Annotated in this window: 54 protein-coding genes and 2 tRNA genes (2 of these 56 cut by a window edge); 26 read left to right on the forward strand and 30 right to left on the reverse strand. The window is 67.7% G+C overall.

What is annotated here, in order from left to right; all coding sequences use genetic code 11:
- From V5740_RS01310 to obgE, 3 genes are all read left to right on the forward strand, one after another.
- Positions 1-814, forward strand: the 3' portion of a protein-coding gene (locus tag V5740_RS01310; protein ID WP_347303291.1) for a hypothetical protein. It extends 71 nt beyond the left edge of the window; only the last 814 of its 885 coding nucleotides appear in the window; the start codon falls outside the window, past its left edge; its stop codon occupies positions 812-814.
- Positions 815-937: 123 nt separating this feature from the next.
- Positions 938-1,013, forward strand: a tRNA-Ala gene (locus V5740_RS01315).
- A 76-nt stretch (positions 1,014-1,089) separates the two neighbouring features.
- Complete coding sequence (gene obgE / locus V5740_RS01320) at positions 1,090-2,154, forward strand: GTPase ObgE (protein WP_347303292.1); 1,065 nt, start codon at positions 1,090-1,092, stop codon at positions 2,152-2,154.
- Positions 2,155-2,169: 15 nt separating this feature from the next.
- Here the strand turns inward: obgE and V5740_RS01325 are convergent, their stop codons facing one another.
- Complete coding sequence (locus tag V5740_RS01325; protein WP_347303293.1) at positions 2,170-2,838, reverse strand: YggS family pyridoxal phosphate-dependent enzyme; 669 nt, start codon at positions 2,836-2,838, stop codon at positions 2,170-2,172.
- A gap of 22 nt (positions 2,839-2,860) precedes the next feature.
- Between V5740_RS01325 and V5740_RS01330 the strand changes: the two genes are divergently transcribed.
- The 3 genes from V5740_RS01330 to V5740_RS01340 all read left to right on the forward strand — a co-directional run bounded on the left by V5740_RS01330 (position 2,861) and on the right by V5740_RS01340 (position 6,626).
- Positions 2,861-3,382, forward strand: a complete 522-nt coding sequence (locus V5740_RS01330) for a thiamine phosphate synthase (RefSeq protein WP_347303294.1) — start codon at positions 2,861-2,863, stop codon at positions 3,380-3,382.
- Positions 3,383-3,432: 50 nt separating this feature from the next.
- Entirely contained in the window at positions 3,433-5,835 is a 2,403-nt protein-coding gene (locus tag V5740_RS01335; protein ID WP_347303295.1) for a DNA translocase FtsK 4TM domain-containing protein, read from the forward strand.
- A gap of 92 nt (positions 5,836-5,927) precedes the next feature.
- Entirely contained in the window at positions 5,928-6,626 is a 699-nt protein-coding gene (locus V5740_RS01340) for a glutathione S-transferase (RefSeq protein ID WP_347303296.1), read from the forward strand.
- A gap of 28 nt (positions 6,627-6,654) precedes the next feature.
- Here the strand turns inward: V5740_RS01340 and V5740_RS01345 are convergent, their stop codons facing one another.
- Both V5740_RS01345 and V5740_RS01350 read right to left on the reverse strand, forming a co-directional pair.
- Positions 6,655-8,271 carry a cation acetate symporter gene (locus V5740_RS01345; RefSeq protein ID WP_347303297.1) on the reverse strand — a complete coding sequence of 539 codons (1,617 nt, stop codon included), beginning with the start codon at positions 8,269-8,271 and terminating at the stop codon, positions 6,655-6,657.
- Positions 8,268-8,594 (reverse strand): DUF485 domain-containing protein, encoded by a 327-nt coding sequence (locus tag V5740_RS01350; RefSeq protein WP_347303298.1) that lies wholly within the window; start codon positions 8,592-8,594, stop codon positions 8,268-8,270. The genes V5740_RS01345 and V5740_RS01350 overlap by 4 nt, the downstream gene beginning before the upstream one ends.
- Positions 8,595-8,766: 172 nt before the next feature.
- On the opposite strand from V5740_RS01350, the gene V5740_RS01355 reads away from it, so the two are divergent.
- On the forward strand, positions 8,767-9,021 hold the full coding sequence (locus V5740_RS01355; RefSeq protein ID WP_347303299.1) for a hypothetical protein: 255 nt from the start codon (positions 8,767-8,769) through the stop codon (positions 9,019-9,021).
- A 46-nt stretch (positions 9,022-9,067) separates the two neighbouring features.
- On the opposite strand, the gene V5740_RS01360 is transcribed toward V5740_RS01355, so the two are convergent.
- From V5740_RS01360 to V5740_RS01370, 3 genes are read right to left on the reverse strand one after another with little or no spacing between them, the layout of a single operon-like run.
- Positions 9,068-9,775, reverse strand: coding sequence for an N-acetylmuramoyl-L-alanine amidase (locus V5740_RS01360; protein ID WP_347303300.1), 708 nt, complete (start codon positions 9,773-9,775; stop codon positions 9,068-9,070).
- Positions 9,768-10,430: a histidine phosphotransferase family protein gene (locus V5740_RS01365; RefSeq protein ID WP_347303301.1), complete on the reverse strand. Its 663-nt coding sequence runs from the start codon at positions 10,428-10,430 to the stop codon at positions 9,768-9,770. Before V5740_RS01365 ends, V5740_RS01360 begins: the two co-directional genes overlap by 8 nt.
- A 10-nt stretch (positions 10,431-10,440) precedes the next feature.
- Positions 10,441-10,839 carry a M67 family metallopeptidase gene (locus tag V5740_RS01370; protein ID WP_347303302.1) on the reverse strand — a complete coding sequence of 133 codons (399 nt, stop codon included), beginning with the start codon at positions 10,837-10,839 and terminating at the stop codon, positions 10,441-10,443.
- 17 nt (positions 10,840-10,856) lie between these two features.
- On the opposite strand from V5740_RS01370, the gene V5740_RS01375 reads away from it, so the two are divergent.
- Together V5740_RS01375 and rpoH are read left to right on the forward strand one after the other, a co-directional pair.
- Complete coding sequence (locus V5740_RS01375; RefSeq protein WP_347303303.1) at positions 10,857-11,798, forward strand: RluA family pseudouridine synthase; 942 nt, start codon at positions 10,857-10,859, stop codon at positions 11,796-11,798.
- Positions 11,799-11,938: 140 nt separating this feature from the next.
- Positions 11,939-12,841 carry an RNA polymerase sigma factor RpoH gene (gene rpoH / locus V5740_RS01380; protein ID WP_347304416.1) on the forward strand — a complete coding sequence of 301 codons (903 nt, stop codon included), beginning with the start codon at positions 11,939-11,941 and terminating at the stop codon, positions 12,839-12,841.
- Positions 12,842-13,327: 486 nt separating this feature from the next.
- Here the strand turns inward: rpoH and V5740_RS01385 are convergent, their stop codons facing one another.
- The 6 genes from V5740_RS01385 to V5740_RS01410 all read right to left on the reverse strand — a co-directional run bounded on the left by V5740_RS01385 (position 13,328) and on the right by V5740_RS01410 (position 18,704).
- Positions 13,328-13,726: a VOC family protein gene (locus V5740_RS01385; protein ID WP_347303304.1), complete on the reverse strand. Its 399-nt coding sequence runs from the start codon at positions 13,724-13,726 to the stop codon at positions 13,328-13,330.
- A gap of 108 nt (positions 13,727-13,834) precedes the next feature.
- Positions 13,835-14,884, reverse strand: coding sequence for a PHB depolymerase family esterase (locus V5740_RS01390; RefSeq protein ID WP_347303305.1), 1,050 nt, complete (start codon positions 14,882-14,884; stop codon positions 13,835-13,837).
- A 441-nt stretch (positions 14,885-15,325) separates the two neighbouring features.
- On the reverse strand, positions 15,326-15,544 hold the full coding sequence (locus V5740_RS01395; RefSeq protein WP_347303306.1) for a hypothetical protein: 219 nt from the start codon (positions 15,542-15,544) through the stop codon (positions 15,326-15,328).
- A 669-nt stretch (positions 15,545-16,213) separates the two neighbouring features.
- On the reverse strand, positions 16,214-16,960 hold the full coding sequence (locus V5740_RS01400; protein WP_347303307.1) for a 2,3-dihydro-2,3-dihydroxybenzoate dehydrogenase: 747 nt from the start codon (positions 16,958-16,960) through the stop codon (positions 16,214-16,216).
- Positions 16,957-17,595, reverse strand: a complete 639-nt coding sequence (locus V5740_RS01405; RefSeq protein ID WP_347303308.1) for an isochorismatase family protein — start codon at positions 17,593-17,595, stop codon at positions 16,957-16,959. The genes V5740_RS01400 and V5740_RS01405 overlap by 4 nt, the downstream gene beginning before the upstream one ends.
- Positions 17,592-18,704, reverse strand: coding sequence for an isochorismate synthase (locus V5740_RS01410; protein WP_347303309.1), 1,113 nt, complete (start codon positions 18,702-18,704; stop codon positions 17,592-17,594). The genes V5740_RS01405 and V5740_RS01410 overlap by 4 nt, the downstream gene beginning before the upstream one ends.
- A 133-nt stretch (positions 18,705-18,837) precedes the next feature.
- Between V5740_RS01410 and V5740_RS01415 the strand changes: the two genes are divergently transcribed.
- The 3 genes from V5740_RS01415 to V5740_RS01425 are packed head-to-tail and all read left to right on the forward strand — an operon-like array spanning position 18,838 to position 21,503.
- Positions 18,838-19,851 (forward strand): patatin-like phospholipase family protein, encoded by a 1,014-nt coding sequence (locus tag V5740_RS01415; RefSeq protein WP_347303310.1) that lies wholly within the window; start codon positions 18,838-18,840, stop codon positions 19,849-19,851.
- 46 nt (positions 19,852-19,897) lie between these two features.
- A complete protein-coding gene (gene mtgA, locus V5740_RS01420) occupies positions 19,898-20,569 on the forward strand; it encodes a monofunctional biosynthetic peptidoglycan transglycosylase (RefSeq protein ID WP_347303311.1) in 672 nt (223 codons plus the stop codon).
- Positions 20,570-20,573: 4 nt separating this feature from the next.
- Entirely contained in the window at positions 20,574-21,503 is a 930-nt protein-coding gene (locus tag V5740_RS01425) for a cation diffusion facilitator family transporter (protein WP_347303312.1), read from the forward strand.
- 273 nt (positions 21,504-21,776) lie between these two features.
- Here V5740_RS01425 and clpX read toward each other — a convergent pair whose 3' ends face one another.
- Both clpX and V5740_RS01435 read right to left on the reverse strand, forming a co-directional pair.
- Complete coding sequence (gene clpX, locus V5740_RS01430) at positions 21,777-23,045, reverse strand: ATP-dependent Clp protease ATP-binding subunit ClpX (RefSeq protein WP_347303313.1); 1,269 nt, start codon at positions 23,043-23,045, stop codon at positions 21,777-21,779.
- Between the two features lie 256 nt (positions 23,046-23,301).
- Positions 23,302-23,994, reverse strand: a complete 693-nt coding sequence (locus V5740_RS01435; protein WP_347303314.1) for an ATP-dependent Clp protease proteolytic subunit — start codon at positions 23,992-23,994, stop codon at positions 23,302-23,304.
- A gap of 141 nt (positions 23,995-24,135) precedes the next feature.
- Between V5740_RS01435 and V5740_RS01440 the strand changes: the two genes are divergently transcribed.
- On the forward strand, positions 24,136-24,450 hold the full coding sequence (locus V5740_RS01440) for a YdeI/OmpD-associated family protein (protein WP_347303315.1): 315 nt from the start codon (positions 24,136-24,138) through the stop codon (positions 24,448-24,450).
- A gap of 47 nt (positions 24,451-24,497) precedes the next feature.
- Complete coding sequence (locus V5740_RS01445; RefSeq protein ID WP_347303316.1) at positions 24,498-25,967, forward strand: amidase; 1,470 nt, start codon at positions 24,498-24,500, stop codon at positions 25,965-25,967.
- A 35-nt stretch (positions 25,968-26,002) separates the two neighbouring features.
- Here the strand turns inward: V5740_RS01445 and tig are convergent, their stop codons facing one another.
- Together tig and V5740_RS01455 are read right to left on the reverse strand one after the other, a co-directional pair.
- Complete coding sequence (tig, locus tag V5740_RS01450) at positions 26,003-27,598, reverse strand: trigger factor (RefSeq protein WP_347303317.1); 1,596 nt, start codon at positions 27,596-27,598, stop codon at positions 26,003-26,005.
- Positions 27,599-27,659: 61 nt separating this feature from the next.
- A tRNA-Leu gene (locus V5740_RS01455) sits at positions 27,660-27,744 on the reverse strand.
- 139 nt (positions 27,745-27,883) lie between these two features.
- On the opposite strand from V5740_RS01455, the gene V5740_RS01460 reads away from it, so the two are divergent.
- Both V5740_RS01460 and V5740_RS01465 read left to right on the forward strand, forming a co-directional pair.
- Positions 27,884-28,246, forward strand: coding sequence for a hypothetical protein (locus tag V5740_RS01460; protein ID WP_347303318.1), 363 nt, complete (start codon positions 27,884-27,886; stop codon positions 28,244-28,246).
- A 49-nt stretch (positions 28,247-28,295) separates the two neighbouring features.
- Positions 28,296-28,619: a DUF3297 family protein gene (locus V5740_RS01465; RefSeq protein ID WP_347303319.1), complete on the forward strand. Its 324-nt coding sequence runs from the start codon at positions 28,296-28,298 to the stop codon at positions 28,617-28,619.
- A 39-nt stretch (positions 28,620-28,658) separates the two neighbouring features.
- Here the strand turns inward: V5740_RS01465 and nhaA are convergent, their stop codons facing one another.
- Positions 28,659-29,852, reverse strand: coding sequence for a Na+/H+ antiporter NhaA (gene nhaA / locus V5740_RS01470; protein ID WP_347303320.1), 1,194 nt, complete (start codon positions 29,850-29,852; stop codon positions 28,659-28,661).
- A 211-nt stretch (positions 29,853-30,063) separates the two neighbouring features.
- On the opposite strand from nhaA, the gene V5740_RS01475 reads away from it, so the two are divergent.
- The 5 genes from V5740_RS01475 to V5740_RS01495 all read left to right on the forward strand — a co-directional run bounded on the left by V5740_RS01475 (position 30,064) and on the right by V5740_RS01495 (position 36,196).
- A complete protein-coding gene (locus tag V5740_RS01475; protein WP_347303321.1) occupies positions 30,064-31,509 on the forward strand; it encodes a glycosyl transferase family protein in 1,446 nt (481 codons plus the stop codon).
- Positions 31,510-31,535: 26 nt separating this feature from the next.
- Positions 31,536-32,732 carry a hypothetical protein gene (locus V5740_RS01480; RefSeq protein ID WP_347303322.1) on the forward strand — a complete coding sequence of 399 codons (1,197 nt, stop codon included), beginning with the start codon at positions 31,536-31,538 and terminating at the stop codon, positions 32,730-32,732.
- Between the two features lie 65 nt (positions 32,733-32,797).
- Positions 32,798-33,712, forward strand: a complete 915-nt coding sequence (locus V5740_RS01485) for a sulfite exporter TauE/SafE family protein (protein ID WP_347303323.1) — start codon at positions 32,798-32,800, stop codon at positions 33,710-33,712.
- Positions 33,709-34,473, forward strand: coding sequence for a TIGR02186 family protein (locus V5740_RS01490; RefSeq protein WP_347303324.1), 765 nt, complete (start codon positions 33,709-33,711; stop codon positions 34,471-34,473). The genes V5740_RS01485 and V5740_RS01490 overlap by 4 nt, the downstream gene beginning before the upstream one ends.
- 85 nt (positions 34,474-34,558) lie before the next feature.
- Entirely contained in the window at positions 34,559-36,196 is a 1,638-nt protein-coding gene (locus tag V5740_RS01495) for a DUF87 domain-containing protein (RefSeq protein ID WP_347303325.1), read from the forward strand.
- Positions 36,197-36,372: 176 nt separating this feature from the next.
- On the opposite strand, the gene V5740_RS01500 is transcribed toward V5740_RS01495, so the two are convergent.
- From V5740_RS01500 to V5740_RS01515, 4 genes are all read right to left on the reverse strand, one after another.
- Positions 36,373-36,564, reverse strand: coding sequence for a hypothetical protein (locus tag V5740_RS01500; protein WP_347303326.1), 192 nt, complete (start codon positions 36,562-36,564; stop codon positions 36,373-36,375).
- A gap of 23 nt (positions 36,565-36,587) precedes the next feature.
- A complete protein-coding gene (locus tag V5740_RS01505; protein ID WP_347303327.1) occupies positions 36,588-36,800 on the reverse strand; it encodes a cold-shock protein in 213 nt (70 codons plus the stop codon).
- A gap of 166 nt (positions 36,801-36,966) precedes the next feature.
- Positions 36,967-37,704: a 7-carboxy-7-deazaguanine synthase QueE gene (locus tag V5740_RS01510; protein WP_347303328.1), complete on the reverse strand. Its 738-nt coding sequence runs from the start codon at positions 37,702-37,704 to the stop codon at positions 36,967-36,969.
- Positions 37,705-40,488, reverse strand: a complete 2,784-nt coding sequence (locus V5740_RS01515; protein WP_347303329.1) for a valine--tRNA ligase — start codon at positions 40,486-40,488, stop codon at positions 37,705-37,707.
- A gap of 86 nt (positions 40,489-40,574) precedes the next feature.
- On the opposite strand from V5740_RS01515, the gene V5740_RS01520 reads away from it, so the two are divergent.
- From V5740_RS01520 to V5740_RS01535, 4 genes are read left to right on the forward strand one after another with little or no spacing between them, the layout of a single operon-like run.
- Positions 40,575-41,696, forward strand: a complete 1,122-nt coding sequence (locus tag V5740_RS01520; protein WP_347303330.1) for an ABC transporter permease — start codon at positions 40,575-40,577, stop codon at positions 41,694-41,696.
- 1 nt (position 41,697) lies between these two features.
- On the forward strand, positions 41,698-42,624 hold the full coding sequence (locus tag V5740_RS01525; RefSeq protein WP_347303331.1) for an ABC transporter ATP-binding protein: 927 nt from the start codon (positions 41,698-41,700) through the stop codon (positions 42,622-42,624).
- 9 nt (positions 42,625-42,633) lie between these two features.
- Positions 42,634-43,575 carry an MlaD family protein gene (locus V5740_RS01530; RefSeq protein WP_347303332.1) on the forward strand — a complete coding sequence of 314 codons (942 nt, stop codon included), beginning with the start codon at positions 42,634-42,636 and terminating at the stop codon, positions 43,573-43,575.
- Positions 43,576-43,601: 26 nt separating this feature from the next.
- A complete protein-coding gene (locus V5740_RS01535) occupies positions 43,602-44,189 on the forward strand; it encodes an ABC-type transport auxiliary lipoprotein family protein (RefSeq protein WP_347303333.1) in 588 nt (195 codons plus the stop codon).
- 9 nt (positions 44,190-44,198) lie between these two features.
- On the opposite strand, the gene V5740_RS01540 is transcribed toward V5740_RS01535, so the two are convergent.
- From V5740_RS01540 to V5740_RS01575, 8 genes are all read right to left on the reverse strand, one after another.
- The gene (locus tag V5740_RS01540; RefSeq protein WP_347303334.1) at positions 44,199-44,897 is read right to left on the reverse strand and encodes an ATP12 family protein; all 699 of its coding nucleotides are present in this window, start codon (positions 44,895-44,897) and stop codon (positions 44,199-44,201) included.
- On the reverse strand, positions 44,894-45,106 hold the full coding sequence (locus tag V5740_RS01545) for a hypothetical protein (protein WP_347303335.1): 213 nt from the start codon (positions 45,104-45,106) through the stop codon (positions 44,894-44,896). Before V5740_RS01545 ends, V5740_RS01540 begins: the two co-directional genes overlap by 4 nt.
- The gene (locus V5740_RS01550) at positions 45,106-45,759 is read right to left on the reverse strand and encodes an HAD-IA family hydrolase (RefSeq protein ID WP_347303336.1); all 654 of its coding nucleotides are present in this window, start codon (positions 45,757-45,759) and stop codon (positions 45,106-45,108) included. Before V5740_RS01550 ends, V5740_RS01545 begins: the two co-directional genes overlap by 1 nt.
- Positions 45,759-46,880 carry an RluA family pseudouridine synthase gene (locus V5740_RS01555; RefSeq protein ID WP_347303337.1) on the reverse strand — a complete coding sequence of 374 codons (1,122 nt, stop codon included), beginning with the start codon at positions 46,878-46,880 and terminating at the stop codon, positions 45,759-45,761. Before V5740_RS01555 ends, V5740_RS01550 begins: the two co-directional genes overlap by 1 nt.
- On the reverse strand, positions 46,877-47,278 hold the full coding sequence (gene crcB / locus V5740_RS01560) for a fluoride efflux transporter CrcB (protein WP_347303338.1): 402 nt from the start codon (positions 47,276-47,278) through the stop codon (positions 46,877-46,879). The genes V5740_RS01555 and crcB overlap by 4 nt, the downstream gene beginning before the upstream one ends.
- Positions 47,279-47,340: 62 nt before the next feature.
- Complete coding sequence (locus V5740_RS01565; protein ID WP_347303339.1) at positions 47,341-47,565, reverse strand: hypothetical protein; 225 nt, start codon at positions 47,563-47,565, stop codon at positions 47,341-47,343.
- Complete coding sequence (locus V5740_RS01570) at positions 47,565-51,809, reverse strand: translocation/assembly module TamB domain-containing protein (RefSeq protein ID WP_347303340.1); 4,245 nt, start codon at positions 51,807-51,809, stop codon at positions 47,565-47,567. Before V5740_RS01570 ends, V5740_RS01565 begins: the two co-directional genes overlap by 1 nt.
- Positions 51,809-54,193: a BamA/TamA family outer membrane protein gene (locus V5740_RS01575; RefSeq protein WP_347303341.1), complete on the reverse strand. Its 2,385-nt coding sequence runs from the start codon at positions 54,191-54,193 to the stop codon at positions 51,809-51,811. Before V5740_RS01575 ends, V5740_RS01570 begins: the two co-directional genes overlap by 1 nt.
- A gap of 180 nt (positions 54,194-54,373) precedes the next feature.
- Here V5740_RS01575 and V5740_RS01580 point away from each other — a divergent pair, with 180 nt between their 5' ends.
- Positions 54,374-55,333: a YihY/virulence factor BrkB family protein gene (locus tag V5740_RS01580; RefSeq protein ID WP_347303342.1), complete on the forward strand. Its 960-nt coding sequence runs from the start codon at positions 54,374-54,376 to the stop codon at positions 55,331-55,333.
- A gap of 46 nt (positions 55,334-55,379) precedes the next feature.
- Here V5740_RS01580 and V5740_RS01585 read toward each other — a convergent pair whose 3' ends face one another.
- Positions 55,380-56,280: the 3' portion of an amidohydrolase gene (locus V5740_RS01585; protein WP_347303343.1), read on the reverse strand. It continues 689 nt past the right edge of the window; only the last 901 of its 1,590 coding nucleotides appear in the window; its start codon lies beyond the right edge, outside the window; the stop codon is at positions 55,380-55,382.

Consider the following 56,280-nt stretch of genomic DNA (forward strand, 5'->3'; position numbering starts at 1 on the left):
GACCGCCGGCTGCGCGAAGCCCCCGCCGCCCCCGCCGCCCCCGCCGCCGCCCCCGCCTCCCGTCGTGGAGGCGGTGCCATACCGTCCGATCCCGCCCGCCAACGCCCCCTACACCATGGTCATTCCGCAGCGCGGCGCCGATGGCGTGCGCGTCACGGTGAACAGCAACCTCGACCCGCAGGAGACGCTGTGGCACTTCCGGTCCGCTTGGAACGTCGCCGCGCTCAATTGTTCGGAGCCGCAGCATGCCGCGATCACTGAGCAGTACGGCACATTCCTGAAGGCGAATTCCCGCAAGCTGACCGCGGCGAACACCGCGATCGATACCAAGTTCCGCCGGGACAATGGCAATGACCGCCGCGCCGCGATCCGCGCCCGCGAGGAGAACATGACCGCGGTCTACAACTTCTTCGCCAGCCCCGGCGCGCGCACGGCCTTCTGTCAGGAGGCGCTGGCCGTCGCCAACGAGTCCGCGGCCACCCCGCCGACCGATATCGACGCATTCGCCGCCGCCGGTCTGGCCCGCTTCGGCGGCGTGTTCGAAACGTTCTTCCAGCAGTACGAGCAGTATTTGGTCGACGCGCGCGCTTGGGATGCCAAGTGGGGTGCGCAATATGGCGCCTCGCAGCCGGGCTATGTCGCCACCTACGGCGCCAACGGCCCCAGCGTCGCCGCCAGCTTGGCGGAAGCGAACCAGCCCGTCCTCGCCGGTACCGTGACGGACGAGACGGGGGCCACCATCCCGCTCATCACCGTACCGGAGGCTTCGGCACCGGTGGTGCAGCCGGTCGCCTCGGGCGCAACCGGCAACTGACGGCTTGTTCACGCCGGCGGGAAAAAGGGGGCACAAAGCCCTTCCACCCGCCGGCTATTGCCGCTAAGGGGCGCGCTCCCCGCCACCGGCATCGCCGGAGGTGGGGCGAACATGACACTGAACGGGGCCGTAGCTCAGCTGGGAGAGCGCGTCGTTCGCAATGACGAGGTCAGGGGTTCGATCCCCCTCGGCTCCACCAGTGTCACCGGCATGGCGAAGGGACCGCCATTTGCCGCAAACTGGCGCATGGCGTCATTCTCCCCTACTGGGTTGCCATGCATTTCCTCGACCAGGCCAAGATTTATCTCCGTTCCGGCTCCGGCGGGCCGGGCGCGGTCAGCTTCCGGCGGGAGAAGTACATCGAATATGGCGGCCCTGACGGCGGCAATGGCGGCCATGGCGGCGACGTCGTGCTGGAGGCGGTGGCCGGCCTCAATACGCTGATCGACTTCCGCTACTCGCAGCACTTCAAGGCGCAGCGCGGCGGCCACGGGATGGGCAAGGACCGCACGGGCAAGAGCGCGCCGCCGCTGGTCATTGCCGTCCCGGTCGGCACCCAGGTGCTGGATGAGGAGCGCGAGGAGGTTCTGGCCGACTTCACGGAGCCGGGTCAGCGCGTCGTGCTGCTCGAAGGCGGCATGGGCGGGCGCGGCAATGCCAGCTACAAGACGTCCACCAATCGCGCCCCGCGCCAGCACCAGCCCGGCATTGCGGGGCAGGAGTTGTGGGTGTGGCTGCGGCTGAAGCTGCTGGCCGATGCCGGCCTCGTCGGCCTGCCCAACGCGGGCAAGTCGACCTTCATCAACCAGATTTCCAACGCCCGGGCCAAGGTGGGCGACTACGCCTTCACCACGCTGGTGCCGAAGCTGGGCGTGGTGCAGCATCGCGACCGTGAGTTCGTGCTCGCCGACATCCCCGGCCTGATCGAAGGTGCGGCGGAGGGTGCGGGCATCGGGGACCGCTTCCTGGGCCATATCGAACGCTGCCGCGTGCTGATCCACCTGGTCGACATCTCCGGCCCTGACCCGGCGGAAGCGATGCGGATCGTGGAGGACGAGCTGGCCGCCTATGGCGCTGGCCTGGACGAGAAGCCGCAGCTGATCGCGCTCAACAAGGTCGACCTTGCCGATGCGGAACTGGTGGAAGGCTTCGCCGCCGAACTGCAGGCGGCCGGGGCAGGGCAGGTCTTCCCCATCTCCGGCGCGACCGGTGCCGGCATTCCGCAATTGCTCGACGCGGTGATCGCGCATCTGCCCGCGCGCACCGCGACGGAAACCAAGACGGTGGAGGCGGAGGAGGAGCCCGCCGCCGATGGCACCGCCTGGTCGCCGCTGGACTAAGTCCGGCGGCCGGGCTCAGCCCGGCGCGCGGCTGCCGAACAGCGCCGTGCCCACGCGCACATGCGTGGCACCCAGCATGATGGCGGTTTCGTAATCGCCGCTCATTCCCATGGACCGGCCCGGCAGGCCGTGATCCGCCGCCAGCTTGTCCAGCAGGGCGAAGAACGGCGCCGGCTCGATCCCGTGTGGCGGCACGCACATCAGCCCGGCCACCGGCACGTCCGCATCGCGCGCTTGCGCCAGCAGCATGGGCAACTCGGCAATGGCGCAGCCGCCCTTCTGCGGCTCTTCCCCGATATCGACCTGCACGAAGCACGGCACCTGTCGCCCGGCCTTGTCCATCCCCCGGGCAAGCGCGGTGACGAGGCTCGGTCGGTCGAGCGAGTGGATCGCATCGAACAGCGCCACAGCATCCGCCGCCTTGTTGGACTGCAGCTGGCCGACCAGATGCAGTTCGGCGTCTGGCCATTGTTCGCGCAAGGCGGGCCACTTGGCCTCCGCCTCCTGCACCCGATTCTCGCCGAAGGCGCGCTGCCCGGCGGCGAGCAGCGGCGCGATGGCGTCCGCCGGGTGGGTCTTGCTGACGGCGACCAGTGTCACTTCGCCGCGTTCACGCGCGGCGATGCGGCATGCCTGGGCGATATGGCCTTCAACATCGGCCAGCAGGGTTGCGGGATCGTTCATGATCGGGGCCTATAGCCGCGCCATGCCATCGCGCCAAACCCTGACGGCTCTGCCAGCCCTGTGGCTGCTGACCGATGCCCGCAACGATGCGGCGCTGGATCGTGCGCTGGCCCGCCTGCCGCGTGGTAGCGCGGTGATCTTCCGGCATTACCACCTGCCCGTCGCGGAACGGCGTGCCCGCTTTGCGGTGCTGCGCCGGCAGGGCCGGGCGCGCGGGCTGCTCGTCGTGCTCGCGGGGAAGGAGCACTGGCCGGCGGATATGCAATATGGCCGCAGGATTGCAGGCCGGCCGTGGCTGGCCACGGTCCATTCCGCGCGGGAGATCGCCCGCGCCAATCTTGCCGGCGCCGATGCGCTGGTCCTGTCACCGGTCTTTCCCACCCGCTCCCATCCCGGTGCCGCGACGCTCGGCCCGGTCCGCTTTCGCCTGCTGGCGCGGTTGGCGAGTGCGCCAGTCATCGCCCTCGGCGGCATGGATGCAGCGGGTGCCCGCCGGCTCCGCTGGTTACGTTGGGCGGCGATAGACGGGCTGAGCCGAGCTTGACGGCATTGCCGGCGGCTGGGATAAGTTCGCACGAAAGGGGAACATCACCAATGGCATCGCGGGCGATCGGCGGGGTCGCTGTCGGGGGACGGGGCGCACCCGTGGCGGACTGGCGCGCAGCCTTCCGTCGTTCGATGGCGCGCGCGGGGCAACTGGCGGGGGCAGGGCTGCTGTTCGCCGGCATGCTGTTCCTCGGCCTGGCGCTGGTCTCCTACCGGCAAACGGATCCCTCCCTCTCCACCGCTGCGGCCAGCACGGCGCGCAACTGGATGGGGGTGCCCGGTGCCTATGCCGCCGATGGCGCGCTGCTGCTGTTCGGCCTCGCCGCCGCGCTGCTGCTGCCGCTGCTCTACGCCTTCGCCAGCAAGCTGTGGCGCGATGCGGAGGCGGCGGAGACGCCGCATGGCCGCCGCTGGTGGCAGACCGTGGCACTGTTGCTGCTCGCCATCGTGCTGCTGGCGACGGTGCTGGCGCTCGCGTTCGAAGAGGTTGACGGCCTGCCGGCCAGCACCGGCGGCCTTGCCGGCCTGCTCGGCGCCGCCGCGATCGAAGGGCTGGCCGGCCTGCTTCCCCTGGTGGCGCGCGGCTGGGCCGTGCTGGCGGCGGCGCTCGCCTGTCTTGTCGGCGGGCTGTACCTGGCGGGGCGCGTCTTCGCCTTCGACTGGCAGCACTTGCTGACCCTGCCGCGCGCCCTAGGCCGCTACCGCCCGGCCCGCCGCGTCCGCGCGAACAGCGATGCCGCCGATGACGAGGAGCTGGAGGATGAGGACGAGGCACCGCGCCCCGCCCGTACCCGCAAGCGCAGCACCGCCATGCCGCTCGACCCGGAGGCGGATGACGGCGGCGAGCCCGGCCGCCGCGCGCCGGAGATCGCGGACCAGCGCCGCGCGCCGCTGCAATCGGCGAAGCCGCAGGTGCAGCAGCAGCAGGACCTGTTCGACAATGTCGCGCTGCCGGCGCTCGACCTGCTGGCCGACCCGCCGCCCGACAACGCGCCGGAGATCGACAAGCTGGCGCTGGAGCGCAATGCCCGCCTGCTCGAAAACGTGCTCGACGACTTCAACGTGAAGGGGGAAATCACCGCCGTCCGCACCGGTCCGGTGGTGACCATGTACGAGCTGGAGCCGGCGCCCGGCACCAAGGCGGTGCGCGTCATCGGCCTGGCGGAGGATATCGCCCGGAACATGAGCGCGATCAGCGCGCGCGTCTCCTCCATTCCCGGCCGGACGGTGATGGGCATCGAACTGCCCAATGCCGACCGGCAGATGGTCAGCTTCAAGGAACTGGTCGCCTCCGCCGCCTTCGCCGATGCCAAGGGCAACCTGCCGATCATCCTGGGCAAGGACATCGCGGGCGAACCCGTCGTGGCGGACCTTGCCGCGATGCCCCACCTGCTGGTCGCGGGCACCACAGGCTCGGGCAAGTCGGTCGGCCTCAACGGCATCCTGATCTCGCTGCTCTACCGCTTCACCCCGGCCGAGTGCCGCATGATCCTGATCGATCCCAAGGTGCTGGAACTGTCGGTCTACAACGACATCCCGCACCTCCTGTCGCCAGTGGTCGTCGACCCGCCCAAGGCGATCCGCGCGCTGAAATGGGCGGTGGAGGAGATGGAGCGGCGCTATCGCATGATGTCCTCCATCGGGGCGCGCAACCTGGCGGGCTTCAACGAACGCATCCGCGCCGCCGCCGCGCGCGGCAAGCCGCTGGGCCGCCGGGTGCAGACCGGCTTCGACCCCGATACGGGGGAGGAACTGTTCGAGGAGGAGCAGCTCGATTACGAGGTGCTGCCGCAGATCGTGCTGATCGTGGACGAGCTCGCCGACCTGATGGTGACCGTGGGCAAGGAGGTGGAGGTCCTGATCCAGCGCCTGTCCCAGAAGAGCCGCGCCGCCGGCATTCACCTCATCATGGCGACGCAGCGCCCCTCCGTCGATGTCATCACCGGGGTCATCAAGGCGAACCTGCCCACCCGCATCAGCTTCAACGTCACCAGCCGCATCGACAGCCGCACCATCCTGGGCGAGCACGGTGCGGAGCAGTTGCTGGGCAAGGGCGACATGCTGTTCAAGTCGGGCAGCGCGGCGCTGCGCCGTGTGCACGGGCCGTTCCTGTCGGACGAGGAGGTGGAGCGTGTCTCCGCCCACTGGCGCGCGCAGGGCAAGCCCGTCTATGTCGATTCCGTCACGGAGGAGCCGGCAGAAGGCGGCTTCGGCTTCGATGACGAGCTGACCGCGTCCGATGATCCGGAAGAGCGCAAGTACCGCCAGGCCTGCCAGATCGTGTTCGAGGCGCAGCGCGCCAGCGGATCGTGGATCCAGCGCCAGATGGGTGTTGGCTACAACACCGCTGCCAAGTGGATCGAGCGGATGGAGGAGGACGGCTTCGTCGGCCCGGCGAACCATCTGGGCCGGCGGGAGATCTTCCGGGATACCGACGGCAATCCGCTGTAACGCGCATCCTCCCTGTCATCGACGGGGAGGGCAGGACCGATTGCGCAGGCGGATGGTTCATGCAGGGTGACCTCGCCAGCAGGGACCCGGCAATGAGCGATTTCGACCTGTATTATTGGCCGGTGCCATTCCGGGGACAGTTCATCCGCGCCATCCTGGCCCATGCGGGCAAGAACTGGACCGAGCACGATGCGGGGGAGATCGCCGCATTGATGGAGCGGGAGCCCGGCGATCAGCCCATCGGCTTTATGGGGCCCCCGCTGCTGGTCAACACCGCCACCGGCTTCGCCATCTCCCAGATGCCGGCCATCGCGCTCTATCTGGGGGAGGAGCTGGATCTGTTGCCGCCGGGTGCGGAGGGGCGGGCGCTGACCGCCAAGATCGTGAACGACGCCAACGACGTGATCGACGAATTGACGCTGGATGGCGGGCGGCAGATGTGGACGCCCGACAAATGGGACGAGTTCGTGCCCCGCCTGCAGCACTGGATGCGCATCTTCGCCGCCACCGGGCAGCGGCACGGCTTCACCGCGGATGACGGCTTCCTGCTCGGAACGCCTGCACCGGGGATAGCCGATATCGTCACCGCCACCTTGTGGTCCACCATGGCCGACCGTTTCGGACGGATCGCCACGCTGGTCGAAGAAACGGTGCCCGCCATCCAGGGCCTGACCCGCCGGATGCAGGCGACGCGCGCGCTCGCCGCGCTGCAGGAACGCAGCTTGGCCGAATATGGCGACGAATATTGCGGCGGCGAGATCGGGCAGTCCCTGCGCCAGGTTGCCGCCTGATCGCAGAGGCAGGGCCGCGATCCGCCCCTCAGTGCCCGCTCGCCCCCGACGCACCGATCCCCGTCTCCGACCGCACCCGCTGCGCCAAGTAGCCGCCGCGATCCACCGCCGCGCGTCCGCTGCGGTCCAGCAGCGACACGATCCAGATCGTCACGAACGCCGCCGGCATGGAGAAGATCGCTGGTGAGCCATAGGGGAACACCGCCTCCGCATGGCCCAGCACAGCGACCCAGATCGCCGGTGACAGCACGGTCAGGCCGAGCGCCAGCGTCAGCCCGACGGCCCCGCCCGCGACCACGCCGCGCGTGGTGCAGCCCCGCCACAGGATCGACAGCAGCAGCACCGGGAAGTTCGCCGACGCGGCGATGGCGAAGGCGAGGCTGACCATGAAAGCGACGTTCTGCGTCTCGAACAGGACGCCCAGCACGATCGCCACCAGCGCCAGCACCAGCACGGTGATGCGCGACACGCGCAGCTCCGCCGCCTGATCTGCCCGGCCCCGCCGGAACACGCTGGCATACAAATCATGGCTCACGGCCGAAGCGCCCGACAGGGTCAGGCCTGCGACCACCGCCAGGATGGTGGCGAAGGCGACCGCCGACACGAAGCCCAGGAACAGGTCGCCGCCCACCGCATGCGCCAGGTGCACCGCCGCCATGTTGCCGCCGCCGCGCAACGCGCCTGCGGGATCGAGATAGCCGGGATCGGTGCCCACCAGCACGATGGCGCCAAACCCGATGATGAAGGTGAGGAGGTAAAAATAGCCGATCCACCCTGTTGCCCACAGCACGGATGTGCGCGCGGCCTTCGCATCGGGCACGGTGAAGAACCGCATCAGAATATGCGGCAGGCCGGCGGTGCCGAACATAAGCGCCAGTCCCAGCGAGATGGCGCTGACCGGGTCCTTGATGAAGCCGCCCGGCCCCATGATCGCGCGGCCCGTGTCGGCCGCCGCCGCGGGCGCGGCCCCGCCGGCAATGGCGGAGTTGGTCTTGGCCTCCACCGCGCTGGCGAACAACGCCTCCGGCGATCCGAACTGCCACAACACCGCCGCCGCCATGAAGCTCGCCGCGCCCAGCAGCAGCACGGCCTTCACGATCTGCACCCAGGTCGTCGCCAGCATGCCGCCGAACAGGACGTACAGCGTCATCATCACGCCCACGATGGCGACGGCGTAGGGGTAGGGCAGGCCGAACAGCAGCCGGATCAGTTGCCCCGCGCCCACCATCTGCGCGATCAGGTAGAACAGCACCACCATCAGCGTGGACAGCGCCGCCAGCATCCGCACCGGCGTCTGCGCGAAGCGGAACGATGCGACATCGGCGAAGGTGTAGCGGCCGAGGTTGCGCAGCCGCTCTGCCATCAGGAACAGCACGATGGGCCAGCCGACCAGGAAGCCGATGGAATAGATCAGCCCGTCATAGCCATCGGCGAAAATCTGCGCCGAAATGCCCAGGAACGATGCCGCCGACATGAAATCGCCCGCAATGGCGAGTCCGTTCTGGAAGCCGGTGATGCCACCGCCCGCGGCATAGAAATCGTCCGCCGTCCGCGTCCGCCGCGCGGCCCAGCGAGTTATGCCGAGCGTCAGCAGCACAAAGGCGGCGAACATCGCCAGCGCGGGCCATCCCGTGCCGCCGCTCATTGGCGGACCCCGCCTTCCGCTGCCGCCACGATGGCCGCGACCTCCGCATCAAACTCCCGATTGGCGCGATGGACGTAGAAACCCGTCAGTCCGATCGCGAGCATGATGACACCAAGCCCGATCGGGATGCCGACCGATGTCGCTCCACCTGCCAGCGACTGCGCCAGAAACGGTCGGTCGAATGCGACCAGCAGGATGAACCCGAAATAGGCGATCAGCATGATCCCCGTCAGCACCATGCCCAAACGGCCCCGCCGCCTGACCAGCCGCCGGTATCGCGGATCGTCCGCCAGCCGCTCCAACGTGGTGTTGTCCCCGTTCATTCCTGTCTCCCTCTCGAACGGGGATCATAGAGGGGCAGGGCGGCTTGGCTAGGGTGCTCGGCTTCCGCCCGCCCGGCCCCCATTCTGCGCGTGGGGCAGGACTGAAGGTGCGATGTGGGTGGGGAGCGGACATTGCTTTTTAGCCGGGACGTTCTGATCCTCCCCATCGCAGATGGGGAGGGGGACCACCCGCAGGGTGGTGGAGGGGTATGCCACGGCGCACGACAGTCCTGACCGCCCAGCGGCGCGCGACACCGACCGCGATACCTGGCTGCGGGAACAAGAGGTTGAGGTCATCCGCCTTGCCGCCGCGGACATCCTGAGCGACCTGGACCGCGTGGTCGGCCCCACTGTCAGACGCTGCGCCATACCCCTCCACCAGCCTGCGGCTGGTCCCCCTCCCCATGCTGCGCATGGGGAGGACTGAAGGTCAGCAATGGGGCGAAACCCGCCGCCCCGCCTCACCAGCTATTCTACCGCGTGCGCCCCTGGTCGCGGTCCAGCAGCAGTTGGAACAGGATAGCCCTGATTTCGCCATCGACGATCCCGTCGATCCGCTCGGGCCGCCAGCGGCGCTGAAATGCTTCCACTACCTTGTGACTGTCGGTGATGTCGTAACCGAACCGCTCCAGCGCCAGCATGAAGGCGCCATCGTTCTGGAACGGGTCGCCCAGTTCCAGCTTCTCGGGGCGCGGCAGGCACAGGCGGTATTCGGCCAGGCGGTCCCACGGGAAGAGTTCGCCCGGATCGATCTTGCGCGTCGGCGCGACGTCCGAATGGCCGACCACATTGGCCCGCGGAATGTCATGCGCCTTCACGATGCGCGCCAGCAGCGGTACCAGCGCATCGATCTGCGCGGATGCGAAGGGGCGGTAGCCGCCGGCATGGCCGGGGTGGGTCAGTTCGATGCCGATGCTGGTGGAGTTCACGTCGCGATAGCCGCGCCAGAAACTGGCGCCGGCATGCCAGGCGCGCTTGTCCTCGGCCACTAATTGCGTGACCTCGCCCGCCTCGCTGATCAGGTAATGGGCGCTGACCTCCGCCGCCGGGTCGGTCAACCGGGCGAGCGCGGCCTCATGCTCCATCTCCGTGTAGTGGAGCACCACCATGGAGATGGCCCCCGCCCGCTCGTTCCAGTTGGGGGAGGGGTGGTGGGCGTGGACCAGCTCGTCGTCAGCCATCGCCGGCCCCGCTTCCGTGGCCCGACCCGCCGATCATCGCCCCCAGCACCAGCACTCCGTCATCCTGCGCGTGCTGCACGTTGCCGCCGCCCGCCTCCGCCAGCTGGCGGACCAATGCGGCCTGCGCGGTGCGGCTCGACAATTGGTGCGGCGGCAGGGTGCCGTCCAGCACGCGGGCGACATCGCGATCCAGCGTGACGCGCGCCCCTTCGGCGCGCACCGCGATCTCCACCGTCGCGCCCTGCCGCTCCGCCGCGACGGCCAGCACCCCGCCGCGGGCGAGGGCGTCGAGGCCGATCCCCGCCATGTTCAGCAGCAGCTTGGCCGCCGCGCCCGGCAGCGTATCGGCCGCGACCGCCCATTCCACCTGCACCGGCCGGCCCGTGGCGGCGAGCGCGGTGATCAGCCCATACAGTTCCGCCGCCGGCATCTCCTGCACCGCGCCCGCCGCGCCGAAGGCGTAGCGGAAGAAGCCCAGCTTCGCCGCAGACGCCTCAGCGCTCTGCCGCAGCAGCGCGACGCAGCTTTCGCGCATGGCGGGTTCGTGCTCGGTCTCCAGCAATTCCAGCCCGTTGCCGAACGCGGCGACAGGGCTGACGAGGTCGTGACACAGGCGGGAGGCGAGCAAGGCGGCAAGATCGGGTTCGGCATCCATCGCCCAGCCCTTAGCCGGGCATGACCGAACAGGAAAGCTGCTGGAAGCCGCCGCCCGGCTCATCCCGCCACCAACACACCGCACCCGCCGCGATGATCGCCCACACCCGCCCGTCGCCCGCCGCCATGGCCCGGTCCGTGGCGGAGGGGCGCGCATCGCCCGTAGGGTGAGAATGGTAATAGCCCAGCAATTGCGGCCCGCCGCCCCGCTCCGCCCGGTAGGCGGCGATCAGCGCGGCCGGGTCGATCTCGAACCCGCGCCACGGATCGTCCGCCACATTCGCCGTCGGCACCGCCCGCGCGATCGCCGCGCCATGCCCCAGCAGCAGCCCGCAGCATTCGCGCGGGAGAGCCGCCGGCGCCTCCCGCAGCATCACCGCCACCGCATCGCTTGTGACCGTCCAGCCCATGCACCACATGCTTAGCGATGGATGTGACGGACACAATCACCGGCACGCTCGGCACCGACGGCCGCCTGGACAAGGCGCTGGCGGAGGCGAGCGGCCTGTCGCGCGAACGGATCAAGGCGCTGCTGGCCGAAGGCGCGATCACCGTCGCCGGCACGCCCGACCCCTCCGCGAAAGGCAAGGCGGCCGCCGGCACGACCTTCACCATCCACCTGCCGCCCACCATCGACCCACAGGCTTGTCCACAGGCCATCCCGCTGGTGATCGTGCACGAGGATGCCGACCTCATCGTGGTGGACAAGCCCGCCGGCATGGTCGTCCACCCCGCCGCCGGCAATCCGGACGGCACGCTGGTGAATGCGCTGCTGCACCATTGCGCCGGGCAGCTGTCGGGCATCGGCGGCGTCGCGCGCCCCGGCATCGTCCACCGCATCGACAAGGACACATCCGGCCTGCTGGTGGTCGCCAAGTCTGATCGCGCGCATGAAGGCCTCGCCCGCCAGTTCGCCGACCACTCGATCGCCCGCGCCTATCTCGCCGTCACCAACGGCCACCCGCGCCCCGCCGCCGGCACGATCACCGCGCGCCTCGGCCGCTCCGACGCGGACCGCAAGAAGATCGCCGTCCTCCCGCCCGACAGCACCCGCGGCAAGCACGCCGTCACCCACTACCGCACCCTGCAACCGCTCACCGGCGCCGCGCTGGTGGAGTGCCGGCTGGAGACCGGGCGCACCCACCAGGTCCGGGTTCACCTCCTGTCAATCGGTCACCCGCTATTGGGGGATCCAGTCTATGGACGCCCAAACTCCACGGTCCGCCCCATCCTCAAGCGCCTCAGCTTCACCCGCCAGGCGCTGCACGCGGCGGAGCTTGGCTTCGTCCACCCGGTCAGCGGCGCGACGCAACATTTCACCAGCCCGCTGCCCGCCGACATGGCGCGACTTATCGACGAATGCACTTAAACTGATCGATGAATCGATGCACAATTAATGGATCGGTCGGTATATAAGACCGTTGGGGGCATAAGTGGCCGTGCCCTGCCGGACGCCTTTGCAAGGGTCCGCGAAACCATTGGCCGACAAAGGTTGTTGGGACATATATGATGAGCGAAGCCAGGAAGACAACGGTGCCGGCGCTTGGTGGCGAACAGAGCCTCAACCGCTACCTGTCACAGATCAAGAAGTTTCCGGTGCTCACGGCGGAGCAGGAATACATGCTCGCCAAGCGCTACCAGGAACATGAGGAGCCGGAGGCGGCCGCACAGCTCGTGACCAGCCACCTGCGGCTCGTGGCAAAGATCGCCATGGGCTACCGCGGCTACGGCCTGCCGGTCAGCGACCTCATTTCCGAAGGGAACGTGGGCCTGATGCAGGGCGTCAAGAAGTTCGAGCCCGATCGCGGCTTCCGCCTGGCGACCTACGCCATGTGGTGGATCAAGGCGTCCATCCAGGAATACATCCTGCGTTCGTGGTCCCTCGTGAAGATGGGCACCACCGCTGCGCAGAAGAAGCTGTTCTTCAACCTGCGCCGCATGAAGAAGCAGCTGGAAGCCTACGAGGATTCCGACATGCACCCGGACGACGTCGCCAAGATCGCGACCGACCTGGGAGTGCCGGAGCAGGAGGTGATCAACATGAACCGCCGCATGCTGATGGGCGGCGATGCCTCGCTGAACGTCTCCATGCGCTCGGACGAGGAAGGCAGCGGCCAGTGGCAGGACTGGCTGACCGACGACCGCCCGCTGCAGGACCACGTCGTGGCCGAGGCGCAGGAGAGCCACGTCCGCCATTCCATGCTGGTGGAGGCGATGGACGGCCTGAACGATCGGGAGAAGCACATCCTGACCGAACGCCGCCTGACCGACGACCCCCAGACGCTGGAGGAACTGAGCCAGGTCTACGACGTCAGCCGCGAACGCATCCGCCAGATCGAGGTGCGCGCCTTCGAGAAGGTGCAGAAGGCGATGCAGCGGATTGCGGGCGAGCGGTTGCTGCCGGCGGCCTAATCAGCGCTGCGATGGTGGTGAGGTGATTAGGGGCGGTCCGAAAGGGCCGCCCTTTTGTTTTGAGGGCGCCCACGCCTTTGTCCCGCTCAAGCTGAGCCTGTCGAAGCCCGCGCACCCACAGTCCGTTGGTCCTGCGCAGGCAGGGGCCGAGATAAGCTCTCCACCCCTGCGGCGGTTCGGTTGGAGAGGTCCGATGGGCCGCTGCCTGCGCAAGGGTGACGGTGAAGATAGGCCTCTACCTGCCCGCATTCGCGCCACACAATGTGATGGCCGCCGTTAATCGTAGCCCTTTAGGGCGGCGGCTTCCGACCAAAGCCGGTCACTCCGATTGTTGGCGAGATCGTCTGCTATTGCCAAAAGCGGTAATGCGGCTTTCGGGATCAAGCCCCGACCGAGCTTATGACCTTTTGTAGTGGAATGCGGACGTCTGCGGCGCGGAGCGACTAGCGTCTGCTTTGGTAAGGGATCGGCCCTGCGCCAACCGGATTACGCAGGAAAGTGGATCCCGCACAGCTTGTTGCCGTCGGGATCTCGAACATATGCCAGTTCTATAATCCCCATCGAAGCCGTCGCGCGCGGTCCCGGCGGCGCCTCGATCGACGCGCCACCGGCTGCAACAGCGGTATCGTGGAACTGCTTCACCTGCTCCGGTGAACCGCAGGAGAACGCGATAGTGCTGCCATTCGCCACACTCGCCGGCTCATCGTTGATTGGCTGCGAGACAATGAAGTTGGTGCCATTCTCACCGCGGTAGAAGAGCCTTGTGTGGCCGCTGTCTGCTATGTTCAGCGTCGCCTTGCCCACGCCTAGGACGCCGAGCACCTCATCATAGAAGCGCTTGGATCGTTCGATGTCGTTTGATCCGACCATGGTGTGAAAAAGCACGCCTACTCTCCTTGAGGCTGATCGGCTTTGCATTGCCGCCAGCGGTCGCATCTGTTGGCATTGCCATGGTAGGTGACGAACTGCCTGGAAGGCAGTTGGTGGTCGGACCTAATCTTGGTCAAGGTAGTGCTTGAGAAAGAAGCGCATCATCTCGCGTGAAGCGTTGGGACCGCTTGGGTCCGTAAAGGAGCCGGTCGCAGACCCGCCGGACCAGGCATGTCCGAGATCTTCAATCGTCCACTGCTCAATCAGCTCGACCCCCGATGCATCCGCGCTGGTGCTGCGCATGTACTGGCGACCCGACGCCCCGCAACTTCTCTCCAACCGTACTTCAAGCTTCACCCCTGCGCTCCTAGATGCTGCGGCGATGATCTGCTGGCTATTCACCTCATGAACGGTGGTGTCGCGATTGCCATGAAAGGTGATCACCGGGACCAACCGTTGAGCGTCACGCGCAATCCCGCCGCTTTTCATCGCCTTCAGGGCGCCAGCCAAATTTTGCGCAATGCCGCAAGCGAGGCCGGAATGTATCCCGACCGCTGCGAATATGTCGGGATATTCAGCCGCCATGATTGCGGCGGCCGCCCCGCCTGCCGACAGGCCGGCGACATATACCCGAGTTGGATCGAGGCCATTGTCCATAACTGTCGTTCGCGTGATACCGGCAAGCAGAGCCGGCTCACCATGATCACGCTGCTGGTCACCTGGCTTGAACCAGTTCCAGCACTTCTGCGGATTGGCGCTTGAGCTTTGCCGGGGGTAAGCGACGAAGAAGCCTATCTCATCTGCCAGATCGTTCATCCTCGTTCCTCGGGCGAAATCTTCTGGCGATTGGTTACAGCCATGCAGCATCACCACTAACGGCATATCAGCTTCAGCACCTTTCGGGCGGTACAGCAGATATTCGATAGTGCCTTCTGGCCCGTCATATGACCGCTCATCGAAGCGACCCTGCGCGTCACCAGTATCGTCTGAGGTGCGAGCAATTAACGCCTTTTTTGCCCGCCAGACGTCGCCGTCAGCGACAAGATCGATCAGACCGCCGTCGCTGTTCGAAGGGACAGCCTTGATCTCGCTGCCAGGCTCCCCGTTGCCTTGGAGAAGCGCGGTGGCCTCCATTAGCCTGCCGGCCTGTGTGAGGCGTAGAACTTCGGCCATGGTAGAACTGAGGGCCATGCCATAATCCTTGGAAAGCCGCATAATACGATCCGCAAGAGCAGCCTCGATGGCGCTATTGGCAGAAAGACGTCTGCAGTACGGTGAAAGATGGACGTGCGGCGCGTACACGCCTTTCGGCGAGCTGCCGTCGTTAGAACTCTTACAGGTTGCGCTCAGGTGCGACCCTTGGCCTACTGAGCATCGCCTCCACCTGCGCAAAGCCGTCGGCGCTTGCAGTCGCCATGTCCAATGGGCGAGTGCCAAGTTCGGCATTGTCGTCGTTAAGGAAGCTGATAGCTCCGTCTCGCCCTAGAAGCTGAAAGGCCATCCGGGTGATGTCTCCCTGACGACGTGCGCAGTCGGGTTGCAGGCGAGGCGCGTCAGCCCGACGAAAGCGTCCCGGGCCGCGTTCACGTGAGCTGTCTTTGGCTACACCGGCCATCACCTGCAGTCCTGCTGGTTCAGCCTGGAAAAGTCTGTAACGGCTAATGCCTCCCACGATGAAGCAGCTGATGCCCCTAAGGTGCGTTGTATGATCCCAATTTGTCGGGCAACTTTGAATACCCCCGCCTCTTTTTCGTCGCGACCCATCTGCAACGCGGGATTGGAAGCGGTGATCAGCAAACGTTGATGATCGAAGTATAGCTGGTTCAGGTCCATGCTGGCTCCTCATTGTAAGCGGGAGCACACCATGTCTCTCAGCCGCGGGCGCCTACATGAGCGTTTGCCTGCGATGGTGGATATATGGCGTCGACGCAGGGGAAATGTAAGAGCTCATCCCACGTGTGGTCTTCGGCTCTAGCTCCTTACCTTTTAATCAGTAGAGTTCGACGCAGGTCCGCTGTCGACCAAAATGCGTCGGTCCCGGTCGGACCTTGAACGTCAGCTTCGGCCAAGATCTGCCGTTTGACATGTCGCTGAAGAACGGCAGAAAAGTCCCAATCTAAGTTGTTCCGCTTCCGACGAATGGGCGACTCCTTTCAGGATCAATCTATCGCAACCGAACGAGGTTCGAGGCAGAACCGCTGGGAGTAAATTCCCCCTCCCAACCACCCCCCACCCTCAACCCCCTTTCCTACACCCCCCTCTCACACCTACCGCCTCCGGCGATGAGCAACCGCCGCAACAAGACCAGCCCCAGCGCTCGGCCCGTCGTGGGCGGGCGACTGCCGCCTCCGCAGCCACCCGGCGCTGGCACCTCCCGCAGCACACGCGTAACGGCGTTCTTCGGCCAAGCGGGAGGTGTCAACTTAGTGTCAACTTAGCCCGCTCCCACCCCGCAACCAGCCGCGAGGTAGGTGTCAACTTAGTGTCAACTTCCAGCTTTCCTCAGGCCCGCAGCGTCGCCCCGCCATCCACATACAGGTCGGCCATGGTGATGTGCCCGGCGCGCTCGCTCAGCAGGAACAGCACGGCATCGGCGATATCCTCGGGCGTCGCCAGCTTGCCCAGCGGGATGCCGGACTTGAAGGCGGGCAGGCTTCCCGCGATCACCCGGGCGGCGCCGTCCTCGTCCGCCCACATGCCGGTCTGCATGGGGGTCAGCGTCGATCCGGGGGCCAGGTGGTTGCAGCGGATGCCGTGCGGTGCCAGCTCCAGCCCCAGGCACCGGGTGAACATCGCCGCCGCCGCCTTCGACGCGGCGTAGGCGGTCATGTTCTGCCGGGGAATGCCCGCCGCGTTGGACCCGACGGTCACGATGCTGCCGCTCCCCCTCGGCTGCATCACCCGCGCCAGCGCCCGGCCCAGGTGCATCACCCCGTCGGCATTGACCGCGAACACCCGCCGCCACTCCGCATCGGTCAGCTCCGCGACCGGCACCGTGGAGAGGACACCCGCGACGCTGACGCCCAGCGTAACCGGGCCCCATTCCCGCTCGACCCGGGCGACCAGCGTATCCACGGCGGCGCTGTCGGTCACGTCCAGAGCGGCGCTGTCGGGTCCGGCGGGGGCGGCACGGTCGGTCGCCATCACTCGCACGCCTTCCGCCCGCAAGGCCGCCACCACCGCCGCACCGATCCCGCCGGCGGCGCCCGTCACCAATGCGATGCGCCCCTCCAGCCCCAGCCAGCTCACCGCAGCGCCTCCACCAGCTCCGCCGTCGCCATCACCCGCGCGCAGGCATCGGCGGCATGGGCCAGCGCCCGGTCGTGCCACTCCCGGCTGAAGTCGCCCAGCGCATCGCCCGCCATGAAGGGCTGGATGTCCAGCTGGAACGCCTCCGCCGCGGTGAACAGGCACCCGATATGGGCGTAGATGCCGCAGACGATCAGCTGGTCCCGCCCCCGGGCGCGCATCAGCACCTCCAGGTTGCTGCGCTGGAACGCGCTGTAGCGGTGCTTGACCAGCACGATGTCGCCCTCCTGCGGGGCCAGGGCGGGCACGATCGGCTGATGCTCCGCCACATGCCGCATGCCCGGACCCCACAGATCGGCCTGCAGCCCCCGGTCGGCACGCAGCTGGTCGCCATGCTGGGCGGTGAAGAACACCGGCACCCCGCCGCTGCGCGCCGCCGCCAGCAGCGCGGCGATGTTGCGGGTGAGCTCGGCCACCGGATCGCCGGCAAAGGCGTCGACGAAGTAATGCTGCATGTCATGCACCAGCAGCGCGGCGCGCCCACGTTCCGGCACCCAGTCCGCGCGGGAGGGCGGCCACTCGGCCGGCATCGGGTAGGGGGCGATACCCGGCAGGCGGCGGGCGGGCGCGGTCATGCCGGCACCTGCGCGGCCAGGTCCAGCGCCCGCAGCATTGCCGCGAACTTGGCGCCCGTCTCGGCGAGTTCCGCCGCAGGGTCCGATCCGGCGACGATGCCCGCCCCGGCATGCAGCGTCAGCTCGCCGCCGCAGATCTCGGCGCAGCGCAGGGTGACGTACCACTCGCCATCGCCCGCCGCATCGGTCCAGCCGATCGCCCCGCCATACAGGCCTCGCGTGCCGCCCTCCAGCCGGCGGATCACGTCGAGCGCCGCCGCGCGCGGCACGCCGCCGACCGCCGGAGTCGGGTGCAGCAGCGCCGCCAGCCCTGCGGCACCCGGGCCATCTCCGCCGCGCAAGGTGCCGGTGATCTGTGTTCCCAGATGCCACATCGTCGCGGTGGAGCGTAGCGCCGGACCCGCCACCCGCAGATCGCTGCACAGCGGGCTCAGCAGATCGGCGATGTAGTCGACCACCAGGCGATGCTCCCTGAGGTCCTTGTCCGACCGCAGCAGCCGCTCCCCCGCGGCGCGGTCCGCCACCGCATCGCTCTCCCGCCGGGCGGAGCCGGCCAGCGGGTGGGAGCGGATGGTCGCGCCGTTCCGGGCCACCAGCAGTTCCGGCGTCGCTCCCACCAGCCAGTGATGCGGCCGGCCGCTAACGGGCGTCAGATCGAGGAGGAAGGTCACGACGCTTGGATCAGCGCCGTGCAGCCGCGCCGCCACGGCGAGCGGGTCGACCGGCGTACCCGCCGCGACCTGCAGCTGGCGCGCCAGTACAACCTTGGTCAGCACGCCGCCTTCGATCATCCGGACCGCCTCGGCGACTATCTCGGCGTAATGCTCCCCCTGATCCACAATGGCGAGGGCAGCGGGCCGCATCGTCAATGGCAGGTCAGGCAACTCGCCATCGCCACGCCGACCTGCGGGGCGAAACAAGTAGCCCGGTTGCGCCGCGTCGAACGGCAAGGCCCCGGCTACCAGCGTCCCCGTCGCGGCTGCAGCCAGCATATCGCGTGCGGTATCCTCCAGCGCGGATTGCAACGGTTGCCGCACCTCCGCCGGCTCTCCCGCGGACAGCCGCGTCTCCGGCCCCAGCAGCAGCAGGCTTTCCCTTGTCACGTTCACCACACGATATTGCAAGACAGTCGCAATGAGCGCTTAGCCGCATTCCGCGGTGACGCAAGCGGGAAAGGGGTGATGGGCACCCAAGTGCAAGTGCGCCGTTCAGCACGCGGTGACTGGCAGCGGGCAGACCTGAATGGACCGGCAGGACTTCGGAACGATCGTGCTGGTGCTTGGCGGCGGCAACGCACTAGGCGCATACCAGGCCGGCGTGTGGGAGGCGCTGTCGGGTGCGGGGATCGAGCCTGACTGGATCGTCGGGACCTCCATTGGTGCGATCAACGGAGCGCTGATCGCCGGAAACGCGCCCGAACGGCGTCTGTCACGATTGACCCAGTTCTGGCAACCGGCGACCAGCCCCGGGACGCCAGCCGGATCGGCGGAGACCGCCAGGCGCACGGCCGCGGTCACCGGCTTTCTCACCAGCGGCCGGCCGGGTCTGTACGGATCGCTCGGACCGCTGGGCTCTTGGTGGGAGATGGACTCCGCCGCCTGGTCGCAGGCGCTGTTCACCTCGATGCCGCTTGCCCGCAGCCTGACGTCGCTGGTGGACTGGCCGGTGCTCAACGCAGGGCCGATGCGCTTCACGGCCGGTGCCGTTGATATCGAGAGTGGCGCCGATGTTTTGTTCGACACAGGCGAGGTTTCGATAACGCCCGATCATGTCCGGGCGAGCGGCGCGCTGATGCCCGCCTTTCCTGCGATCCGTATAGACGGGCGCGTCTATGGCGATGGCGGCCTATCCGCCAACGTGCCGCTTGATCCCGTGCTTGGCACACGTTGGCAGCACCCCTGTCTCATCATCATGGTGGACCTGCTGCCCGCCGCCGCCCCGCTGCCCACCACCTTGGGGGAGGCGATCGGGCGGGCGCAGGACCTGAGCTTTGCCGCGCAGACCCGCCGCTCCATCACGCGCTGGCAGGTCAGCTACACGCATGACCCCGCCTATCGCGACAGCAGCGTGACGCTGGCCCCGCTGATCTACAGCGATCACGCACCGGAGGTTGCAGGCAAGGCGCTCGATTTCTCGCCGGTCTCTGTCCGGCACCGCTGGGATTGCGGACGGCGCGATGCTGCGGCGTTGCTGGCAGGCTTGCAAGATCGGTCTGTCGGTTCACCTGGCCTCACGATCCTGCCGTCGGCGGGGTGACCTGCACCCTTGGCAGAAGCGGCCCGTGCGCGGTAGCACGGGTCCTATGATCGGTACGCTCCTGCGCTTCATCGTCTGGCTTGTCCTTGCCTTCCTCGGCCTCAGCTTATTGGCCGTGGTGTTGTTCCGCTTCGTGCCCGTACCGGTCACGGCCACCATGCTGATGGATCCCATTGGCATCACCAAGGATTGGGAGCCGCTGGATCGGATCGACCGCACCATGGTGCGCGCGGTGATCGCGGGAGAGGATGCCAAATTCTGCAGCCACGATGGTTTCGATCGGGAGGCGATCGAACAGGCGTTCCGGCGCAACATGGCTGGCGGGCGCATCCGCGGCGGCTCCACCATCAGCCAGCAGACGGCCAAGAACGTGTTCCTGTGGCAGGGTGGCAGTTATTTCCGGAAGGGGTTGGAGGCGTGGTTCACCCTGCTGATCGAGCAGATCTGGGGCAAGCGGCGGATCATGGAAGTCTACCTGAACGTGGCGGAAACGGGCATCGGCACCTATGGCGTCGCCGCGGGGGCGGAGCGCTACTTCCACCATTCCGCCGCGCGCCTGTCCACCAGCGAGGCGGCCCGCATGGCCGCCGCATTGCCACTGCCGAAGGAGCGCGCGGTGGTCACGCCATCGGGCTTTACCCGCCGTTACGGCAACGCGATCCGCGCGCGGATCGGCGTCGTGGCGCGTGACGGTCTGGACCGCTGCGTCTACGAATAGGGCCATGGGACACGGGCACCATCATCACGGTCATTCGCACGGGCATGGCCACAGCCATGCACCGGCCAGCTATGGCCGCGCCTTTGCCGTCGGCGTGGTGCTGAACACGATCTTCGTGGCGGTCGAAGCCGGGTTCGGCTGGTGGTCCGGTTCCATGGCGCTGGTCGCCGATGCAGGACATAACCTGTCGGACGTGCTGAGCCTGGCTGTCGCCTGGACGGCCAGCGTGCTTGCCACCCGGCCAGCCAGTGCGCGCTTCACCTACGGCTACAAGTCGTCGGGCATCCTGGCGGCCCTTGCCAATGCTGGGCTGCTGCTGGTGGCACTGGGTGCGATCCTGGTGGAAACGATGCGGCGGCTGCTTGATCCGGCGCCGGTTGCCGGGTGGACGATGGTGATCGTCGCCGCCATCGGCATCGCGGTCAACGGCGCCACCGCGCTGATGTTCATGGGCGGGCGGCAACACGACATCAATATTCGCGGTGCCTTCCTGCACATGGCGGCGGATGCGCTGGTCAGCCTGGGCGTGGTAATCGCGGGCGCCGCCATCCTGCTGACGGGCGCTTGGTGGGTCGATCCGGTCGCCAGCCTGCTGATCGTGGCGGTGATCGGCTGGGGCACTTGGGGCCTGCTGAAGGACAGCGTCGCCATGGGCCTGCTCGCCGTTCCTGCCAGCATCGACGAGGGCGCGGTTCGCACCCTGCTGGAGGGATTGCCCGGCGTCACCCGCGTGCATGACCTGCATATCTGGCCGATGAGCACCACGGAAACCGCGTTGACCGCGCATCTGGTGATGCCGGCTGGCGGGGGCGATGATGCTTTTTTGCACGATGCCGCTCACCTGCTGGAGGAACGCTTCGGCATCGGCCACGCGACCCTGCAGGTGGAGAGTGGCGGGACTGCGGCCTGCCACCTGGAACATGGTCACGCCTGATGCAGGCGGGTGAACCTCAACCGCAGGCAATCTCCGCCCCTGCCTGACATGCCTGATCCGCCGCTGACGTGGCGGCGGGCGCCGCCACCAGGGCGAGAGCGCAGGCAAGGACGGGGACAAGGCGAAGGAGGCGCATTGGACAGGCTCCGGTGGAAGAGACCGGTCCCCATGCCTGCCCAACTGCTAAAGCGGGGTTAACGCCGAAACGAAAAGCGGCCGGCCTGCACTATGCAGACCGACCGCCGATCGTGTCAGTTGGTCAGGGAAGGGCGATCAGGCCGCGGCTTCCTGCTGCTTGCCTTCGCCGCTGACCACGCGGACCGGTTCCTTGCGGCCTTCGACCACCTCGTGATCAACCACCACCTCGGTAACGTCGTCCATGCCGGGCAGGTCGAACATGGTGTCGAGCAGGATCGCCTCCACGATGGAGCGCAGGCCACGTGCACCGGTCTTGCGCTTGATGGCCTTCTTGGCGATCGCCTCCAGCGCGTCGTCCGTGAAGGTCAGCTTCACGTCCTCCAGCTCGAACAGCTTGGCGTACTGCTTCACCAGCGCGTTCTTCGGCTCCTTCAGGATCATGACCAGCGCCGGCACATCCAGGTCGTGCAACGTGGCGATCACCGGCAGGCGGCCGACGAATTCGGGGATCAGGCCGAAGCGGAGCAGATCCTCCGGCTCCGTCTTCATCAGCATTTCGCCGACCTTGCGCTGTTCGGGATCGGCGACATGTGCGCCGAAGCCGATCGAGCGCTTCTGCAGGCGGTCGCCGATGATCTTCTCGAGACCCGCGAAGGCGCCGCCGCAGATGAACAGGATGTTGGTCGTGTCCACCTGCAGGAATTCTTGCTGCGGATGCTTGCGCCCGCCCTGCGGCGGTACGCTGGCAGTGGTGCCTTCCATCAGCTTCAGCAACGCCTGCTGCACACCCTCGCCGCTGACGTCGCGGGTGATGGAGGGATTCTCCGCCTTGCGCGTGATCTTATCGATCTCGTCGATGTAGACGATGCCCTGCTGCGCCTTCTCGACATTGTAGTCGCTGGCCTGCAGCAGCTTCAGGATGATGTTCTCTACATCCTCGCCCACGTAGCCTGCTTCGGTCAGCGTGGTGGCATCGGCCATGGTGAAGGGGACGTCGAACGTGCGCGCCAGCGTCTGCGCCAGCAGTGTCTTGCCCGAACCCGTAGGGCCGATCAGCAGGATGTTCGACTTCGCCAGTTCAACGTCGCCGGCCTTGCCGCTGTGCTTCAGCCGCTTGTAGTGATTGTGCACCGCGACGGAGAGGACGCGCTTGGCCTTGTCCTGGCCGATGACGTAATCGTTCAGCGTGTCACAGATCTCGCGCGGGGCGGTGACTTCACCGTCCTTGCGCCCGGCGATGCCACCCTTGGCCTCTTCCCGGATGATGTCATTGCACAGCTCGACGCATTCATCGCAAATGAACACCGTCGGGCCGGCGATCAGCTTGCGTACCTCGTGCTGGCTCTTGCCGCAGAAGCTGCAATAAAGGGTGCTCTTGCTGTCCGATCCGCTCAATTTCGTCATGCTCTCGTCCTGATCCCGGGCCGGTCCGCCCGGTGATTCGGTTGGAGGGATTCGCCCCCCGCAAATGTAAGGTGCGGAGGCTCAATAGCAATTCTGGGCAAGCTTGTGACCCCCGGGCCGACCTACATCGCCCCGGCGAACTTGCCATCCGGTTACCCGGCCATCCCGGCGAAGCGCGGCATTGCGATTCGCCGGGTAGCAGTCGCGGCATGATGCAGCCGGCCACCTGTAGGAAAGCGGAACGTGATGCGGCGCCTTATTCCGGCGCCCCGCCGGTGCCGCTTTCCTTGCCGGCTTCCTGGTCGGACGGGCGGTGTGCGAACACCTTGTCCACCAGGCCGAACTTCAGCGCCTCATCCGCTTCCAGGAAGGTGTCGCGATCCATCGCCTTCTCGATCTCTTCCAGCGTGCGACCGGTATACTGGACGTACAGGTCGTTCATCCGCTTGCGGATGCGCAGGATTTCCTTGGCCTGGATCTCGATGTCGGACGCCATGCCGCGCGCGCCGCCGCTCGGCTGGTGCACCATGATGCGGGCGTTGGGCAGGGCCACGCGCATCCCCGGTTCGCCGGCGGCCAGCAGGAAGCTGCCCATGGACGCCGCCTGGCCGACGCACACGGTGCGCACCTTGGGCTTGATGTACTGCATGGTGTCGTGGATCGCCATGCCGGCCGTCACCACGCCTCCGGGCGAGTTGATGTACATGGAGATGTCCTGGCTGTTCTCGCTTTCCAGAAACAGCAACTGGGCGACGATCAGGCTGGCCATGTTGTCTTCCACCTGGCCGGTCACGAACACGATGCGTTCGCGCAGCAGGCGGCTGAAGATGTCGAAGCTACGCTCGCCCCGACTGGTGCTTTCCACGACCACCGGCACCAGCGCGCCCGTTACCGGATCGGTCCGGAACTGGCCCTGTGCGCCATAGGCGTCGCCAAACACGTCGATCATTCACAATCCCTTCCGTCAAACAGGTCGCCTATGTCGCGCCTCGGCGCAGCCTGTTCAAGGGGGGTGCTACGGAGGCGCCGGTGGACAGCGCCGCAACCAGGGCGCAGGATTGCGCCCTAACCCGGCGTGGAGAGTGCCAGCATGGTCGATCCCATCCCCCACGGAACGGTTCACCAGACGCCGAGGGACCTTGCCGCCGCGCTCGGCGTCGATCCGGCGGTGCTGGCGCTATGGGCCGGGCTGACGCCGTTGGGCCGTAACGAGTTCATCTGCTGGGTGGAGGATGCGAAGCAACCCGCGACCCGCCTGCGCCGCATCGGTCGCACCGTGGAGGAACTGCAGGAAGGCAAGCGGCGCCCATGCTGCTGGGCTGGCTGCATCCATCGGGAGGACAAGGCGCCGGGCAGGTGGCAGCGGGCCGTGCTGGTGGAAGGCAAGCGCCGCGAGGGTGGCTAGCGAAAGTGGCGCTTGCCACGGGCGGTGGCGCTGCCACTCTGCCGGGCATGACCCGCTTCCTGCCGCTCGCCGCCCTGCTGCTCGCCACCGCCGCGCCGGTCCTGGCGGACTCAGGGGACGACGCCGCTGCCTATCTGCGCCGGATCGCCGCGCTGGACGATGCTGGGCCTGAGCTGAATGCGGTGATCGTGACCAACCCCGATGCGCCGGAACAGGCGCGCGCTGCCGCAGCCGCGGCGCTGCCGTTGGCAGGGCGCGCGGTCCTGGTGAAGGACAATATTGAGACTCGCGAATGGCCGACGACCGCCGGCAGCCTGGCGCTGGCCAACAATCGCACCGGTCGCGATGCGCCGCTGATCGCCGCCCTGCGCCGCGCGGGCGGAGTGGTGCTGGGCAAGACCAACCTGAGCGAATGGGCGAACATCCGCGACAACGATTCCACAAGCGGGTGGAGCGCGGTGGGTGGGCTGACCCGCAATCCGCACGCGATCGACCGCAATGCCTGCGGCTCCTCTTCAGGCAGCGGGGCGGCAGTGGCTGCCGACCTTGCCTGGGGTGCGATCGGGACGGAGACCAACGGGTCAATCACCTGTCCCGCCAGCGTCAACGGCGTAGTGGGATTCAAGCCCAGCGTGGGCGTGGTCAGCCGCACGCATGTTGTGCCGATCTCCATCTCGCAGGACACCGCCGGTCCGATGACCCGGACGGTGGCCGATGCCGCCATGCTGCTGGACGCCATCGCCACGGATGATGCGGACGATGCCGCAACCTTCGCGGCGCATCACACCTTGTACTACGCAAGCCTCGCCCATGCGTCACTGGCGGGTGTCAGGATCGGCGTGCTGCGCAAGCAGGCTGGCGACGACCCGAGACTTGCCGCGTTGTTCGGGCAGGCGCTGGCCGATCTGGAGCGTGCCGGCGCCGTGCTGGTGGACGTGGAGTACGAGGCGCCGGACGAGCTGTGGGCCGCCAGCCTGCCGATCCTGCTGTTCGAGCTGCGCACCGGAATGGCGGACTACCTTGCCACCCTGCCGGGCAAGGACATGCCGGACAGTCTGACGGACATCGTCGACTTTAACCGGGGCCATGCGGCGGATGAATTGCGCTGGTTCGGGCAGGACCTGTTCGAACAAGCACTGGAGACCACCGACGGCGCTGCCTATGAACGGCATCTGGCGATCGCCCGCCGCCTGACGCGGGAGGAGGGGATCGACCGGCTGCTGACGGCGAACGCCGTCAGCTTCCTGGTCGCGCCCACCACCGGACCGGCTTGGACCAGCGATCTGGTGTCGGGCGATCACTATCCCGGTGGGATCGGCGCCGGCTATCTCGCGGCGATCGCCGGCTACCCGCACCTCACCGTGCCGATGGGCGCGGTGGAAAGCCTGCCGGTGGGTCTGTCGATCATCGGAGGGAAGATGGCGGATGCCGCCGTGCTGCAGGCGGGCGCCGCTTACGAGCGCGCCCGTACTGCCGAATTACCGGTGCCGCGCATGGAGCGTTGGCAGCCGGAGTGATCCTCCCCGCGTGTGGCAGGGAGGATCGGATACACTCACTCGGCGGCGCTTTCCGCCTTCTTCTTGGGCGCAGCCTTCTTCTTGGGGGCGGGCTTCGCAGCCGCCTCCTCACCGTCCGCGGCAGGCTCGGCGGCTTCGGCAGGCTCAGCCTTCTTCTTGGGCGCGGCCTTCTTCTTGGGTGCGGCCTTCTCGGCCTCACCCGCCTCGGCTTCGGCTGGCGCGTCTTCGGCAGCGGCCTTGGCCTTCTTGGCGGGGGCCTTCTTGGCCGGCTTCGCCTCGGCGGCGGGCTTGGTCTCGGCGCCTTCTTCCGCCTCGATCGCGGCTTCCAGCTCCTCACGGGTCACTTCACGCTCGGACACCTCGGCCTTGTCGAACAGGAAGTCGACGACCTTGTCTTCGTAAAGCGGCGCACGCAGCTGGGCGAGGGCCATGGGATCGTTGCGCACATACTCGACGAAGCGCTCCCGATCCTGCGGGCGGTACTGCTGCGCCGCCTGCTGCACCAGCATGTTCATTTCCTGGTTGCTGATCTCGACGCCGTTCGCCTGGCCGATCTCGGACAGCAGCAGGCCCAGGCGCACGCGGCGCTCCGCGATGCGGCGGTAATCGTCGCGCTCGCTCTCGATCTCGGCGCGGGCCTCTTCAGGGTTCTCCTCGCGGGCAACTTCGGCTTCCAGCTGCTGCCAGATCTGGTTGAACTCGGCTTCCACCATGCTCGGCGGGACGGCGAAGTCGTGGCCGGCGGCGAGGTGGTCCAGCAGCTGCCGCTTCATCTGCGTACGGGTGAGGCCGGCAGTCTCCTGCTCGACCTGCGCCTTCATCAGCTCCTTCAGCTGGTCCAGCCCTTCCAGGCCCAGACCCTTGGCGAAATCGTCGTCGATGACGGTTTCGCCTTCCACCTTCACCGCCTTCACGGTGATGGCGAACTGGGCATCCTTGCCCTTGAGGTTCTCCGCCGGGTAATCGGCAGGAAAGGTCACGGTGATGGTCTTCTCGTCACCGACCTTGGCGCCGCCCAGCTGCTCCTCGAAGCCGGGGATGAACTGGCCGGAACCCAGCACCAGCGGGGCGTCCTCCGCCTTGCCGCCGTCGAATTCGACGCCGTCGATACTGCCGGTGAAATCGACGATCAGCTGGTCGCCATCGGCGGCAGCGTGGCCTTCCGGCGCATCGCTGTAGCTCTTCTGCCGGTCGGCCAGGCGCTTGATCGCGGCGTCCACCGCCTCGTCCGTCGCCGGCACGGTCAGCCGCTCCAGCTTCAGGCCGTCCAGCTCGGGCGCGGCGATTTCAGGCAGGACTTCCAGCTCGACCGTCAGCTCGGCATCCTTGCCCTCCTCATACCCCTCGGCCATGTCGACCTTGGGCTGCAGGGCGGGGCGCAGCTGCTTGTCGCGCAGCAGGCCGTCGATCGACTCGCGCAGGGTGGTGTTCAGGGCATCGGCGTGGATCGCCTCGCCATGCATCTTGCGCACCAGATTGGCCGGCACCTTGCCCGGGCGGAAGCCGGGCATCTTGACCTGCGGGGCGATCTTCTTGATCTCCGCGTCCACGCGCGCGGCGATCTCGCCGGCCGGGATGGTCAATTGATAGGCGCGCTTCAGGCCTTCATTGGTGGTCTCGACGATCTGCATTCAAACAAGCCTTCCACGAACTAAACTTGCACGGCGCGCGGAACAGGGCGGACGGCTGCGCTGGTGCGGGCGAAGGGACTCGAACCCCCACATCTTGCGATACTGGAACCTAAATCCAGCGCGTCTACCAGTTCCGCCACGCCCGCACGGATCACGACGAAGCGCAGCAGGCGGACACCTGCGATGCGAAGCCTGCGCCCTTAATCGCGCGATGGAGAAAGGGCAAGCCGCGACAGGGGAACAGGCGACGCCCGGACATCGTTGATCGGGAAAGGAGTGCTTTGCATGGCTGACCCGATCTATTCCGCCGACGATTACGGCACCCCCACCATTCCCCCGGCGACGCCGCCGGCACTGGACGGGGATGCGAGTGCTAGCGACGCCGCGACGCTGGCTGATGCCGACGGCGACAGCGATTCGCCCGGCAGCGTACTGTGGCACGGCGATCGCGCGGGAGAGGACAAGGAGCTGCAGCCCGGCGCCACGCCGGACGAGATCGTGCCGGAGACGCCTAACCCGATCGAGCCCGCTCCCCCGCCCGAAGTGACCCCTGATGGCGGCGACGTGGACGAGCCTGGCTCCGTGCCGGACGAGGCGCCATCCTTGCCCGGCGAGGCGCCGGCGGAAACGCCGCCGCCGCAATATTGATCGCGGCGTAGATTGATTTTGGGGGCAGCGCGTGTCAGCGGCACCGGCCATGACCGATCAGGACCTGCCCCCCGCGGCTGATACCCAGCCCGAGCCCACCGCAACCGGCAACGACACGCCCCCGGACCGCCTCGCAATCGATCCGGGTAGCCCGTTCTTCGACGAGACGGTGCTGCGCCGGGGCGTGGGCATCCGGTTCAAGGGCACGGTGCGCACCAATATCGAGGAATATTCGATTCCCGAAGGATGGGTGCGGGTACAGGCCGGCAAGGCGATGGACCGCCGCGGCCGTCCGCTGACCATCAAGCTTGCCGGACCGGTCGAAGCTTGGTTCGAGGATCTGGGCGAGGACGCGCCGGTCAACCGGGCCTAGGATCCTCGGCAAGGGCGGTCGGGTGGACTGCCGCGCGGATTAACTTGGTCCCGCCCGTTCCCGTGTCGCCAGGCGCAGGATCGCGTAGCCCAGCAGGGCCGAGATCGTGGAGCCCGCCAGGATGCCCAGCTTCGCCTCCTCCACCAGCAGCGGATGCTGCGGATAGGCTAGGGCACTGATGAACAGGCTCATGGTGAAGCCGATCCCGCATAGCATGCCGGTGCCCCAGATCTGCGGCCAGCTTGCACCGACCGGCCGCGGGGCAAAGCCGACGCGATCGGCGATCGCCACGCTGCCGACGATCCCCAACTGCTTGCCCAGGACCAGCCCGGCCCCGATCGCCAGCGGTAGCGGGTCCGCAAACGCCTCCAGACCCAATTGCCCCAATGCGACACCCGCATTGGCAAAGCCGAATAGCGGCACCACCAAATAGGCGTTGGGGCCGACCAACGCATGCTCGACCCGCTCCAGCATGGGCGCGCCATCGCGGCGTTGCATCGGGATGGTTAGCGCCGCGACCACGCCGGCGATGGTCGCGTGGACCCCCGAATGCAAGACGCACAGCCACAGCGCCAGCGCGCCCAGGATGAAGGGCCACAGCCGCCCGACCCCAGCACGATTGAGCGCGATCAAGCCGCCGAGCACAAGGACGGATGCGATCAGCCAGCCTGCATCGATGCTGCCGGTGTAGAACAGCGCGATCACCAGCACAGCGCCGATATCGTCCACGATGGCGACCGTCAGGAGGAATAGCCGCAGCGATGCCGGCACGCGATTTCCTAGCAGACCGATCACACCCATGGCGAAGGCGATGTCCGTCGCCGCCGGAATGGCCCAGCCCCGCGTCAGCAACGGGTCGCCGGCCGCAACCTGCAGGAAGATAGCCGCCGGCACCGCCATTCCGGCGGCTGCCGCAAGCACCGGTAGCCGCCGGCTGCGGGAATCGGCCAACGCACCGCTAACGATCTCGCGCTTAACCTCCAGTCCGACCACGAAGAAGAAGATCGCCATCAGCGCGTCGTTGATCCACAGATGCAGGGTGTCCAGTTTCGCAAAAGGCGTCCATGGTAGGACCGCGTGAAACAGATGGTGGTAGGTCTCGGCCCACGGCGAATTGGCAGCGACGATCGCCAGCACGGCGACCGTGATCAGCAGAATTCCGCCGAATGCATCGCTGACGAACAGGGCGCGAAGCGGCCGGGCCGCCGTACGAAGAAGCATCGGTGCAGGCATTTGAACGCTCTTGCGGGATTGGCGCGTCATGGCAAGTCGCCGGCCTTTTTTCCGACATAACCGCCGCTTCTGGAGGCGTGCGAATCGCCAACAGCGCGGCCTGCAAAGCACGCAACGAAAAAAGGTTCCTGAACTCCGATAATTTTTGTTTGCGATTGCTATGGCCGCAACTAAGAGTTGCTTCGGGTCGCATTGAAGGGTCTCGGGGACTATGATCCTGGGGGGTATGACGGCGCTGCAATTGGCGGCGCTGGTCGAGCAGGAGCTGTTGCTCTTTGCCGGCGTGTTCTTTCTTGTGGGTGCTCTGGATGAGCTTGCGGTTGATGCCGTGTTCGGCTGGCTGCGGCTCACGGGCAAGGTCCGGAATTGGACCATCGACCGGGAGGAGGGCAGTCGCCCGCTTTCCGGCCGGGCGGCGGTGTTCGTGCCTGCGTGGCTGGAACACGACGTCATCACTGACACAATCGCCAGCATGCTGCAGGCGTGGCCGCATGATGGCCTGCGCCTTTATGTCGGCTGCTATCGCAACGACCCCCGGACCGTAGAGGCGATCATGCGCGGCAGCCGCAACGACCCGCGCGTGCGCCTGGTGGTGCATGATCGCGCCGGGCCGACCACCAAGGCCGACTGTCTGAACCGCCTTTACGCCGCCATGGAAGGCGACGAGCAGCGCGGCCGCTTCGCTTTCCGCATGGTGGTGCTCCACGATGCGGAGGATATGGTCGATCCTGCTGCACTGGCGCTGCTGGACCGCGCTGTGGCGGAGGCCGAGTTCGTGCAGCTGCCCGTCCTGCCGGAACCGCAGGCACGCTCCCGTTGGGTCGGCAGCCATTATTGCGAGGAATTTGCCGAGGCGCATGGCAAGGCCATGGTGGTACGCGATGCGTTGTCCGCCGCGCTGCCGTCAGCCGGCGTCGGCTGCGGTTTCTCGCGCGCCATGCTGGGCCGGATCGCGGCCGACATGGCGCATGACACCGGTTCGACCGGACCGTTCTCCGTCGATTCTCTGACGGAGGATTACGAGCTTGGCCTGCGGATCAAGGCCGCCGGGGGGCGGTCCAGGTTCCTGCGGGTGCGGGGTGAGGACGGGCGGCTGATCGCCACCCGCGCCTGCTTCCCTGCGCAGCTGAACCAGTCTGTCCGGCAGAAGGCGCGCTGGGTCCATGGCATTGCCCTCCAGGGCTGGGATCGGATGGGTTGGACCGGTGCGTCGGGCGGCCTTGGCGAGACGTGGATGCGGGTGCGTGACCGTCGCGGGCCGCTTTCCGCCACCGTGCTGTTCGCAGCCTATCTGCTGCTGGGCCTGTCGGCGGGGCTGTGGCTGGCGAGCATTGTCGGCTACCACCAGCCGGTCGCTTTCAGTCCGGCCACGTGGTGGCTGCTGGCCGCCAATTTCACCAGCTTCGTATGGCGCGCTGGTTCACGCTATGTCTTCACCGCGCGGGAATATGGCCCGGTGGAAGGACTGCGCTCGGTCCTGCGCATTCCGCTCACCAACGTCATCGCCATCATGGCCGGACGGCGCGCGATGTGGGCCTATGCCCGCACACTGGGCGGTGCCCCGGTCGAATGGGACAAGACCCATCATCACGCGCATCCCAGCACCATGGCTGACCGGATCGTGCCACCCGCCCGCCGCGCCCGCGCTCTGTCGTGATCGGACGGGCACAGGATACGAATCAGGTGAACCGGCGTCCGTCGTTCCGCGGCCAGCCGCTGCTGCTGCTGGCCGGACTGGTGGTGGGCTGGGGCGCATTGCGCGTCGCCAGCTGGGAAGCGCCCTGGCCGGCGCTGCCCGCCGCCCTTCCAGCGGCCGGGCAACCAGTGGCGCCCCGGGCTGTGCCGGAGCAGGATGCACCGGTGCCCGAGGATGGCTGGCTGCGCCGTCCGCTGCCGATCGAGAATCCGGCACCAGCCCGCTGGCGTCCGCTGGCCTCCGCTAACCCGTCCGCGATCAGCGGCGTTCCATGGCAGGTGGCCGACGCCGCGCTGCTGTTTCCGCCGCTCGGCCCGACGGACCACGCTGTATCGCCCGCCACGCTGATCGGCAGCGAGGTACTGATGCTGGCCGGACTGTCGCACATGCAGGTGCCTGACGTCCTGCTCGCCTATCTGCAGCCCGGCCTTTCCGGTCGCCCGGCACTTGCGGCCGCATCGGCGCTCCAGTCGGGTGTGCCACAGGCGGCATCGCCCGCCGGTGTCGCGCCGGTGCCGCGGCGCAGCTTCGCCTCCAGGTGGAGCGGGGATGGCTGGCTGCTGCTGCGGGAGGACACGGACACTCCGCTCACGTCCGCCCGGCCGTCCTACGGGCGCAGTCAGGCCGGCGCAGTTGTCCGTTACCGGCTTGGCTCCGCCACGAACGGCCACGCGCCGCAGGCCTACCTGCGTGGCAGCACGGCACTGGCGGGTGCGCGGGAGCAGGAAGTGGCTGCCGGCCTCAGCCTGCGGCCGATACCCGGCCTGCCGGTACGCCTGGCGGCGGAGGCGCGGGTGAACGACAATCGCGCGGGCACCGATGTTCGCCCGGCCGTGTTCGCCGTCACCGAACTGCCGCCTGTGGCGCTGCCTGGCGGCACGCGGGGCGAGCTTTACCTGCAGGGCGGTTATGCCGGCGGGGACTTTGCCACAGGCTTCGTCGATGGCCAGGCGCGGCTCGACCGTCCGCTGCTGCAACGCGGCGGGACGGAGGTGAGCATCGGCGCCGGTGCCTGGGGCGGCGCGCAGAAGGGGAGCGAGCGGCTGGATGTCGGGCCCAGCGCCGGCGTGACCTTCGGTGTCGGTCGGGTGCGTGCCCGCGTGGCCGCCGATTACCGCCTGCGGGTCGCCGGCAATGCCGAGCCTGCGTCCGGCCCCGCGCTGACGATCGCCGCCGGTTTCTGATCTGGCGGGCAAATAGCCCGGCCATGCCGCTTCACCCGGAAGGTCGGTTAAGCTAGGCCGGGTTGATGGATGTCTACCTGCCCATCGCGAACCTGTCGGTAAATGGGCTGGTGATCGTGCTGCTGGGCGCGGGCACCGGCATCCTGTCTGGCCTGTTCGGCGTTGGCGGCGGGTTCCTGACCACGCCGCTGCTGATCTTCTACGGCGTGCCGCCGACGGTCGCCGCCGCTTCCGCCGCCAGCCAGGTGACCGGCGCCAGCGTGTCGGGCGTACTGGCGCACCGGCGGCGCGGCGGGGTCGATCCGCAGATCGGCGGCGTGATGGTCGCAGGCGGCGTGGTCGGCGCCGGCATCGGTGCACTGCTGTTCCGCGTCCTGCAGGGCTGGGGCCAGATCGATACGGTCATCAACATCCTGTATGTCGTGCTGCTGGGCACGATCGGCGGGCTGATGGGGCGTGAAAGCCTGGCGTCGCTGCGGGCGCAGCGCAATGGCGCGCCCCGTGCCGCCGCGCGTCGCCGGCATCACCCGCTGGTCGCCAGCCTGCCGGGACGCTGGCGGTTCTACAAATCCGGGCTCTACATCTCGCCGCTCGCGCCGCTGCTGCTGGGTGTGGTGGTGGGCATCCTGACCATGCTGATGGGGGTCGGGGGCGGCTTCATCCTGGTGCCGGCGATGTTGTATATCCTGGGCATGAGTGCGCAGGTCGTGGTCGGCACGTCGCTGTTCCAGATCCTGTTCGTCACCATGGCGACGACCATGATGCACGCACTGACCACCCGTGCGGTGGATATCGTGCTGGCCGCACTGCTGCTGATCGGATCGGTCACTGGCGCGCAGATCGGCACCCGCATCGCGGTTAGCGCCAAGCCCGAAGTGCTGCGGCTGGTCCTGGCCGTGATCGTGCTCACCATTGCGCTGCGCCTCGCCTTCGGCCTGGGGGTTCGGCCGGACGCGGTTTATTCGGTGGTGGAGCTGTGAAGCGCGCCGCGCATGCATTGCTGCTGGCGCTGGCCTTCATCACGCTGACCGCCCAGCGCGATCCGGTGCTGGTCCCGGCCGTGTCGCAGAGCCGGATCGAGGTGCGGCAGGATTTCACCGGCGCCGAACTGCTGCTGTATGGCGCCATCCTCGATCCGCAGGGGCGCCGCGCGGCGGAGCCGTACGACATCGTAGTCGTGCTGAAAGGCCCGACCGAGCCGGTGCTGGTGCGCGAGAAGCAGCGCTGGTTCGGCATCTGGGTCAATGCGGACAGCACCGCCTTCCGCTCCGCCCCCTCGTTCTTCGCTGTCGCTTCCTCCCGCCCCGTCGGGCAGATCGTGGATGAGCGCACGGCCGCGATCTACGAACTTGGGCTCGACTTCATGCAACTGTCGCCCAGCGGGGTGATCCAGCCGCAGGAGCAGGCCCGCTTCACCACCGGCCTGGTCGATCTGCGCGTGCTGGCTGGCCTGTACAAGGAGGATCCCGGCGGCGTGACGCTGAGCGAAGATGTGCTCTATCAAGCGCGCATCGCGCTGCCGTCGAACGTCGTCACCGGCCGCTACACCGCAGAGACCTTCGCCATCCAGCGTGGTCGGGTGATCGCATCCGCCATCGCGGATGTGGAGGTGAGCAAGGAGGGGTTCGAGCGGCTGGTCGCCGACCGCGCGCAGGATGCCGGGCTCGCCTACGGAGTCGCGGTCGTGCTGCTGGCGCTGCTGTTCGGCTGGGCCGCGGGGCGGTTGTTCGCGCTGATCTAGGAAACCGGGACGCCGGCTCTTTACTCGTTCTTCACCTTGCGCCTGCTAGCGCGGGCGACCCAGCCGGCAAGCAAGGACCAGCCAGATGAGCGAGTTCACCCCGCAGCCGTGGCCGGTGGCAGATACCGCGTCCGCCGCACCTGTCACGATCGGCATGGTGCGGGCCATCTCCGGCGCGCAGGCGCAGCTGGTGCTCGACCCGGCCGCCATCGCGCTGAGTGCTGGCGACCCGGATCCGGCAATCGCCATGGCGGGGCAGATCGGCAGCTCCTTGCGGATCGCCGCGCTGAGCGGGACCTGGCTGCTCGCATCGCTGCGCGAACAGGAACGGGCGGCGGATGGCACCATCCACGCTGTCGCGGACCTGATGGGGGAGGGCAGCGACGACGGGGTGGGCGGCAGCTTCCGCCGCGGCGTGACCCGTTATCCGCTGCCGGGCAGCGCGGTGATGCCCGTCGCGACGCATCAGCTCGCCCGCATCTACGACCCCGCCGGCCGCGCTGCGGTGACGGTCGGGACCGTGTATCCCACCGTCACGATCGGCGCCGGCCTGTTCACCGATGCGCTGCTGGGCAAGCATTTTGCCCTGTTGGGATCGACCGGCACCGGCAAGTCCACCGCCACCGCGCTGATCCTCCACCGCATCTGCGATGCCGCGCCCAACGGGCATGTGGTGATGATCGACCCCCATGGCGAATACGGCGCCGCCTTCCGCGACCGGGGCGTGGTGCTGGATGTCGGCAATCTGCAACTGCCCTATTGGCTGATGAACTTCGCCGAACATTGCGAGGTGTTCCTGACCAGCAGCGGCAACGACCGGCAGGAAGATGCCGACATCCTTGCCAAGTGCCTGCTCGCCGCCCGGGGCAAGAACCGGCTGGCGGCGGAGATCGGCCGGATTACGGTGGATTCACCCATCCCCTACCTCCTCAGCGATCTGCTGCGCAGCGTGAACGAGGAGATGGGCGCATTGGACAAGGCGAGCAGCAGCGCGCCGTTCCTGCGCATTCGCACGAAGATAGAGGAGCTAAAGGGCGATCCGCGATACCAGTTCATGTTCAGCGGCATGCTGGTGGCCGACAACATGGCGGACCTGATCGCCCGCCTATTCCGGATGGACGGCAGTGGGCAGCCGATCACCATCATCGACGTGTCGGGCGTCCCGTCCGACATCACCGCCACCGTCGTCGCGGTGCTGAGCCGCATGGTCTTCGACCATGCGATCTGGAACCGGGGGGAGGCGCTGCGGCCCATCCTGCTGGTGTGCGAGGAAGCGCACCGGTACGTGCCGAACGAGCGGCAGGCGGACGGGTCCAGCGTGGGGCGGGTGCTGGGCCGGATCGCCAAGGAAGGGCGCAAATACGGCATCGCGCTGGGCCTCATCACCCAACGACCGAGCGACCTGGCGGAGGGCGTCCTGTCGCAGTGCGGCACCATCATCGCCATGCGGCTGAACAACGAGCGCGACCAGGCCTTTGTCCGTTCGGCGATGCCGGAAGGGGCGCGCGGCTTCCTGGATGCGATCCCGGCCTTGCGCAACCGGGAGGCGATCATCTGTGGGGAGGGCGTGGCGGTGCCGATGCGCGTCAGCTTTGCCGATCTGGAGGAACATCGCCGGCCCGCCAGCGCCGACCCGTTGTTCAGCGAATTGTGGCAGCAGCCGGTCAGCGACCCTGCCGCGATCCACCGCACGGTCCGCCGCTGGCGCGCGCAGGGCCGGTAAAATCGGCGAAAGTTGACACTAAGTTGACACCTCCCGCGAAGGTCCGTTCCCCTCCATCGCCCGCAGGCAGCGTGCCGTGGAGGCTGGATCGGGAGGCGGCGGCATGGCAGTGCATGGGCCCGCTTGGGCCACAATGCACAGCCTGTAGGAAAGCGGTTTGTCGGCCGCCAGCGCGCCTAGTCCGGGGCGATGCCCGACATCAGCCGGCGCCGTTCCCGCTGGTCGGCGACCAGCTGGGCCGATGTGGCCATCGCCTGGAATGCGGTGACGGAGCGCAGGGCGCGATCCCGCACATTGTCGAGGGTGGCGGCGTCGGCTTCCACCTGCGCCTTGGCCGCCTGTTCACGATAGAACGCTGCGTCGGGCATAGCCGCCACTCCCGTGATGTCGATCAGTCGGCGGGCTGGAGATTGACCGCGCTGGTCTTGCCGCGACGGTCCTGCTCCAGCTCGTAGGTGACGCGCTGGTTCTGCGTCAGCGTCGCCATGCCGGCGCGCTCCACGGCGCTGATGTGGACGAAAGCGTCGGCCGCGCCGCCATCGGGCGCGATGAAGCCGTAGCCCTTGTCGGTGTTGAAGAACTTGACGGTGCCGGTGATGGCCATGAGTATTTCCTTCTTTGATGAACGGCGGCTCCGCGTGAGCCGCCGGGCGCGCGAGGGCAGGGAAAGAAGGAAAAAAGGAGCCGCAAAGCGCCGAGAGACCGTCGATATGCGACTGTAGCAGGCCTTATGTGGGCCGATGGGCGCGCATGCGCAAGGCCCGTGGCGTTCAGGTGCCGCGCGTGTCGCCGTAAAGCGCGATGTGCAGCCGGGGCGAAAGGTTCATGTCATGGGCGAGGCACAGCCCCGCCAGCCAGCGTTCGCGGCTGCCGAGGGTTGCGGTGTCGGTCCCTTCCGCCATCAGCCAGATGCGGTTGTGCGCGATGGCATGGGTTTCCACCAAGGCCAGCACCTCCGCCACGTCATCCGGCGTGGCGATCACGAACTTGAAGAAGGCGCGCGTCTCGTTGGCCCAGTGCGCCAGCCGTTCGGGCGGCAGCGCCAGATCGGCGGAGTTCCCTGAATGGGCGAGCTTTGGGCTGACATTGTATTGCGCGATCAGCGGGTCGAGATCGGGGTGCGGCGCGACCGTGCCGTTCGTCTCCACCTCCACCGCGATGCCGGGGGGCAGCAGCGCCAGCATGCGGGCGAGCGCGCGACCCTGCAGCAGCGGCTCCCCCCCTGTCACCACCAGCCGCGGCTTGGCGAAGGCGGCGATCCGGCGAGCGACCTCCGCCTCCTCCAGGACCAGTTGATTGGCCGCGCGATCATGCGTCTCCTCGCCACGGTGCGGGCGGTTGTCGCCCGTCCAGTGCCAGGTATAGGGCGTATCGCACCACACGCAGGCGAGGTTGCAGCGCGACAGCCGCACGAAGGCGACGGACCGCCCGATGCTCGGCCCTTCGCCCTGCAGGCTCGCGAAGATCTCCGGCTCGCCCGGATTGGTGGTGGCGAGGGTAAGGGCCACTTACCCCAGCCGCGCCAGCGCCGCCGCCAGCCGCTCCGCCTCGCCCGCATGATGCGCGTGATCGGCCTGCGCCTTGGCCACCGCCTCGGGCTTCGCCTTCTCCGCAAAGGCGGGATTGCCGAGCCGCTTGGCGAGATTGTCGCGCTCCTTCTCCGACGCGGCCAGCGCCTTCGCGAGGCGGGAGCGTTCGGCAGTGACGTCGATCACCCCCTCCAGCGGGATCACGAACAGGTCGGCCCCTGCGCTCACCTGCATGGCCGGGCCTGCCGGGGCGGGGGCTAGGTGGATAGCGGACAAGCGGGCCAGCCGCTCGATCGCCGGCATGGACCCGCCGATCACCGCCTGCGCCACCGGGGAGGGCTGCGCCAGATAAGCTTCAAGCCGGGCGCCGGGTGCGATGCCGCCTTCGTTCTTGGCGGCGCGCAGCGCGGTGGTGAGGGCGATCAGCCACTCGACCTCGGCCTTTGCCGCAGCGTCGATCTCTGCCTGCGGCTGCGGCCATTGCGCCACGATCAGGTCGCAGGCGCGCGATCCTTGAGCATGCCACAGCTCCTCCGTCACGAAGGGCATGAAGGGGTGCAGCATGACCAGGATCTGGTCCAGCACCCAGCCGGCGACGGCGCGGGTCTCGTCATCGATCTGGCCCTTGATGAGTTCGAGGTACCAGTCGCAGAACGTGCCCCAAGCAAACTGGTAGATCGCGTTGGTCGCGGCATCGAAGCGCAGCTCCGCCATCGCCTTGTCGAGCGCGGCCAGAACGGTGACGACCTCGCCCACGATCCAGCGATTGACGGCGCTGGTCGCTGCCGGCGCGGCGAGCGAGGTCGAGGCGCCGATGCCGTTCGCCTGGCAGAACCGGGTGGCGTTCCACAGCTTGGTGGCGAAGTTGCGGTACCCCTCCACCCGGCTTTCATCCATCTTCACGTCGCGGCCCTGGCTTTCCATCGCCGCCATGAAGAAGCGCAGCGCGTCCGCGCCGTACTTGTCAATCAGGCCCAGCGGATCGACCACGTTGCCCTTGGACTTGGACATCTTCTGCCCATCGGCAGCGCGCACCAGCCCGTGCAGGTACAGCTTCTTCCACGGCGGCACGCCGTTCATGAACTCCATGCCCTGCATCAGCATGCGCGCATCCCAGAAGAACAGGATGTCGAAGCCGGACACCAGCAGGTCGTTCGGGTAGTGCTTGGCCAGCAGCTCCGTCTGATCCGGCCAGCCGAGCGTGGCGAAGGGCCACAGCGCGGAGGAGAACCAGGTGTCGAGGACGTCCGGGTCACGCTCCAGCGGCAGGTTGCCAGCCTGCGCCCGCGCCTCTTCCTCCGTCTCGGCGACGAAGATCTCGCCATCGGGGCCGAACCACGCGGGGATACGATGGCCCCACCACAATTGCCGGCTGACGCACCAGGGCTGGATGTTCTCCATCCAGTTGAAGAAGGTCTTCTCCCAGCTCTTCGGCACGATCTCCACCCGGCCATCGCGCACCGCCTGCATCGGCGGCTGCGCCAAGGTGGCGGCATCGACATACCACTGGTCGGTCAGCATTGGTTCGATCACCACGCCGCCCCGGTCGCCGAACGGCTGCATGATGGTCTTGTCCTCGACCCGGAGCATCAGCCCCTCGGCATCGATGTCGGCCACCACGCGCTTCCGCGCCTCGTACCGGTCGAGCCCGCGATATTCGTCGGGCACCAGGTTCAGCGCGTCGACCTCCTTGGGCGTGGCGCTTTCACCCCGGGCGATCGCCTGTGCGCGGGCGGACGCCTCCGCATACGGTGCGCCGTCGCTGCGCATCGCGGCGACCTCGTCCATCAGGCGGTAGAGCGGGATGCCGTTGCGCTGCGCGACGCCATAATCGTTGGCGTCATGCGCGCCGGTGATCTTCACCGCGCCGCTGCCGAAGGTGGGGTCCGGATATTCGTCGGCGATGATCGGGATCAGCCGGCGATGCTCCTTCGGGCCGACCGGGATCTCGCACATCGTGCCCACGATCGGGGCGTAGCGGGTGTCGGACGGATGCACCGCCACCGCGCCGTCGCCCAGCATCGTCTCCGGCCGGGTCGTGGCGATGGCGATGTAGTCGCGCTCCTCCTCCAGCACCACGTTGCCATCCTCGTCCCGCTCCACGTAGGTGTAGGTGGCGCCGTCGGCGAGCGGGTACTTGAAGTGCCACATGTGGCCGGCGGTCTCGCGCGTCTCCACCTCCAGGTCGCTGATCGCGGTCTTCAGCGCCGGGTCCCAGTTCACCAGCCGCTTGTCACGATACAGCAGGCCGCGGCGGTAGAGGTCGACGAACACCTTCACCACGGCCGTGGTGAAATGCGGGTCCATGGTGAACTGCTCCCTGGACCAATCCATGGAGCAGCCGAGGCGACGCAGCTGGCGCGTGATGGTGCCGCCGGACTGGCCCTTCCACTCCCAGACATGATCGATGAAGGCCTCACGGCTCATGTCGGTGCGCTTCACGCCCTGGGTGGCGAGGTTGCGTTCCACCACCATCTGCGTGGCGATGCCGGCATGGTCGGTGCCGACCACCCACAGCGCATCCTTGCCACGTAATCGCTCGTACCGGATCACAATGTCCTGCAGAGTGTTATCCAGCGCATGGCCGATATGCAGCGAACCCGTGACATTGGGCGGCGGGTTGACGATGGTGAAGGGGGCGGCGTCAGGCCGGTGCGGGCGGAAACGCCCCTTATCCTCCCAATGCGCGTACCAGCGCGCTTCGATGGATGCCGGGTCGAAGGTCTTCGCCAGTTCTACGGCGGTGATGGCAGTCTCGGTCATGATGGTCCGCGCCTTAGCGGGCCCGTGGTGCTTTGGGCAATTCTCTTGCCTTGTGCGCCGCATCATTCGGCCGCATAGCCTGAACGATGCGCGAATGGGCGGATTACAGCTGGCAGGATGGCGGCGAACAGGGAGGCGTGGGCGGCACGCTGGTGCTGACCGGCCCGCTGCTCGTATCCTCGGTCGGACCGCTGGACCGCGAGCTGCGGGAGCTTGACCGGCCGGTAAGCACCATCGACCTGTCCGCCACGGGCCAGATCGACACCGTCGGCGCGTGGACGGTGCTGCGCCTGGCGCAGCAGCACGATGCCGAGATCACCGGCGCCGGCGACCAGGCCAGCCGGCTTCTGGACGTGGTAAGAGGGGCGCAGAGCGGCGCGGACATCCGGCCTCCGCGCGAAGGTGCCCTGTTCCGCTCGCTCGACAAGTTCGGCCGGCTGGTGTCCGGGCTTGGCCACGGTTCCGTCCGGGTCATCGGCTTTCTCGGCGCGATCATCATGTCGCTGGGCGGGATGATCCGCCACCCGCGGCGCATCCGCGGCCGCGCCATCGTGCGGCAGATGGAGCTGGTGGGCGTCGCGTCCCTGCCGATCATCGGGCTGATGAGCTTCCTGATCGGCATCGTCATCGCGCAGCAGGGCGCGGCGCAATTGTCGCAGTTCGGGGCGGAGGCGCTGGCCGTCAATCTGGTGGGCCGGCTGACCTTGCGCGAATTGGGCGTGCTGATGACCGCGATCATGGTCGCCGGCCGGTCCGGTTCCGCCTTCGCGGCGCAGCTCGGCACCATGAAGCTGACGGAGGAGATCGATGCCATGCGCACGATCGGGGTCAACCCGATGGAGGCGCTGATCGTGCCGCGCATCCTCGCCTCCGTGCTGATGATGCCGCTGCTGGGCTTCTACGCCAGCGTCATCGCGATACTGGGCGGTGCCGTGATCTCCGACCTGACGCTTGGCGTGCCCGCCTATTCCTTCCTGATGCGCATCCGGGAGGTCGTGCCGGTGTATGACCTGTATATCGGCCTCATCAAGGCGCCGGTTTTCGGCCTGATCGTGGCGCTGGCCGGCTGTTACCAGGGCATGCAGGTGGAAGGGAACGCGGAGGAGGTTGGCCTCCGGACCACGCAGGCCGTGGTGCAGGCGATCTTCATGGTCATCGTGCTCGATGCGTTCTTCGCCGTGTTCTTCAGCAATCTGGGCTGGAACTGAGATGGCGGACGGCAACATCACACCCCCCGCCAGCGTGGCGGAGGAGGTCAATACCGAAGCCTATGACGGCAAGTACCCGATCGTCATCGAAGGGCTGGTGAACGCCTTTGGCGAGAACACCATCCACCAGGATCTGGCGCTGAAGGTCCGCCGGGGCGAGATCCTGGGCGTTGTCGGCGGGTCGGGCACGGGCAAGTCGGTGCTGATGCGGTCCATCATCGGGCTGCAGCAGCCGGTGTCCGGCCGGATCGAGGTGTTCGGAAAGGACATCACCTCCGCCGGACCGGACGAGGTGATCGGTGTTCGTAACCACTGGGGCGTGCTGTTCCAGGGCGGCGCGCTGTTCTCCACGCTGACAGTTGCGGAAAATGTCGAGGTGCCGCTGAAGCAGTTCTACCCGGAACTGACGGCGGAAATGATGCACGAGATCGCCCGCTACAAGGTGGTGCTGACCGGCCTGCCGGAAGAGGCCGCGAGCAAGTACCCGTCGGAGCTGTCGGGCGGTATGAAGAAGCGTGCCGGCCTGGCCCGCGCGCTGGCGCTGGACCCCGAATTGCTGTTCCTGGACGAGCCGACCGCCGGCCTCGACCCGATCGGTGCGGCGAAGTTCGACACGCTGATCCGTGACCTGACCGACACGCTGGGGCTGACCGTATTCCTGATCACTCACGATCTCGATTCGCTGTACGCCATCTGCGACCGCGTGGCGGTGCTGGCGGACAAGCAGGTGATCGCGGTGGGTACCATTCCGGAACTGCTGGAACGCGACCACCCGTGGATCCAGGAATATTTCAACGGCCCGCGCAGCCGCGCCGCGCAGGCCAGCATGGATCGTGCGGCGGCAATGGCCGTTGACGGCGGGCAAGAACGATCCGCGGCAGGTGCCGCGCCGGCAGGCGCCTTGCGTGCCGAAGAGACGGGGGCATAGGGCAGCCACATGGAAACACGCGCCAATTACGTCTGGGTCGGTGCGGTGACGCTGGTGCTGCTCGCCGCCGTCGCCGCCTTCTTTATCTGGCTCGCCCGGTTGAACGAAAATAACCAGAAGGAATACGACATCTTCTTCCAGCAGTCGGTCTCCGGCCTGGCGAAGGGGTCGCAGGTCTCCTATTCCGGCGTGCCGGTCGGGCAGGTGACCGACATCGCGCTGTGGCAGGCGGAGTTCGTGAAGGTGCGCATCGCCGTGCAGGACACGACCCCGATCCTGCAGGGCACCACCGCCTCCGTCTCCTCCAGCTTCACGGGCGTGTCGACCATCGGGCTCGACGGGGGACCCCGCGGCAATCCGCCGATCACCTGCGACAATTCCGCCTGCCCGCAGGGCGTGCCACTGATTCCGCCGCGCGCCAGCGGCCTGGGCGAAATTCTGGCCAACGCCCCGCTGCTGCTGGAGCGGCTGGCCACGCTGACCGACCGGCTGACCCGCGTCCTGTCGGACGAGAACCAGGCTTCCATCAGCGGCATCCTGGCGAACACGTCCGAGATCAGCGCCTCGCTGGCGGAGACGGCGCCCGAAGTGCGGCTGACGCTGCAGGCACTGCAGGGCACGCTGTCGCAATCGCAGGAGACGCTGGCCGCATTCGAGACGACGCTGAATTCCACCAATGACGTCATCAATTCCGAAGGACGCGGCATCGCCGATGACCTGCGCAAGACGCTGGCCGCCGCTGCGGGCGCCGCGACGCAGCTGGAGGCGACGCTGAAGTCGACCGATCCCGTCACCCGCGAACTGACCGAAACGACGCTGCCGGCGGCGAATGCCACGTTGCAGGACCTGCGCCGCACCAGCCGGGCGCTGCGCGAGATCACGGAGCGGATCGAGACGCAGGGCGCAGGGTCGCTGGTGCGCGGTGCCCAACTGCCGGATTACAAGCCATGATTGCTGCGACAGGGGATGCCCGACCGATGATCTTCCGCCGATCCCTTGCCGCCGTCGCGCTCGCCCCGCTGCTGCTCGCCGGGTGTGTCAGCCTGGGGCCGGAACCGCCCGAGCGGCTGCTGACCCTGATGCCCACCCAGCCAATGGCCGCCGGCACGACGATGACCGGCGCCACCGAGAACGCCCTTGGCGTGCTGGAGCCGGAGACGCCGGCGGCGCTGGCGGTGACGCGTGTGCCGGTGCGGGTGGAGAATGCCAGCCTCGCCTATCTGCAGGATGCGGTCTGGGCCGAACGCCCCGCGCGCCTGTTCCAGCACCTGCTGGCCGAGACGATCCGGGTCCGCCGCAACCGGCTGGTGCTGGACGAGGCGCCGCTGCTCTATGCCGCGCCGACGAAGCTGGACGGCAAGCTGCTGGAGATGGGCTATGACGCCGCATCCTCCAGCGCGGTGGTCCGTTTCGATGCGCTGCTGACCCTGCCCGGCGGTGAAGTGCGGACCCAGCGGTTCGAGGCGATCGTGCCCGGTGTCACGGCCGATCCGGCGGCGGTGGGGTCCGCGCTGAACCAGGCCGCCAATCAGGTCGCGTACCAGATTGCCGACTGGATCAACTGACCCCTTGGATCAGCGAACGGGCGGCAGCAGCTTCGCGAAGTGCGCGGCGGCGGTGAAGGCACCCAGCCGCGCCGACCGCACGCGCGCAGCCTCCGCATCCTGACCCCACAGCTCGGCCTGCCAGTCCTCCTCCAGATTAGCGGCGGCGAACAGGTCGGCCGGGGGGTTGTTATCGAGCGCTGCCAGAGCCACGATCAGCGATGCGGCGAGCGGCGCCATCGTGGCGAGCGCGGCCAGCCGGAACGGGTCCTGACCGGCGAGCACATCCTCCATCCGAGTCAGCGTCTCCGCCGGTTGCGGACGATGGATCACGCCGCTGGTGCGATCGAATGTCACGGCCCAGCGTGTCTCCGCCGCGCGCACCAGCGGCTCCCATTGGTCGAGCTGGCGCCGGTGGAGCGGTTCGTCCGGATCTGCCCGGTAGAGCAGCGTGTCCGTTTCGGCATAACGCAGCAGAGCCGCCACCTGCGCGGCCGGGGCAGGGGCCACCCGGTCGATCGCCAGATCGGTCAGGTCGCGCAAGGGGAAGGCGGTGGTGTCCACCTCCGCCCCCTGCGCCGCCCACTCGGCGGCCAAGGCATCGGCGAGGGCGCGGGTCGGCACGATCTGCGCCGCGCCGCCCTGGGTGCGAACGGGCCGACCGTCCAGCAGCACCTGCCAGCCGCCATCCCCTTGGGCGACCGTGGCTTCCCGCCAGAAACGCTTCACGGGCGCGGACTGCGCCAGCGGCGCTGCAGCACGCGCGGGGCGATGAAGGCGACGGCGAAGCCGATGGCGAGCAGCACCATGCCGCTCCAGTAAGGCAGGCCGAGCTGCCCCTCCGTCACCATCAGCGCCAGCAGGACCAGCGCCACGCCGATACCGCGCACCACGCCAAGCATGACCCAGCGGTTGCGGGCCGGATCGGGGGTCGTCATCACAGCAATCCTTCCAGTTCGGCCGGGCTGTCCACCACCGCCGCCGCCCCGGCGGCGATCAGTTCGGCCCGTTCATGGTACCCCCAGCTGACGCCCAGCGCACGGACGCCGGCGGCCTCTGCCATGGCCATGTCGAATACCGTGTCGCCGATCATCGCCGCATCTTCCGGCTGTGCGCCGACCTGCGCCAGCGCCGCCTCCAGCATGGCGGGGTGTGGTTTTGATGGGTGGCGGTCTGCCGTCTGCAAAGTCACAAACAGGTCGGCGAGGCCATGCGTGGCGAGGCAGGCCGCAAGGCCGCGATCGCTCTTGCCGGTAGCGACCCCCAGCAGCCAGCCATCGGCATGCAGCCGGCGCAGCATCGGAGCGATGCCGTCATACAACGGTTCCTGCAGCCGGCCTTCCTCCCGCGCCAGCCGGAATGCCCCCTTGTAGGCGTCGACGGCACGGGCAGTCGCCTCCGCCGAGGCGGCCGGCGCCAGCCGGGCCACCGCCTGCGGCAGGCTGAGGCCGACGATCCGCCGTACATCGTGGCTGGACGGGGCGGGCAGGCCGGCTTCCTGAAAGGCATGCGCCATGGCCGCGCAGACTTCCGCCTGGCCATCCACCAGCGTGCCGTCGCAATCAAACACCGCCAGCTTCACGCCGGCCATCAGCGCCGCGGGCCCTTGGCTGACGGCTTGTCGGCCGCGGCGCCACGTCCGCGCCGCTCCCCCCGGCGGGCCTTGCGGTACTGCTTGGCGTGGGCGCGCGCCGCCTGTTTCTTCTCATCCCGGCTGCGTTCGGGCGGCGGTGCCTGCGGTTCCGCCCGGCTGTCCCCCTCGTCGAAGCCGAGATAGGTCATGCTGGCGGCGAAATGTTCGGGCAGGTCCGCGGTCACGTCCAGCTTGCCGCCGCCCGGCGCATCGATGATCAGGCGGCGCGCGTGGAGGTGCATCTTGCGGCTGACCGCGCCGGTCAGGAACGCCGCCGGACCGCCATACTTGCCATCGCCCACGATCGGGTGGCCGATCGCCGCCATGTGGACGCGCAACTGGTGCGTGCGCCCGGTCAGCGGTTGCAATTCCACCCAGGCGGCGCGGTTGCCGGCGCGATCGACCACGCGGTAACGGGTCCGGGAGGCCTGGCCCCCTTCCTCGTCCACATGCATCTTCTCGCCGCCGGTGCCCGGCTGCTTGCTGATGGGTGCGTCGATGAAGCCTTCGCTCACCTCCGGCACGCCGATCACCAGCGCCCAATATATCTTCCGCGCGGACCGGCCGGAAAACCGCTTGGAGAAAAAGGCCGCACTGCCCGGCGTGCGCGCGACCAGCAGCACGCCCGACGTGTCCTTGTCCAGGCGGTGGACCAGCCGTGGGCGGGGCGCGCCGTCATCGGCATAGGCGTCCAACAGGCCGTCGACATGCTGCCGCATGCCGGTACCACCCTGGGTGGCGAGGCCCGGCGGCTTGTTCAGCACCAGCGCAGCATCGGTCCGGGTGATGAGCATGGCGGCCGCCTCGGCCCGTTGCTCCTCCGTCAGTTCGCGCCGCTGGCGGTCCGGCGCGGGCAGGGCGGCACCGCCGGGCGGTACGCGCAGCACCTGCCCCGTGGCCAGCCGATCCTCCGGCTTGGCGCGGGCGCCATCGACCCGGATCTGCCCGGTGCGTGCCCAGCGGCTGATCGTGGCGAAGCCGACCTGCGGCAGGTGGCGCTTGAACCAGCGGTCCAGCCGCACGCCGTCGTCATCGGCCGCCACGGTGAACTGGCGGACGCCATTCTCGGGCGCGGTCATGCCAGCCACCGCACGGCGTTGAGGCCGATCATCAGCCCGCTGATGCCGAGACCCACCGACAGCATCAGGTACAGCGCGGCAAAGAGCAGCTGGCCCCGCTCGATCAGCAGCACCATCTCCAGGCTGAAGGCGGAGAAGGTGGTGAACCCGCCGAGCAGGCCGGTGCCGAGCAGCAGCCGCGCCTGTTCGCCGCCGCCGCCCTTGGCCAGCACGCCGGCGAGCACGCCCATCAGCAGGCTGCCGATGGTGTTCACCGCCAGGGTGGCGAAGGGGAAGGTGCCGACGATTGCGGGGCCGAGCCAGCCGGTCAGCCATCGACCTGCCTGCCAGCGAAGCAGCGCGCCGATGCCGCCGCCGAGTGCCACGGACAGCGAGGCGAGAAGGGGTGTAGCGTTCATGATCGCCCGTGCCTTAGCGCCCGGCGGCGGGGCAGGGAACCCGTCTGCTGCAGCCGGGGGACTCAGCTGGCGGGTGGCGGCCGCTGCCCTGTCGCCCTGGCAGCTTCCACCGCGCGGCGATCAGCCTCCGCCTGCCGGTCCGCCGCGACCATCTCCTTGTCCAGCCTGGCCGCCGTGGTGCCCACCTGCTTCTGCGCCGCGTCATAGCGTTCGTCGAAGCTTGGCTCCTGCCGACACGCGGCAAGGCCGAACAGCGTCAGGGTGCAAAGGGGCAGCAGTCGCGGCATCAGTAGTTCTTGCGATAACGGGCGCTGACATTGGTCGCCCCCGAACCGCCCGCCTGGCTCAGGATCGACAGTGCCGGAGTCAGGCTCACTTCCAGCTGGGTGGCGGTGAAGCCCTGCGCGTCGGTGATGAACTCCACGTAGATGTCGTCCGTCAGGTACTGCCCGGCGGCAAGCGCCGTGCCGCGGCCCGTCTCGTCATCGCTGCCCAGGATCCGCAGCCGATCGATGCCGGAAGCGGCGCGGAGCTGACCGAGCGGGTTCAGCCCGCCGCCCGAGCCACGCAGGGAGTTGAGCGACGCGGCAAGCTGCACCGCCTGGATCGCCGACAGATTGCCGACCGAGCTGCCGAACAGGATGCGGCTGAGGATCTCGTCTTGCGGCAGGCCGGGGGTGGAGGAGAAGGTGATCTGCGGATTGAACGCGCGCCCTTCGACATTCACGTTGACCGTGACGTCCTCGATATCCTCTGTCGCGACGATGGTGATCTGCGGATCGATCGTGTTGCCGCCGGTGAACTGGACCCGCCCATCGCTCAGTTCGAAGGAGCGGCCGGCAAAACCCAGGGTACCGCGGATCAGCTCCACCTCGCCGGACATGCTAGGTGCGGCGCTGGTGCCCGCGACGTTGAAGTTCGCACGCCATTCCGATTCCAGGCCCATACCGGAGACGTAGAGCCGTTCGGGCGCGACCAGGTCGATGTCGAGCGCGAGCTGTTCGAACAGGCCGGCGGACGGCTCTGCCGGCTCGTCCCCGGTGATGCGCTGCGGGCCGCGTGGCGGCTTGAAGCGGACGCCGGTCAGCGTCGGCACCTCGGCCGCGCCTTGCCGCACGATCTGATAGCGGGTTTCCGGCAGCCTGATCTGCCCGGCCAACAGGGCGTTCTGCCCCGCCGCCTTGGTCAGGCGCAGATTGCCCGTCGCGCGTGCAGCGATCTGGTCGCTGTCGGCGAGTTCCGCATTGTCCATCGTGACGGCGATGTTCATCGGATACCCGGCATCGGCGGCCAAGCTGACGAAGCCGTTGGCGCTGACCGTGCCGTCACCCGCCCGCGCGGTCAGGCTGCGGACTTCCAGCCGATCGCCGGTGAACCGGCCATCGATCGCCATGTTGGTCAGCCGGGTGCCGTAGGTCTGGTTCTGGTAGGTCAGGTTGCTGGACCGGACGAGGCCAGCGAAGGAGGGGGCCGACACCGTTCCGCTGAAATCGGCGGCGACGCCAACAGGACCGCTGAGGCTCTGATCCACCTGCCCGGCGAAGGAGAACAGCGTGTCCGCCGGTCCGTTGTAACGGATTCCGCCGCTGAGCGGCGCGGCCAGCAACCGCTCGCTCCAGGTGCCGGCACTGGTGCCAAGGGGGCGGAGAGAGGCGACCATGCGGCCGATCACGGCACCGCGATCACGCATCACGGCGCGTGCCTCGCCACCATCGGGCAGCAGCTTGCCGACGAAGTTGATGTCGATCGGCCGGCTGACCGCGGCGGCGGTCGTCCGGGTGAAATTGTCGATCGACAGGCGGGCATCGGCGCTGGGGAAGGCAGTGCTGCTGGCCTGCGCGAAGTCGAGGCTGCCGGTCGCCCGTCCGCCGATACCAGCACCCGGCGCGAAGGCGTTGAGGATGGTGAGGTCGAGCCGGTCCAGGCGGGTCTGCAGCTCGATCCCCTCGCCATACTGGCCGGCGAGGCGGACATCCCCCTCACCAAAGGTGATACGGGTCGGCAGCAATTCGTAGGTGCCGTCACCCGGCACGATGCGGGCGGGGCTGGCGGTGCGGAAATCAATGCCGCGGACCCGGCCCTGCAACGCGGCGCGCCACAGTTCGGGTTGCAGATCGGCGTTCATCGCCACGCGGAACGGCACGCCGCTGGTCCCTTCGGCCAGCACTTTCGCCAGCCCACGGCCATTCTGGTAGTCGACCTGCGCGCGGGCGGCGACGATGTTGAGCGCGCCATAACGGGTCTGCGCCAGTTGCGCGTCAGCCACCACGCGGGGCTGGTCGTACAGCACGATCTGCGCGTCCACGATGGCGGAGCCGATCGCCAGCTGGGCCGGGCCGGGGAGGACCGTGTTGCGGGCGCGCAGATTGACCAGCGCCTGCTGGTACTGGCCCAGGGCCGACAGGCGCACCACGCCACCCAGGCCGTTGCCATTGGCGGTCAGCTGTCCGGCGAACGGGCCGGCATTGGTCTGCTGCACGCGGCCGGCGACATCGATGCCGCCCAGATTGGCGTTGTTGATGGTCAGCGTCAGGGGGGCGCTGGTCGCCAGCACCACGTCAGCCGTCAGCGGGCCGTAATCCGTGGCGGCGGTACCCTGCAGGCGATAGCCGCCGCGCGCACCGGTGATCCGCGCCTGCACATCGGCGAGCCCGATGCCGAAGCCGGGCCGCTCCACGGTGATGGTGGCATTGGGGTTGGCGATGGTGCCCGCGACCTGCACGCCCACCGCGCCATAGGCGGTGGTGGTGCCGTTCAGCGCCAGCGTCAGCCGCCCGTCCGGCGACCATGATCCGCGGCCACCGGTGATGCGCGCATCCGGTGCATCGAGCCTCAGATTGCTGAAGCGGACCACGCCGTCGGGGCCGTACAGCACGTCCGTCGCCGCCACGGCATTGCCGCCGAGGAAGTTCAGCACGCTGTCGTTCAGCAGCCGGGTGGACCGGGCCCGAACGCGGCCCTGCATGGCAAAACCGCCGGTCGGCACCGTCTTCAGGTCGATATCGGTGTCGATGTTGAAGATGCCGACGCTTTCCAGTCGGTAATTGTCGATCCGCCCGTCGATCGCACCGGTGTAGAGCCCGGTGGAAGTGTCGGCGACCACGATCAGCCCGGCGTCGATCCGGTCAGAACGGATGCGCAGATTGTCCGACAGGATGCGCGTGCCGTCGATCGCCAGATCGCCCGCCAGCCGCACATTGCGAAGCGTGCCGCCGGCCACTGTGTCGAGGCCGACGATGCGGCTGACGCGGGCGTCCACGGGGATCAGGATCTGGTCCGCATCCACGCGTGCCGCGCCGCTGGCGGCGAGGTTTTCCAGACCCATGTCGTTCATGAACAGACGGGTAGCGTTGATCTGGTACTGCACCGCAGGCGTGGCGAAGGCGCCGTCCAGCACCAGCTGCGCGCGCAGACCACTGCCCGCCAGATTGGGAGCGATCGCCGCCGGCTTCAGCAGCACGAAACCGAGCCGCAACTCGTCAAAGCTGTTGTCCGACAGGTCCACCAACCCTTGCGTGTTCAGGCGGAAGGCATCGGAATTGATGTTGCCGGCAAGGTCGACCCGGCGTTCATCCAGCCGGCCGGTCAGGTCGAGATTGAGGATTGGGCCCAACAGGGTCGCAGTCGGCCCTTCGAACAGGCGCGCCACGCGCGTGGGCCCCCGCAGCGTGAAGGTGCCGTCACGCGCTAGGACCTGCACGCGGGCGAAGGCGTCACCGGCGAGATCGGCATTGAGGCGGCCGTCCCACTTGGTCCAGCTACCGCGCCCGTTCACCTGCACGCGCAGCGGATCAGTCAGGCCGGCCATGGCGGCGATGACGCCGCCTGCCGGTGCGTTGAGGTCAAGGTCGATGTCGAGCTTGTTGTCCTCCGGCACGGCATCCAGCACCAGTGCCACCGTATCGCCACCGGAGATGCCGGCACCGCCGATGGTGCGGCCGTTAAAATCCACTTGAGCACGGCCGTCGGCGATATGCACCTCGCCATCCATGCCGACGATGCGGCGTTGGCCGCTGACCGGCGCCTCCGCCACAAAGCGGCCGATGCGCAGGGTGTCTACATCGATGTCGTAATCTGGCAGCAGCGGTGCGTCGCTGGGCGGCGTCTCGTTGAATTGCGGCAGGCGGGCGAGGGTGATGAGCGGGCTGGTCAACGCGCGCACATCGATATGGCCGTTCACAAAGGCAAAGGGTCGCCAGTCTACCGCGACTTCCGGACTGCTAACGAACACGCCCTGCGGATCGGAGATGGCGAGGTCGCGGATGGTCATGCGGCCGTAGATTGATCCGTCGATCCGGCCGATGCCGATCTGCATCCCGTTTTCAAATTCGAGCGCCTCGATCTGGCGCACCACGAAGCGCTTCCCCGGTCCGGTGTTGATGCTAAGGAGCACGGCGGCGATCAGCACGACAAGTGCCAGCAGCACGATGCCGACCCACTTGGCGATGCGCAGCCCCAGATTGTGGTGTCGCGGCTCGGTGCGGTCGAATGTCTCGCCTTCGGCCGGGATCATGGTGGGCTCGTCCGTCATCAGAAAGCCTGCCCGATCGAGATGTAGAGGTTGAGGCGGCTTTCGCCCCGACGGCGCGCCATGGGGGTCGCGATGTCCACGCGCAGTGGGCCGAAGTTCGTGTAATATCGCGCACCGACGCCGACCCCGATGCGGATATCGTCAAAGGTCGGGTAAGTCTCGGTATAGACCTGCCCGGCATCGACGAAGCCGACGACGCCGAAATTGCCGAAGCGATAGCGGACCTCCGCCGCACCCTCCACCAGGCTGCGGCCGCCGATCGGGCGGATCAGCGTCTCGGGCTCATCCGAATCCTCGTCCGTCGGGTCGAAATCGGGATTGGCGTACTCGACCCGCGGGCCGAGCTGCTGGAACCCGAAGCCGCGTACCGACCCACCACCGCCGGCATAGAACCGGCGGGATGGGGCGAGATCGAATCGGTCGATGCCCTGGATCGTGCCGAAACGCAGGCGCCCCGCCACCACGAAGCTGTCGCCGATCGGCAGGTAGGCGCTGCCGTCAATGCGAGCCCGCAAATAGGTGTCGAACCCGTCCTGCAGCGACGCCTCGGGCTCCACCAGAGCGGTCAGCCGGAAGCCGCTGGTGGGGTTCAGCAGGTCGTCCGACGTGTCGAAGCCGGCTTGGCCGGTCAGCCCGCCGATGAAGAAGGTCCGGTCCGCCAGATCGTTGATGGAGAAGTCGAAATCCTCCTCGACCGAGCCGAGGATCTGCGCGCCATAGGCATAGGTGAACCGCTTCTGCCAGATGGGCGTGGAATCGTAGGTGACCAGGGTCGCCAGCCGGCCAGTGTAAGCCTCGAACGCGTCATAATCGCTGTGCAGCGCTTCCGCTGTCAGGCTGAAAGTCCGGTCACGCCGCCCGGCGTTGGAGCGGCGGAAAGTGACACCTGCGCCCTGTTCGCGGGTACCCAGCACGGCATTGGCGATCAGCGCGCCTTCGGGCGGGAACAGGTTGCGGTGGGTCCAGCTGCCTTCGACCCGGACGCCCTGGCCGGTGCCGTAGCCAGCGCTGCCGGCGATCGTGCGTGGCGGGCCGGCATCCTGATCGACCAGGATAGTGGCATATTGGGTGCCGTTGCCGGCATCCTCCCCCGTTTGTTCCGGGCTGACGGCGACTGTGTTGAACAGGCCGGTGGCGACCAGCGCCTGACGCAGGTCGTCCACCATGCGGCTGTCGTACAATTCGCCGCGATCGAAGCGGCTGAGCACCTCGATATGCTCCGCATCGAAGGCGAGGTTGCCGGTGGTGCGGATGCCGCCGAACACCGACCGCGGGCCGACCTCGATCGGCAGGGTGTAGTCGCCGCCGCCGGTCTCGGGATCGAGCAGGATATCGCGTTGGCCGACCTTGGCGAAGGGATAGCCGTTCTCCGGCAGGGCGACCGCCACCTGCGCCTCCGCACCCTGTACACGCTCGGCGATGATCGGCTGCCCGACCTCCAGCGCCAGGTTGCTGGCGATCAGGTCGTCGGGCACCGTCGGCGTCGCGTTCACGTTGATGCTGGCGAAGTTGTAGCGTTGCCCCGGGACCACATCAAGCACCGCGGTCAGCGGCGCGGCATTGTCCTCCCCCGTACGGTCCAGCCGCGTGGTGACGGCGGCATCGTACCAGCCTTCGGAAGCGAGAATGCTCTTCAGCAGCGCGCTGTCTTCGGTCAGGCGGGCGGAGATCTGGGCGACATTGGCCGCCTCGTCATCCTCGCCAAGCGCGGACAGGTCGTCGAACATGGCGGTCAGATTGGCGGCGCTGTCATCGTCCACGGCTTCAAGCCCGTTGACCTGGACAACGTAGGCGACCTCCACCGGCTCGGCGTCGCTTTCCGCCTCGGTGAACTGCACCTCTTCCACCTGGAAGCTTTCAAGCGGCGGCAGGGGTTCGGTCAGCGCGGTATCGGTGATGGGCGCATCACCGATGACCTCCTGCGTGTCGCCATCCGCCAGCGCGGCGTCGCCTGCCGGCGGTGTTTGCCCCTCCGTCGGGGCGGCACCGGCCTGCTGCGCTGCCGCTGTCTGCTCGGCAGCGACGCGGCGTTCGAAATCCTCGATGGATTCGAGCGGACCTTCCAGATCGGCATCGGCGTTGTCGAGCGCGGGGACCGTCGCCTCGAATTCGGCATCGGGGATGACTGGCTCCACCGCGGGCAGTTCTGCATCAGGCGGGGGTGGCGGCACCTCCAGCGGGGCCGGCTGCGTCGGCTGGGCGGTGCCCTGTGATGCGGCGGTATCCTGTGCCTCAACGGCGCTTGCCGCGACCAACGTCGCGAACGCCAGGGCGATGCCGCTGACGCGCGTCAGCGTTCGACGTCGCCGCGCAAGGGCACCAATCCGGCGCTCACCTGTTTCCTGCCTGAGCCCGCCCGCATTGTGCAAAAGAGGATTCCCCACTTGATCCCTGATGGTCTTGCCCCCGCCAGCACCTCCCCGGATGCGCCCGCTGGCGATCATCAACTTTCCGCCGACGTGAATGGTTCCCCTGTTGAACCAGGTGCTCACAAGGCGCCTGGAGCAGCTGCATGCTCGCCACTGGAGGTGCCGCGCGCTGGCTGGATCGAGGTGATCAAGCGGATGATGACGATGTGGGGGTACCACAACCTGTCGCTGGTGGGCGCGGGGGTGGCGTTCTTCACCTTCCTGGCGCTGACCCCGCTGATCGCGGCCACCGTGATGATCTACGGCCTGATCGGCGATCCGGAAACGGTGCGGCGGCAGATGCAGGCGCTGGTGGAGATCATCCCGCAGGAAGCGGCGGTGCTGATCCAGGATCAGTTGCTGGGTGCGGTGAACGCCAATGCCGGCGTCACCGGTTTCGCGCTGATTATCGCCTTGTTCTTCGCTATATACGGCGGCACCCGCGCGGCGAACGGGCTGATCGGCGCGCTGAACATCATCAACGAGGAGCACGAGAGCCGGGGCATGGTCACCCTGACGGTGCGCGCCATGCTGCTGACGATGGCGGTGATCTTCGTGGCACTGACCGGACTTATCAGCGGCGGCGTGTTCGCTTGGTTGCAGACACAGACCCAAATCCTGATCGGGCCAGGGACTGACTTCTTCTTCAGCCTGCTTCCGTGGATTGCGTCCATTCTGCTGGGTAGTGCCGGGTTCGCGGTGATCATGCGCTACGGCCCGGATCGCCGGCCCGCCAAGTGGCGCTGGCTGGCGCCGGGGGCCCTGCTGGCGACGATCCTGTGGATCGCCATCACCTTCGGCTTCTCGTTCTATGTCGCCTATGTCAGCGATTACAATGCCACGTACGGCTCGCTGTCGGCGGTGGTCGTGTTCCTGATGTGGCTGTTCCTGTCCGCCTACGGCATCCTGGCCGGTGCGCTGCTGAACGCCGAGCTGGAGCGGCAGACGACGGTGGACACCACCGCGGGCGAACCCAAGCCGATGGGGCAGCGCGGCGCCGTGCTGGCCGACCTTGCGGAAGGCGGGATGAGCATGGAGCAGTGGATGGCGAAGGCGGAACAGCGCAAGATGCGCCGCCACATGCGCAAGATGAAGCGGCGCGAGGCCGCGGCCTGACCGGCCGATGCGGGCCGGCGCCACGCGCCAGCCCGCGTTATCAAGACTACTTCGTGGCCACGTTGGGGTACGCAACGCCGAGCTGCTCCAGATAGGAGCCATAGCGTGCCGGATCGTAGTAATATTGCTGCATCTGCGGGCGCAGCCGGTTCATGACCTCCGTATTGAGGTGGATCGCCGGCTTGTCCTCCGGCGTCAGGACCGGCGCATATTGCTCAGTCGCGAATTGCACGTCCTGCTGGTACCGGCGGGCCGCCGTCACCAGTTCGGGCGTGGTCAGCAGGTCCAGCGTGGTCAAGGCGACCGCCTTGGCACCGGCGACTGCACCCTTGTGCGCCACTGGCGTGGCCATCGCCATGGCGGAGGTGACGTTGTGGCCGATCATGCTGGGCACGTTGCTTGGAAAGCGGATCGTGATGGTCGGCACGGCCCACATGATATCACCGATGTCGTCCGATCCGCCGCCGGTCGGCCGTTCGTTGGTCGGCTTGCCGAGCTCGCCCACCTCGCTGCGCAGCGGCGCCGTCGTCAGCTGGTTCGCCTCTTGCAGCGACCGGGCGAAGGCCTGATCGTCCGCGCTCCATTGCGGCATGCCGACGCTCTGGATGTTGGCATAGGCCGCCTCCGCCAGGGGCTGGTTGCCCCATTGGGGCGCGGCATAGCCCAGCGTGCGGCGGGTGACCGTGGTGCCGGTCATCTCCGCGGCGGCTTCCGACATGGTGTTGCCGATCTCGTACAATGCGCGGATGCCGGCGAAGGTATGGTCGCGGAAGTAGTACCAGACCGATGCATCGCCGGGCACGATGTTGGGCTGCCCACCGCCATTGGTGATGACGTAGTGCGACCGCTGGGTAAGCGGCAGATGCTCCCGCCGGAAGTTCCAGCCGATATCCATCAGCTCCACGCCGTCCAGTGCGCTGCGGCCTGCCCATGGCGCGCCGGCGCCA

Origin of the sequence: Croceibacterium sp. TMG7-5b_MA50, from assembly GCF_039830145.1 — a bacterium.
Classification (GTDB): domain Bacteria; phylum Pseudomonadota; class Alphaproteobacteria; order Sphingomonadales; family Sphingomonadaceae; genus Croceibacterium.

Coding starts and splice junctions, on each gene's coding strand:
- V5740_RS01360 (WP_347303300.1), bottom strand. CDS start 9,775: ATGGCTGACGACGAGCTGGTCCACGCCCACCACCCCTCCCCCAACTGG.
- rpoH (WP_347304416.1), top strand. CDS start 11,939: ATGAGCGAAGCCAGGAAGACAACGGTGCCGGCGCTTGGTGGCGAACAG.
- nhaA (WP_347303320.1), bottom strand. CDS start 29,852: ATGCCTGCACCGATGCTTCTTCGTACGGCGGCCCGGCCGCTTCGCGCC.
- V5740_RS01365 (WP_347303301.1), bottom strand. CDS start 10,430: ATGGATGCCGAACCCGATCTTGCCGCCTTGCTCGCCTCCCGCCTGTGT.
- V5740_RS01395 (WP_347303306.1), bottom strand. CDS start 15,544: ATGGACCTGAACCAGCTATACTTCGATCATCAACGTTTGCTGATCACC.
- V5740_RS01345 (WP_347303297.1), bottom strand. CDS start 8,271: ATGAGCGGCGGCACGGGATGGCCCGCGCTGGCGATGTTCGCCGCCTTT.
- V5740_RS01370 (WP_347303302.1), bottom strand. CDS start 10,839: ATGGGCTGGACGGTCACAAGCGATGCGGTGGCGGTGATGCTGCGGGAG.
- V5740_RS01485 (WP_347303323.1), top strand. CDS start 32,798: ATGGATGTCTACCTGCCCATCGCGAACCTGTCGGTAAATGGGCTGGTG.
- V5740_RS01375 (WP_347303303.1), top strand. CDS start 10,857: ATGGATGTGACGGACACAATCACCGGCACGCTCGGCACCGACGGCCGC.
- V5740_RS01525 (WP_347303331.1), top strand. CDS start 41,698: ATGGCGGACGGCAACATCACACCCCCCGCCAGCGTGGCGGAGGAGGTC.
- tig (WP_347303317.1), bottom strand. CDS start 27,598: ATGCAGATCGTCGAGACCACCAATGAAGGCCTGAAGCGCGCCTATCAA.
- clpX (WP_347303313.1), bottom strand. CDS start 23,045: ATGACGAAATTGAGCGGATCGGACAGCAAGAGCACCCTTTATTGCAGC.
- V5740_RS01340 (WP_347303296.1), top strand. CDS start 5,928: ATGAGCGATTTCGACCTGTATTATTGGCCGGTGCCATTCCGGGGACAG.
- V5740_RS01440 (WP_347303315.1), top strand. CDS start 24,136: ATGGTCGATCCCATCCCCCACGGAACGGTTCACCAGACGCCGAGGGAC.
- V5740_RS01390 (WP_347303305.1), bottom strand. CDS start 14,884: ATGGCCGAAGTTCTACGCCTCACACAGGCCGGCAGGCTAATGGAGGCC.
- V5740_RS01580 (WP_347303342.1), top strand. CDS start 54,374: ATGATGACGATGTGGGGGTACCACAACCTGTCGCTGGTGGGCGCGGGG.
- V5740_RS01535 (WP_347303333.1), top strand. CDS start 43,602: ATGATCTTCCGCCGATCCCTTGCCGCCGTCGCGCTCGCCCCGCTGCTG.
- V5740_RS01435 (WP_347303314.1), bottom strand. CDS start 23,994: ATGATCGACGTGTTTGGCGACGCCTATGGCGCACAGGGCCAGTTCCGG.
- V5740_RS01570 (WP_347303340.1), bottom strand. CDS start 51,809: ATGACGGACGAGCCCACCATGATCCCGGCCGAAGGCGAGACATTCGAC.
- V5740_RS01530 (WP_347303332.1), top strand. CDS start 42,634: ATGGAAACACGCGCCAATTACGTCTGGGTCGGTGCGGTGACGCTGGTG.
- V5740_RS01350 (WP_347303298.1), bottom strand. CDS start 8,594: ATGAACGGGGACAACACCACGTTGGAGCGGCTGGCGGACGATCCGCGA.
- V5740_RS01505 (WP_347303327.1), bottom strand. CDS start 36,800: ATGGCCATCACCGGCACCGTCAAGTTCTTCAACACCGACAAGGGCTAC.
- V5740_RS01550 (WP_347303336.1), bottom strand. CDS start 45,759: ATGGCCGGCGTGAAGCTGGCGGTGTTTGATTGCGACGGCACGCTGGTG.
- mtgA (WP_347303311.1), top strand. CDS start 19,898: ATGATCGGTACGCTCCTGCGCTTCATCGTCTGGCTTGTCCTTGCCTTC.
- V5740_RS01475 (WP_347303321.1), top strand. CDS start 30,064: ATGATCCTGGGGGGTATGACGGCGCTGCAATTGGCGGCGCTGGTCGAG.
- V5740_RS01330 (WP_347303294.1), top strand. CDS start 2,861: ATGCCATCGCGCCAAACCCTGACGGCTCTGCCAGCCCTGTGGCTGCTG.
- V5740_RS01515 (WP_347303329.1), bottom strand. CDS start 40,488: ATGACCGAGACTGCCATCACCGCCGTAGAACTGGCGAAGACCTTCGAC.
- obgE (WP_347303292.1), top strand. CDS start 1,090: ATGCATTTCCTCGACCAGGCCAAGATTTATCTCCGTTCCGGCTCCGGC.
- V5740_RS01520 (WP_347303330.1), top strand. CDS start 40,575: ATGCGCGAATGGGCGGATTACAGCTGGCAGGATGGCGGCGAACAGGGA.
- V5740_RS01500 (WP_347303326.1), bottom strand. CDS start 36,564: ATGCCCGACGCAGCGTTCTATCGTGAACAGGCGGCCAAGGCGCAGGTG.
- V5740_RS01355 (WP_347303299.1), top strand. CDS start 8,767: ATGGGGAGGGGGACCACCCGCAGGGTGGTGGAGGGGTATGCCACGGCG.
- V5740_RS01335 (WP_347303295.1), top strand. CDS start 3,433: ATGGCATCGCGGGCGATCGGCGGGGTCGCTGTCGGGGGACGGGGCGCA.
- V5740_RS01460 (WP_347303318.1), top strand. CDS start 27,884: ATGGCTGACCCGATCTATTCCGCCGACGATTACGGCACCCCCACCATT.
- V5740_RS01465 (WP_347303319.1), top strand. CDS start 28,296: ATGACCGATCAGGACCTGCCCCCCGCGGCTGATACCCAGCCCGAGCCC.
- V5740_RS01445 (WP_347303316.1), top strand. CDS start 24,498: ATGACCCGCTTCCTGCCGCTCGCCGCCCTGCTGCTCGCCACCGCCGCG.
- V5740_RS01565 (WP_347303339.1), bottom strand. CDS start 47,565: ATGCCGCGACTGCTGCCCCTTTGCACCCTGACGCTGTTCGGCCTTGCC.
- V5740_RS01495 (WP_347303325.1), top strand. CDS start 34,559: ATGAGCGAGTTCACCCCGCAGCCGTGGCCGGTGGCAGATACCGCGTCC.
- V5740_RS01325 (WP_347303293.1), bottom strand. CDS start 2,838: ATGAACGATCCCGCAACCCTGCTGGCCGATGTTGAAGGCCATATCGCC.
- V5740_RS01545 (WP_347303335.1), bottom strand. CDS start 45,106: ATGACGACCCCCGATCCGGCCCGCAACCGCTGGGTCATGCTTGGCGTG.
- V5740_RS01415 (WP_347303310.1), top strand. CDS start 18,838: ATGGACCGGCAGGACTTCGGAACGATCGTGCTGGTGCTTGGCGGCGGC.
- V5740_RS01405 (WP_347303308.1), bottom strand. CDS start 17,595: ATGACCGCGCCCGCCCGCCGCCTGCCGGGTATCGCCCCCTACCCGATG.
- crcB (WP_347303338.1), bottom strand. CDS start 47,278: ATGAACGCTACACCCCTTCTCGCCTCGCTGTCCGTGGCACTCGGCGGC.
- V5740_RS01555 (WP_347303337.1), bottom strand. CDS start 46,880: ATGACCGCGCCCGAGAATGGCGTCCGCCAGTTCACCGTGGCGGCCGAT.
- V5740_RS01425 (WP_347303312.1), top strand. CDS start 20,574: ATGGGACACGGGCACCATCATCACGGTCATTCGCACGGGCATGGCCAC.